General features: G+C 60.7%; 45 protein-coding genes and 1 riboswitch (2 of these 46 cut by a window edge). Of the genes, 29 read left to right on the top strand and 16 right to left on the bottom strand.

Annotation, left to right across the window (positions count from 1 at the left end; all coding sequences use genetic code 11):
- The 7 genes in view from CLV74_RS12720 to CLV74_RS12690 are tightly spaced (at most 42 nt apart) and all read left to right on the top strand, a layout consistent with a single transcriptional unit that may run on beyond the window.
- Nucleotides 1-6,676: the 3' end of an Ig-like domain-containing protein gene (locus CLV74_RS12720; protein WP_106265338.1), read on the top strand. The gene continues 49,463 nt to the left of window position 1, outside the view; the window shows 6,676 of its 56,139 coding nt (coding positions 49,464-56,139); its start codon lies off the left edge, out of view; its stop codon occupies nucleotides 6,674-6,676.
- A 42-nt stretch (nucleotides 6,677-6,718) separates the two neighbouring features.
- On the top strand, nucleotides 6,719-7,045 hold the full coding sequence (locus tag CLV74_RS12715; protein WP_211299045.1) for a DUF3467 domain-containing protein: 327 nt from the start codon (nucleotides 6,719-6,721) through the stop codon (nucleotides 7,043-7,045).
- Nucleotides 7,046-7,055: 10 nt separating this feature from the next.
- A complete protein-coding gene (locus CLV74_RS12710) occupies nucleotides 7,056-8,654 on the top strand; it encodes a TolC family protein (RefSeq protein ID WP_170108042.1) in 1,599 nt (532 codons plus the stop codon).
- Complete coding sequence (locus CLV74_RS12705; RefSeq protein WP_106265334.1) at nucleotides 8,651-9,511, top strand: efflux RND transporter periplasmic adaptor subunit; 861 nt, start codon at nucleotides 8,651-8,653, stop codon at nucleotides 9,509-9,511. Before CLV74_RS12710 ends, CLV74_RS12705 begins: the two co-directional genes overlap by 4 nt.
- Before the next feature lie 18 nt (nucleotides 9,512-9,529).
- Complete coding sequence (locus CLV74_RS12700) at nucleotides 9,530-11,680, top strand: biotin/lipoyl-binding protein (RefSeq protein ID WP_106265332.1); 2,151 nt, start codon at nucleotides 9,530-9,532, stop codon at nucleotides 11,678-11,680.
- Nucleotides 11,680-13,752 (top strand): preprotein translocase subunit SecA, encoded by a 2,073-nt coding sequence (locus CLV74_RS12695; RefSeq protein ID WP_106265330.1) that lies wholly within the window; start codon nucleotides 11,680-11,682, stop codon nucleotides 13,750-13,752. Before CLV74_RS12700 ends, CLV74_RS12695 begins: the two co-directional genes overlap by 1 nt.
- The gene (locus CLV74_RS12690) at nucleotides 13,749-15,584 is read left to right on the top strand and encodes an efflux RND transporter periplasmic adaptor subunit (RefSeq protein WP_106265328.1); all 1,836 of its coding nucleotides are present in this window, start codon (nucleotides 13,749-13,751) and stop codon (nucleotides 15,582-15,584) included. Before CLV74_RS12695 ends, CLV74_RS12690 begins: the two co-directional genes overlap by 4 nt.
- A 24-nt stretch (nucleotides 15,585-15,608) precedes the next feature.
- On the opposite strand, the gene CLV74_RS12685 is transcribed toward CLV74_RS12690, so the two are convergent.
- A complete protein-coding gene (locus CLV74_RS12685; RefSeq protein ID WP_106265326.1) occupies nucleotides 15,609-16,262 on the bottom strand; it encodes a GntR family transcriptional regulator in 654 nt (217 codons plus the stop codon).
- A gap of 156 nt (nucleotides 16,263-16,418) precedes the next feature.
- Here CLV74_RS12685 and CLV74_RS12680 point away from each other — a divergent pair, with 156 nt between their 5' ends.
- The 8 genes from CLV74_RS12680 to CLV74_RS12645 all read left to right on the top strand — a co-directional run bounded on the left by CLV74_RS12680 (nucleotide 16,419) and on the right by CLV74_RS12645 (nucleotide 25,298).
- Entirely contained in the window at nucleotides 16,419-17,402 is a 984-nt protein-coding gene (locus tag CLV74_RS12680; RefSeq protein WP_106265325.1) for a TRAP transporter substrate-binding protein, read from the top strand.
- Between the two features lie 68 nt (nucleotides 17,403-17,470).
- Nucleotides 17,471-18,034: a TRAP transporter small permease gene (locus CLV74_RS12675; protein ID WP_106265323.1), complete on the top strand. Its 564-nt coding sequence runs from the start codon at nucleotides 17,471-17,473 to the stop codon at nucleotides 18,032-18,034.
- On the top strand, nucleotides 18,031-19,311 hold the full coding sequence (locus CLV74_RS12670) for a TRAP transporter large permease (protein WP_106265320.1): 1,281 nt from the start codon (nucleotides 18,031-18,033) through the stop codon (nucleotides 19,309-19,311). The genes CLV74_RS12675 and CLV74_RS12670 overlap by 4 nt, the downstream gene beginning before the upstream one ends.
- Complete coding sequence (locus CLV74_RS12665; RefSeq protein ID WP_211299044.1) at nucleotides 19,308-20,324, top strand: 4-hydroxythreonine-4-phosphate dehydrogenase PdxA; 1,017 nt, start codon at nucleotides 19,308-19,310, stop codon at nucleotides 20,322-20,324. Before CLV74_RS12670 ends, CLV74_RS12665 begins: the two co-directional genes overlap by 4 nt.
- Before the next feature lie 75 nt (nucleotides 20,325-20,399).
- Nucleotides 20,400-21,389, top strand: coding sequence for a D-erythronate dehydrogenase (gene denD / locus CLV74_RS12660; RefSeq protein ID WP_106265318.1), 990 nt, complete (start codon nucleotides 20,400-20,402; stop codon nucleotides 21,387-21,389).
- Between the two features lie 3 nt (nucleotides 21,390-21,392).
- Nucleotides 21,393-22,337: a sugar phosphate isomerase/epimerase family protein gene (locus CLV74_RS12655; RefSeq protein WP_106265316.1), complete on the top strand. Its 945-nt coding sequence runs from the start codon at nucleotides 21,393-21,395 to the stop codon at nucleotides 22,335-22,337.
- Between the two features lie 54 nt (nucleotides 22,338-22,391).
- Entirely contained in the window at nucleotides 22,392-24,170 is a 1,779-nt protein-coding gene (gene dhaL / locus CLV74_RS12650) for a dihydroxyacetone kinase subunit DhaL (RefSeq protein WP_106265314.1), read from the top strand.
- Between the two features lie 180 nt (nucleotides 24,171-24,350).
- On the top strand, nucleotides 24,351-25,298 hold the full coding sequence (locus tag CLV74_RS12645; RefSeq protein ID WP_106265312.1) for an MBL fold metallo-hydrolase: 948 nt from the start codon (nucleotides 24,351-24,353) through the stop codon (nucleotides 25,296-25,298).
- A gap of 510 nt (nucleotides 25,299-25,808) precedes the next feature.
- On the opposite strand, the gene metH is transcribed toward CLV74_RS12645, so the two are convergent.
- The 7 genes from metH to CLV74_RS12610 form a co-directional block, all read right to left on the bottom strand.
- Complete coding sequence (gene metH, locus CLV74_RS12640) at nucleotides 25,809-28,517, bottom strand: methionine synthase (protein WP_106265310.1); 2,709 nt, start codon at nucleotides 28,515-28,517, stop codon at nucleotides 25,809-25,811.
- On the bottom strand, nucleotides 28,510-29,568 hold the full coding sequence (locus CLV74_RS12635) for a homocysteine S-methyltransferase family protein (RefSeq protein WP_106265308.1): 1,059 nt from the start codon (nucleotides 29,566-29,568) through the stop codon (nucleotides 28,510-28,512). The genes metH and CLV74_RS12635 overlap by 8 nt, the downstream gene beginning before the upstream one ends.
- A 115-nt stretch (nucleotides 29,569-29,683) precedes the next feature.
- On the bottom strand, nucleotides 29,684-30,337 hold the full coding sequence (locus CLV74_RS12630; protein WP_106265306.1) for an energy-coupling factor ABC transporter ATP-binding protein: 654 nt from the start codon (nucleotides 30,335-30,337) through the stop codon (nucleotides 29,684-29,686).
- Entirely contained in the window at nucleotides 30,324-31,115 is a 792-nt protein-coding gene (gene cbiQ, locus CLV74_RS12625) for a cobalt ECF transporter T component CbiQ (protein ID WP_106265304.1), read from the bottom strand. Before cbiQ ends, CLV74_RS12630 begins: the two co-directional genes overlap by 14 nt.
- A gap of 9 nt (nucleotides 31,116-31,124) precedes the next feature.
- Nucleotides 31,125-31,709 carry a cobalt ABC transporter permease gene (locus CLV74_RS12620; protein ID WP_106265302.1) on the bottom strand — a complete coding sequence of 195 codons (585 nt, stop codon included), beginning with the start codon at nucleotides 31,707-31,709 and terminating at the stop codon, nucleotides 31,125-31,127.
- Entirely contained in the window at nucleotides 31,706-32,323 is a 618-nt protein-coding gene (gene cbiM, locus CLV74_RS12615) for a cobalt transporter CbiM (protein WP_106265300.1), read from the bottom strand. Before cbiM ends, CLV74_RS12620 begins: the two co-directional genes overlap by 4 nt.
- Nucleotides 32,324-32,326: 3 nt before the next feature.
- Nucleotides 32,327-33,112 carry a DUF4198 domain-containing protein gene (locus CLV74_RS12610; protein ID WP_106265298.1) on the bottom strand — a complete coding sequence of 262 codons (786 nt, stop codon included), beginning with the start codon at nucleotides 33,110-33,112 and terminating at the stop codon, nucleotides 32,327-32,329.
- Nucleotides 33,113-33,240: 128 nt separating this feature from the next.
- Nucleotides 33,241-33,456, bottom strand: a riboswitch (cobalamin riboswitch).
- A gap of 369 nt (nucleotides 33,457-33,825) precedes the next feature.
- Here CLV74_RS12610 and CLV74_RS12605 point away from each other — a divergent pair.
- Nucleotides 33,826-35,931, top strand: a complete 2,106-nt coding sequence (locus CLV74_RS12605; protein ID WP_106265296.1) for a sensor histidine kinase — start codon at nucleotides 33,826-33,828, stop codon at nucleotides 35,929-35,931.
- Between the two features lie 38 nt (nucleotides 35,932-35,969).
- On the opposite strand, the gene CLV74_RS12600 is transcribed toward CLV74_RS12605, so the two are convergent.
- The 3 genes from CLV74_RS12600 to CLV74_RS12590 all read right to left on the bottom strand — a co-directional run bounded on the left by CLV74_RS12600 (nucleotide 35,970) and on the right by CLV74_RS12590 (nucleotide 38,294).
- On the bottom strand, nucleotides 35,970-36,383 hold the full coding sequence (locus CLV74_RS12600) for a response regulator (protein WP_106265293.1): 414 nt from the start codon (nucleotides 36,381-36,383) through the stop codon (nucleotides 35,970-35,972).
- A 113-nt stretch (nucleotides 36,384-36,496) separates the two neighbouring features.
- The gene (locus tag CLV74_RS12595; RefSeq protein ID WP_106265291.1) at nucleotides 36,497-37,132 is read right to left on the bottom strand and encodes a hypothetical protein; all 636 of its coding nucleotides are present in this window, start codon (nucleotides 37,130-37,132) and stop codon (nucleotides 36,497-36,499) included.
- Between the two features lie 124 nt (nucleotides 37,133-37,256).
- Nucleotides 37,257-38,294, bottom strand: coding sequence for an alpha/beta hydrolase family protein (locus CLV74_RS12590; RefSeq protein ID WP_106265289.1), 1,038 nt, complete (start codon nucleotides 38,292-38,294; stop codon nucleotides 37,257-37,259).
- Nucleotides 38,295-38,427: 133 nt separating this feature from the next.
- On the opposite strand from CLV74_RS12590, the gene CLV74_RS12585 reads away from it, so the two are divergent.
- From CLV74_RS12585 to CLV74_RS22835, 11 genes are all read left to right on the top strand, one after another.
- Complete coding sequence (locus CLV74_RS12585) at nucleotides 38,428-39,450, top strand: helix-turn-helix domain-containing protein (RefSeq protein WP_106265287.1); 1,023 nt, start codon at nucleotides 38,428-38,430, stop codon at nucleotides 39,448-39,450.
- A 185-nt stretch (nucleotides 39,451-39,635) separates the two neighbouring features.
- Nucleotides 39,636-40,025: a VOC family protein gene (locus tag CLV74_RS12580; protein WP_106265284.1), complete on the top strand. Its 390-nt coding sequence runs from the start codon at nucleotides 39,636-39,638 to the stop codon at nucleotides 40,023-40,025.
- A 320-nt stretch (nucleotides 40,026-40,345) separates the two neighbouring features.
- Nucleotides 40,346-41,659 carry an NAD(P)-dependent oxidoreductase gene (locus CLV74_RS12575; protein WP_106265281.1) on the top strand — a complete coding sequence of 438 codons (1,314 nt, stop codon included), beginning with the start codon at nucleotides 40,346-40,348 and terminating at the stop codon, nucleotides 41,657-41,659.
- 1 nt (nucleotide 41,660) lies between these two features.
- The gene (gene preA, locus CLV74_RS12570) at nucleotides 41,661-42,962 is read left to right on the top strand and encodes an NAD-dependent dihydropyrimidine dehydrogenase subunit PreA (RefSeq protein WP_106265279.1); all 1,302 of its coding nucleotides are present in this window, start codon (nucleotides 41,661-41,663) and stop codon (nucleotides 42,960-42,962) included.
- Between the two features lie 183 nt (nucleotides 42,963-43,145).
- Nucleotides 43,146-44,399 carry a Zn-dependent hydrolase gene (locus CLV74_RS12565; RefSeq protein WP_106265277.1) on the top strand — a complete coding sequence of 418 codons (1,254 nt, stop codon included), beginning with the start codon at nucleotides 43,146-43,148 and terminating at the stop codon, nucleotides 44,397-44,399.
- An 11-nt stretch (nucleotides 44,400-44,410) separates the two neighbouring features.
- A complete protein-coding gene (gene hydA / locus CLV74_RS12560; RefSeq protein ID WP_106265275.1) occupies nucleotides 44,411-45,865 on the top strand; it encodes a dihydropyrimidinase in 1,455 nt (484 codons plus the stop codon).
- 18 nt (nucleotides 45,866-45,883) lie between these two features.
- Nucleotides 45,884-46,657 (top strand): ABC transporter ATP-binding protein, encoded by a 774-nt coding sequence (locus CLV74_RS12555; RefSeq protein WP_106265273.1) that lies wholly within the window; start codon nucleotides 45,884-45,886, stop codon nucleotides 46,655-46,657.
- A complete protein-coding gene (locus CLV74_RS12550; RefSeq protein ID WP_106265271.1) occupies nucleotides 46,650-47,597 on the top strand; it encodes an ABC transporter permease in 948 nt (315 codons plus the stop codon). The genes CLV74_RS12555 and CLV74_RS12550 overlap by 8 nt, the downstream gene beginning before the upstream one ends.
- Nucleotides 47,594-48,442 carry an ABC transporter permease gene (locus tag CLV74_RS12545; RefSeq protein ID WP_106265269.1) on the top strand — a complete coding sequence of 283 codons (849 nt, stop codon included), beginning with the start codon at nucleotides 47,594-47,596 and terminating at the stop codon, nucleotides 48,440-48,442. Before CLV74_RS12550 ends, CLV74_RS12545 begins: the two co-directional genes overlap by 4 nt.
- Before the next feature lie 40 nt (nucleotides 48,443-48,482).
- Entirely contained in the window at nucleotides 48,483-49,466 is a 984-nt protein-coding gene (locus tag CLV74_RS12540; RefSeq protein WP_106265267.1) for an ABC transporter substrate-binding protein, read from the top strand.
- Between the two features lie 126 nt (nucleotides 49,467-49,592).
- A complete protein-coding gene (locus CLV74_RS22835; RefSeq protein WP_170108040.1) occupies nucleotides 49,593-49,763 on the top strand; it encodes a hypothetical protein in 171 nt (56 codons plus the stop codon).
- Nucleotides 49,764-49,767: 4 nt separating this feature from the next.
- Here CLV74_RS22835 and CLV74_RS12535 read toward each other — a convergent pair whose 3' ends face one another.
- The 4 genes from CLV74_RS12535 to CLV74_RS12520 all read right to left on the bottom strand — a co-directional run bounded on the left by CLV74_RS12535 (nucleotide 49,768) and on the right by CLV74_RS12520 (nucleotide 54,213).
- Nucleotides 49,768-50,679: a pirin family protein gene (locus tag CLV74_RS12535; RefSeq protein ID WP_106265265.1), complete on the bottom strand. Its 912-nt coding sequence runs from the start codon at nucleotides 50,677-50,679 to the stop codon at nucleotides 49,768-49,770.
- 168 nt (nucleotides 50,680-50,847) lie between these two features.
- Nucleotides 50,848-52,818 (bottom strand): alpha/beta hydrolase family protein, encoded by a 1,971-nt coding sequence (locus CLV74_RS12530; protein WP_106265263.1) that lies wholly within the window; start codon nucleotides 52,816-52,818, stop codon nucleotides 50,848-50,850.
- A gap of 299 nt (nucleotides 52,819-53,117) precedes the next feature.
- Complete coding sequence (locus CLV74_RS12525; RefSeq protein WP_106265261.1) at nucleotides 53,118-53,720, bottom strand: hypothetical protein; 603 nt, start codon at nucleotides 53,718-53,720, stop codon at nucleotides 53,118-53,120.
- Entirely contained in the window at nucleotides 53,710-54,213 is a 504-nt protein-coding gene (locus CLV74_RS12520) for a sigma-70 family RNA polymerase sigma factor (RefSeq protein WP_106265259.1), read from the bottom strand. The genes CLV74_RS12525 and CLV74_RS12520 overlap by 11 nt, the downstream gene beginning before the upstream one ends.
- A gap of 90 nt (nucleotides 54,214-54,303) precedes the next feature.
- Between CLV74_RS12520 and CLV74_RS12515 the strand changes: the two genes are divergently transcribed.
- A complete protein-coding gene (locus CLV74_RS12515) occupies nucleotides 54,304-54,549 on the top strand; it encodes a hypothetical protein (protein WP_146134952.1) in 246 nt (81 codons plus the stop codon).
- Nucleotides 54,550-54,577: 28 nt separating this feature from the next.
- On the opposite strand, the gene CLV74_RS12510 is transcribed toward CLV74_RS12515, so the two are convergent.
- On the bottom strand, nucleotides 54,578-57,112 hold the full coding sequence (locus CLV74_RS12510; protein WP_106265253.1) for a M10 family metallopeptidase: 2,535 nt from the start codon (nucleotides 57,110-57,112) through the stop codon (nucleotides 54,578-54,580).
- A 337-nt stretch (nucleotides 57,113-57,449) separates the two neighbouring features.
- Here CLV74_RS12510 and CLV74_RS12505 point away from each other — a divergent pair, with 337 nt between their 5' ends.
- Nucleotides 57,450-57,671 carry the beginning of an alpha/beta fold hydrolase domain-containing protein gene (locus CLV74_RS12505; protein ID WP_106265251.1) on the top strand. It continues 546 nt past the right edge of the window, so 222 of the gene's 768 nt are visible here — the first part of the coding sequence; the start codon lies at nucleotides 57,450-57,452; its stop codon lies off the right edge, out of view.

The following is a 57,671-nucleotide window of genomic DNA, read 5'->3' as shown; positions in this document are numbered from 1 at the left end:
CTCGGCGGCCTATGTGGATGTGCGTGCGCTGGATATCCTGCGGGTTGGTGTGAACTCGTCCACTGACGTGGACATCTACGCCGATGAGAAACTGTACCTGCTGGGGGCCAATGTGGCCGGTACGCTCAGCGCGGTCGGTAACTTTGACATGACCGGTGATATCACCGCGCAGTTCATCGATTTCTATTCGGACAGTTATCTGAATATGAACGGCTACGCGATCCGCGCGACTGCAACGGGCAGCGATGGCTATGTGAACGTCATTGCCGAAGGCGACATCACTCTGGGCCATATCGAGTCCCCGAACGGTGACATCTATGTGGAAAGTAAGACTGGCCGGATCACCGACGGTCTGCTGACCAGCGGCGGTGCCTCGAACACCCAGTGGAACATCAAGACCGCTGGTATCGTGTCGGTCGTCGCGAATGAGGGCAACCTGAACGCGATCCTCTGGTCGCCTCTCTATGAGGGCAACGCAGAGACCGCCGATGACACCCCCAACACCATCGACATCGCGGCCTTCAGCGTGAACCAGATGGAGGCACCCGATGGCGTGACCGTCACCGTGGGTCAGGGCGTCGAGAACATCGAGTTCACCGGCGATCTGAACGCCAAGCGCGATGTGGTCGTGAATCTGGGCAGCGCCAACTTTGTCATGGCCGAGGGCACAACCCTGTCGGCGGAAGGTGATATCAAGATCACCACCACCGGCTCGGTCACCCTGTCCAAGATGCTGGTCACCGATGGCAAGACCATCGACCTGCAAGTGGGCGGCAACCTTCTGGGTCTGACCAACGCCGATGGCAGCGCGAACCTCAAAGGCTCGACCATCCGTCTGGATGTGGGTGGCAGCATCGGTGCGTCCGATCAGGCCGTCACCATTGACGCGCAGACCGACGTGGCGGGCCAGAACGGCGAGATCCAATTCATCGCAACCCCAAGCGACGCCTATCTGGAGATCACCACCGAGAACAACGGCAGCAGCCGCCGCACGGTCGAGATTGGCACCGCCAGCGATGACTGGGTGATCGGTGATACGCTGGACGTGACAGCAACCCACGCGGATCTGGATATTCTGGGCAATATCTCGGCGGCCAGTGTTTCGATCACTGCCGAAGAGGGCGCTGTGACGATGACCGATGGCAAGACCATCACATCGGACGGGGATATCCTGCTAAGCGGCTCGGCGGGTCTGGCGGTGTCGAACATCATCGGTGACACCACCGCAGGTTCGACACAGGTCATCACCCTGCGCAGCGATCTGGGCAACATCTCGGAACTGACCGCGAACGAGAGTGCGAACATCATCACCGCTGGCGCGCTGGTGCTGGATGGTCAAAGTATCGCGGTTCTGGGTTCGGGCGATCTGGATGTGAACGTCGGGACGATGGACATCACCACCACCTCGGGCAACGCGGGTGTGGCGAACATTGAATCCCTCAGCAGCCAGACGGTTGTGAACGGCAGCAATGTGACCGGTATCCTGACCCTGACTGTGGATCAGGGCGACCTGACCCTTGCGGGCAATCTGTCCGCAGGTGGCATCATGTTCAACCTGGCTGACAGCTCGGCGCCCGATACCGCGCGTGACATCATCGTCAACGATGGCGTCACCCTGTCGTCGCTGGGTGCGGCAACCTTGCTGGCCACCGGCGATGTACTGCTTAGCGATATCAACGTGGCCACCGGCGATCTGACCATCGTGGCTGACGGCGTGGTCAATGATAACTCGGCTGGCAACGGCGCGAATGTGACCATGGGCACGGGCGAGCTGTCGATCTCGTCGAAGGCGATGGACCTGACCCTGAACGTGGGCAACATCAAGTCGCTGACCACCACCGAGACCGATACGTCGGCCACCCCGATCGACATTATCTCGGTCAACGGCAACACCCGTCTTGAGGATATCGCGACCAGTGGTCAGGCGATCTTCCAGCAGACGGCGGGCAACCTGACCCTGACGGGTTCGGTCTTTGCTGACGATCTGGACATGGATGTACTGGCGGGCAACCTTGCCCAAGAGCAGGCCGCGGCGATGACCATCACCAACGGCTTTGACCTGACCGCAAGCGGCAGCATGGCGCTGTCGTCGATCACCAGCCAAGAGGGCGATATCTCGATCACGGCAGGCGGTGCGCTGACTGATGCGTCGCCGACGCGCGAAACCTCGGTGATCACTACCAGCGCGACCGATGCCACCGTGACCATTCAGGCCAGCCGGATCGGTTCGGCCTCGGAGATCGGCGAAGTCGAGATCAAGTCGAGCCACGTGAGCAGCCTGACCGCAACAGCAGGCGGCATCTTCGTGGAACTGAAGAAGGGCGGCGATCTGGGGGCCACCACGGCCACCGGCGATATCGATATCACCCAGACTCTGGGCAGCCTGACCCTGACCGATGCGGTCACCTCTTCGGCGGGCTCGGTCGAGTTCACGACTGTGGGCGGCCTGACCATGGGTGCGGGATCGACGATCACCGCACGCGATGGCGCGGTTCTGGATGCACAGGGCGGCGATCTGAAGCTGACCTCGGTGACTGTCACCGGCCTTGGCCCCGACACAGCGGTCAGCAGCCTGTCGGCCAGCGGCGATATCCTTGATGTGATGCCTTGGGTTGATGGCCCCAGCCTTGCGGATGTGGATGGCTGGAACGTCAACGCGCAGGGTCTGCTAAGCCTGTCGGGCACCAACCTTGGTGCGGCCGATCAGCGTCTGAACATCCGTTCGGCGGATCTGTCCGATGTTTCGGCCAGCGGTCAGGTCTATATGGCCGCCGCAGGCACAGGCACCGGCACGGTGACTTTGGGTGGCGGCAGCGCGACCGAGGGTCTGTTCGACCTGAAACTGCTAAGTGACAGCCTGCTGATTGCCGGCTCGATCGAGGCAAGCACCGTTTCGCTGGTTGTCGATAACGGCACCATGACCATGGAAGACGGTATCCGCGTTGTGGCCTACCACGATATGGACCTGATCGCGGCGGGCGACATTGCCCTTAGCCAGATCCAGACCACCGACGGCACTATCACCATTGATGCGGGCGACGGTCAGATTCTGGACAACAGCGATGCCGAGACCTCGAACATCATCGGTCTGACCGACGATGCGCTGGCGATCATGCGGGGCGGCTCGATCGGTGAAAAGCGGATGGTGGACGGCCACAATGTGGGCGACGTGGATCTGAACATCGCCAAGGTCAGTGATCTGGAAGCAGGCGCGGGCGGCATCTATCTGGACAGCATCCGTGCGCTGGAGATTGGCGATGCCACCACCACGGGCGAGTTCGAGGTGCGCGTCACCACGGGCGATCTGACCCTCAGCGGTGACCAGACCGGTCTGCGGGCGATCCTTGAGGTCACTCAGGGCGGCGTGATCCAGCAAGATGGCGTGACCCTGACCACCACCGGCATTGCAGGCACCGCGCAAAGCGGCAACCTGACCGTGAACACCCTGCGGGATATCACCCTCTCGACCATGAAGGTACAGAACGGTGATGTGACCATGGTCAGCGAGCTTGGCGTGATCGAGGATGGCACTTTGGCCGACGCCGAAGACCGTGAAAACCTGATCATCCTGAACGGCCAGCTGGTCGAGATGAACGCCAAGTCCATCGGTACCAAGTATGAGGATGGCGATATCGACATCGATGCACTGGATATCGATGAGATGGTAGCCTTCGAAGGCGGTATCTTTGCGGGTCTGACGGGCCGCGACGGCGAACTGGCGAACATCGTCAGCGCCTCCGCGACCGCTGAAGATCAGGACATCGTCATCACCTCTGGCGACGGTATGCTGAAGGTTGAAACCGCGACTGCAGACGACGATCTGCGCATCGATATCGCGGGCGAAACCGGCGTGGATGCGTTGACCGTGGGCACTCTGCGGGCGGGCGGTGATCTGACCCTGCGCAGCGCAGCGGGCAACATCCTGCAAATCGCAGGCACCGATGTTCAGGCCAAGACCACCGGCGCGCTGACCACCTTGGGCGCAGGCGGCGATATCACTCTGACGGCGGCCACCAACGACTTTGCTGATCTGACCGTGGAAACCGGCGCGGATGTGCATGTGGTGGATGCCTCGGCGGTGAACCTGTTTGATGTGACCACCACCGGTGACTTCACGCTGGAGACCCAGCGCCAGATCGCCATGCAGGACAACACTGCAGTCCACTCGGGCGGCGATGTGACCCTGCGACTGGCGACCGGCAACCTGATCTCTGGTGCGGACCACGAAATCACTTCAGGCAACGATGTGAACGTGGATATCAACAGCGGCGACTGGACCGCGATCACCAGCAGCACCATCACCGCAGGCCGTGACGTTCTGGCGGATGTGGTGGGCAACATCGATCTGCGCGGCACCACCTCGGTCGAGGCAGGCCGGACCCTGAACTGGGTGGCCGACAATGCCATCGTCATGCAGGGCACTACCACGCTAGCGGCTGTGACGGGCGATCTGTCGCTGGTCAGCCGCGTGGCCGGTGAGATCACCATGTCCGGCACCTCGACCCTGACGTCGGGCGCAGACATGCTGATCGACGCGAAAGAGGGTGATCTGACGGTCTCTGACACCACGTCGATGCTGGCTGATCAGGGCGATCTGCAAATCACCCTGCGCGATGGTCAGCTGACGGCAACTGGCACCACCCAGATGGCCGGTGACGGCGTGGCGATTGATCTGCAAACGGCGGACCGCTCGGTCAGCCTCAGCGGTACCACCACGATCGCGGCGGATCAGACCGATCTGACCATGGATCTGGTGCAGGGCGATATCACGCTGGCGGGCAAGACCACGATGACCGCCAAGTCCGATGTGATCGCGATGATCGATCAGACCGGCGATATCAGCGCCAGCGGTGTGACCAAGATCACCGCCACGGACGACAACGTCATGCTGTCCACCCGGACCGGTGACATGTCGTTCCGCGACAAGACCACCATCACCTCGGGCACCGATACGGTGATGCTGATCGATCTGGGCAACCTGACCACGCGGGCGGCGACCACCGTGACCGCAGGTCAGGACATTCTGGCGACCTTGCTGGACGGTTATGTCAGCTTTAGCGACAAGACCACGCTGGATGCCGAGCGTAATGTGATCATCGCGGCCCGCAACGGCCTGACCGGCAGCGAACTGTCGGCCATGCACGGCGAAAACGTGAACGTCATCATTACCGAAGGTGCGGTGACGCTGCTGAACAGCGCGCTTGTGGATGCGGGCACCGATGCCTCGGTGCAGGTCACGACCGGCAATGTGGAGATGTACAACAACACCATCATGACCGCCGGTCACGATGCCAGCGTTGACGTACAGACCGGCGATGTCCTGATGAAGGACAATGCGGTAATCACCGCAGTCCATGATGTGGCTGTGGATGTGACCACCGGCGATGTGGCGCTGTCGAACAGCGCACTGGTGAACGCGGGCAATGACGCCAGCGTTCAGATCGGCCAAGGCGATCTGACCCTGATCGATGATGTGATCGTCCGCGCGCTCGACGACATCTCGGTCGATATTGACACCGGCACCGTCCAGATGCGTTCTGACGCGCTGATCAATGCGGGCGACGATGTGACGATGCTGATCGGTCAGGGCTATGTCCTGATGCAGGACGCCCGTACCCTGATCCGTGCGCAGGATGTGAAGATCACGGTCGAGACCGGCTTTGCCCGTCGTGGCGGCTCGATCTGGCTGGATCGCATCGAAGGGAGCCAGAGCGTCTGGCTGCGGGCACTGGATGGCCGCATCCTTGACAACACCAAGGCGCAGGACGTTGACCTGATCGTCACCAAGGTGATGGCGCTTGAGGCCAGCGATGGTATCGGCATCATTTGGGAAGACAACCTGAACACCGATGCCGACTACTTCACCGGCTTTAACAGCCGCTCGGGTGGTATCAACGTTCAGAACCGTACCGCGCTGACCATCGGCGATGCGGGTATCCTGAATGGCGCGCCCAAGGGTCTGGTGAACTACGGCGAAGAAGACATTGCCGTCGTCGCCCCCGGTGTGGTGTCGCACCTGCGGACCTTCTACGGGGTGGGCGACCGCTTCGCGAACGGCACGGTGGCGAACCTGCGCGGTCAGGGCATCTTCCTGGTTCACAACCTTGGCCAGCCCTACTTCTGGGAGCAGCTTGGCGATACCACCCGCGCCCGCATGTCGGCACAGATGGACCCGCCGGTGAACGTGGTCCTGCGCCATCTGCAGACCGAGGCCAAGGAACAGGCCAATCTGGAACGTCGTCTGCGCAACGCGGGCGAAACCTCCAGCACCACCGAGCTTGGCCGGATGAACAGCTTTAACGTGGAAGAGGATGCCTTCAGCAAACTCTCCGATCGTCTGAGCAAATTCCGGAACAGCGAAGAAATCCGCTCGATCCGCAAATCGCGCGAGATCCTGAACATCGCGGTTGTGGATGCTTCCGAAGGTGGTCAGGGCGATCTGTACGATCCGTTCTCGCTTGAGGCGCCGGCAGCGGAAATCCTTGGCCGCGCGAATATGATGGATGGAACGGACTTGAATTCGGTTGATCTGGATTCGCCGCTTCTACCTCAGATTGAAAAATTGGAAGAAAATGGCGCTGGACATGAAGAGGGTCTTGAACAACGTCCTGTTCTGCAATCTGCTCTGGAATTGGCGGATGACAATTTGGACGCACCGCTGATTGCCGCCGAATGATCTGGTCAGACAATTCCAATCATGTGATTAAGGGAGGCACTAATGGCTGATAAGAAAGAGCAGAAAATGGACGAGAAAATTCAAGAAACCGTAGAAGCGACCGCAAAAACTGCGACACGCGACGTGAAAGTGCGTTTTGACGATTCCAATATGTCTTCGAACTATGCCAATGTAGCCAATGTGGGCATGAGCAAAGACGAAGTCACACTGTTGTTCGGTACGAATAAAACCTGGGGTGCGGTGAAAGACGAGGTCGTGATTGAATTGTCCTCGCGTATCATCCTGACCCCTTCTGTTGCAAAAAGCTTCGCTGAAACGCTGCAACGTGTTCTGAACGAATACGAAAAGCAGGTTGGCAAAATCGTATAAGGACAAAATGATGAAACGCTTGAAAATCCTGCTGCTGGGAACTGCAATAACAGCTGTCTTGGCGGCGTGTGAGGGAATGCCTGAAAAACCCTCGGCTGATCTGGCGTTTTCTGATGAGTCCGTAAGGGCCCGAATTCCCGCTGACATCAACCTGTCCAGCGGGAACCTGAGCCTGAGAAATTTCGTCCGGCTTCTTTCGGTGTCGGACGAAACCATCCGCGCGCAGGATGTGGAAATCGCTCTTGCCGAACAAGAGGCCTTGGGCGCGTGGGGTGTCTTTGAACCGCAGGCCTACGGCACTGTGGATCGCAATTTCGAATACACCCAGACCAGCGCCGAAGAATACCGTTCGCGCGGCACGGGGCTGGATTCCACCGGCACGCCGAACCCCTATAAATCTGACGTCTCCAAGGTGCGCGTCGGGGTCGAGGGCAAGAACCAGGCCGGCATCAAGATGGATCTTTTCTATGAGATGGATAAGACCCGCAACTCGCTGCAGAAACCTGCGGCCCGTCCCAGCCCCGAATACTCGGCGGCGGTCGGCATGTCGTTCATTATCCCGCTGCTGCGCAATGCGGGGCCTGATTATAACAAAGCCCCCATCGAGATTGCTCGCATCGACAAGGAAATCGCCGAAGAGACCAGCCGTCTGGTGAAGTCCCAGCGCGCCTTTGACGCTATCAAGACCTACCTCATGGTGCAGCGCGCCCAATCGCGGGTGCATTGGCGCCAGAAGGCTCTGACCACCGCCGAGGCGCTGGAAAAAGAGATGCGGGTGCAGGTCGGTGAGGGTCTGCGCGGCTCGGCCGATCTGACCGAAGCGGCGGCCAAAGTGGCCGAACAGCGCGGCTTGCTGACCGAAGCGCGTCAGGATCTGAACGAACAGATCGGCGCGTTCCAGATCTTCTTCCTTGCGATTGAACAGGACATGCAGCCGAACCGCTGGATGCCCTCGGATTCCCTGTCGGCCCCTGCGGCGCAGTATATCAGCCCCTCGCGTCTGGTCTCGACCGATGCGGCGGTGCAAAAGCGGGCGGAAACCCGCATCAACGCTCTGCGGATCGAGCGTGAAGAGATGAACGTTCTGATCGCGGAAAATCAGGCCAAGCCCGAATTCAACATGAAGATCGACGCCAAGCAGACGTTTCTGGCCGATCATTATGTGCCCTTCCGTGACCTTTATGGCCGCGAAAATCCCTATCATTCGTGGCGTGCGGGCTTTGAATTCCGCCGTGGTCTGAAGGGTGACATCACCAAGCAGAAACAGCTTGAGGCCGCTAAGCTGCGGGAAACGCAGGCAGAATTGACCATGAACGCCTTCCGTCAGCGCATTGCCAGCGAGATGAACGGCATCAAGGGCATTCTGGAGCGTGCCAACGATCAGGCCCGCCAGCAGTCTGAAATGGTGGACGCATACTGGGACCTTTACAAAGCCGAAGAGCAGCGCGCGCAGGCGGGCCAGTCTTCGCAGGTTGAGGTTCTGAACCGCGAGCTTGCCTATTACATTGCCAAGGAAGGTCAGCGGGACGCCATCGCACAGCAGAACCTTTCCAGCTATCTTGCCTCTCAGATCAGTGGCACCTTGCTGTCGCGGATGGGGGTTGAATGATCCCGTTCCGGCGTTTGCTGCAAACGGCTGCCTTGTGCGCCCTGCCGGTGACGGCGGGGGCGCAGGCGGCAGATGTGCCGCAGGTGGACTATGCGACCGTGGGGCTTTCCTCGACCGCGCCGGTGCTGGGGGGATTTACCACCTGCCGCGCCGAGCTTGAGCTGGCCTTTGCGGTCTCGGGCCTAGTCGAGACCACCTTGGTTGACGAAGGCCAGACCGTGAAGACGGGCGACGTTCTGATGCGCCTTGATCAAGAGGTCGAGCGGATCGAACTGCTGCGCCGTCAGGCCGTGATGGAGGATGACGCCGAACTGCGTGCTGCCATCGCCCGCGCCGATATTGCCCTGCGCCAGAAAGAGGCGGCGGAACGTCTGCACGCCAGCACTGGCGGCATCAGCCGCGAAGAGGTGCAGAACCGCACGCTGGCCCATGAACTGGCGGTGATCGAAATCTCGCGCCTTGAGGCGCAGGCCAAGATCAACGCGCTGGACTATGACACCGCGCAGGAAAATCTGGTCCGTCGCACGCTGGTCGCCCCCAGTGAAGGCATCATCAGCAAGATTGAAATCCAGACCGGTGAAAGCGCACAGGCCAACGATCCGGTGATGATGCTGTGTGACCTGAGCCAGCTTGAATTCAAGGCCAGTATTCCTGTGACCTACGCCGACCGCCTGAGTAAAGGCATGAAGGTGCAGGTTCAGATCACTTCGCGCAGTGCGGCGGTGGACGGGACGGTCAAGTTTGTCTCGCCTGTGGTGGACTCGGCCTCGGGTCTGCAAGAGGTGAAGGTGTTGATCGACGAAGCCCATGACTGGCTGCGGCCCGGGATGAATGCCGTGCTGGTGTCGGCCCCTTAACGCGGGGCGTGGACGCGGATGGCCAAGCAGACCTTTTACGACCAGTGGCACCGGATTGCCGAATTGCGGATTGGCCTGCGCCCCTCGGTGCAGGTGCGCCAGCAGCGGTTCCGTGGTGAGGTCTACTATGTCTACAACGAGGTTATTCACGCGGGCTTTTTCCGTGCGCGGCCCGAAACCCACGCCTTGGTGCAGCGCATCCGCCCGAACCAGACCCTGCATGAGATCTGGCGCGAATTCGTCGATATCTCGCCCAAGACCGCGCCGGGGCAGAAGGATTTCTTTGATCTGATCGCGGCGCTGTATCGGGCCAATATGGTCTATGTGGAAGGCGGCGTCAGTGAAGAGCGCCTGCTGGAGCGGGCGCTGCAAAAGAAGAAAAAGCCGCTGGCCGCGCGGATATCAGAGCTCTTGTTCCTGCGCATTCCGTTGCTGGACCCTGAGCCGATGCTCAAGCGGCTGTTGCCACTGATCAACGCGATCTACAGCCTGCCGGCGATCCTTCTGGTTTTGGCGACCTGCCTTTGGGCGGGGTACGAGTTCCTGCTGGCCTCGGACCGCGCCTTTGCCCAAAGCCAGAATATCCTGCAGATCAGCAACCTGATCCCGCTGTATCTGGCGATGTTCGCAACCCACGTGCTGCATGAATTCAGCCACGCGGCCTTGTGTAAATACTACGGCGGGCATGTGCGGACCACGGGCCTTATGCTGCTGATGTTCACGCCGCTGCCTTATGCGGATGTCTCGGCCAGTTGGTCGTTCCGGAACAAATGGCATCGGGCGGCGGTGGGCGCGGCGGGCATGTATTCGGACGCCTTCTTTTGTGCGATTGCCACAATTGTCTGGGCCTATTCGCCCCCAGGCCCGTTAAATGAGGTGGCCACGAACCTTATGTTCGTGACGGCGGTTTATACGGTGCTGTTTAACGCGAACCCGCTGATGCGCTTTGACGGCTATTATATCCTTTCGGATATAACGGGGATTCCGAACCTGCATGAAGCTGCGAAAAAACAGGTGACCGAACTTTTCCGCACCAAAATTCTGGGCGAGGCGGAAACCCAATTGCATCCTGTCTCTGGGCGGCGAAAATTCTTTCTAGCGGCTTTTTTCTTTACCTCGAACTTTTACCGAATTCTGATTATGATCGGGATCGTGAAATTCGTGGCCGATCAGTATTTCGGTTTGGGCTTGGCGGTGGCTGCGGCTTTGGCCTATTCGACATTTCTGGCGCCGGTCGCCAAATTCCTTAAACCTGTGCGGGATCCGCGCTTTATGGCGAAACACCGTAAAAAAGTTTTGGGCGCCAGCGGCGTATTTCTGGCAATGGCGCTGTTTATCGCCTTTGTCCCGCTGCCCTTTTCGCGGGTTCTGGATGGCGTGGTGCAGGATCGTGAGAAAACCCGCATCTTCCTGCCCCTGAACGGGATCGTGGAAACGGTCTATCCGCAGAATGGCGATCACGTGGCCCAAGGCGCGGTTGTCATGCAGCTCAGCAACCCCGAGCTTGAGTTGGAGTTGCAGGGTCTTCAGGCCAAGATCGCGGGCGTTGAGGCGCGGATGAACCAGTCCCTGACCGAGGGCGGCCAGACCTACGCCGCGATCGAGCAGGAACTACACACCATGCAGACCACCCGTGCCCATCTGGAATCCGAACTGCGCAAACTGGTGATCTACGCGCCCCATGACGGCACATGGGTTGCGCCGGAACTGCGGGCCTACACCGGTCAGTGGTTGTCCCGCGGGGCCGAGGTCGGCGCGATCTCGAAATCGCAGGACTACCAGTTCCGCGCCATTCTGGAACAGCAAGGCGCCAGCGAAATTGCGGCCATGCGGGCCGATGAAGCGTCCGTCAAGGTTGAGGGCCTGCGCGCCCATACGCTGGCGATCCCGCAGCTTAGCGTCATTCCGTTTTCGCAAAAGGAACTGCCCTCGGTGGCGGTGTCGCCCTTGGCGGGGGGTGATGTGGCGATGGACCTGCAAAACCGCGACAAACCCGAAGCGGCCGAGCGGTTCTTTCTGATCGTCGCAGATCTGGCCAGCGATCCGGTGGATGAGGCGTTGCTGGACGGGCGGCGCGGCTGGATGCGGGTGTCTTTGCCGCCACGCTCTTTGGGGCTGCGGGCCTATGACGGGCTGCGCCAGTTCTTCCAGAAGCGGTATAAACTGTGATGCAGCGCCGCGCCCTTTCCGAGATTTTGGGGAAATACTCCGGTCTGCCGACGGCAGGGGACAGCGACTGGCAGCAGGGCCAGCAGGCTTGCGCCGTGCCGAACGCCGCGCTTCAGGTTCTGGGCACCCACCAGCCGGAATACAAACGCCTGTGGCTGGACCGTCACGGGGCGACATTGCAGACCAAACTGTTGGGCCTGCAACGCCCCTTGGCCCGCCTTGGCAAGCTGGCCGATCAGGTGATCGCCGCGCGAGCGGGGCTTGAGGATCTGGATGAGGCGGGGCTTGAGGCCAAACTGGCCGAGCTACGCGCCCTGTCGAAATTCGAACGCAACGCTCAATCGGCGCGGATCAGCGCCGCCGACGTGCAGGCCATGGCGGGCATCAATGAGGCGGTGCGCCGTGTCCTCGGGTTTCGTCCCCACCGCGAACAGATCATCGGGGCCTTCGCGATCTTAGAGGGTTCGATCGCCGAGATGGCCACGGGCGAAGGGAAAACCCTGACTGCCAACCTTTCCGCTATTGCAGCGGCGTGGCGCGGGATGCCCGTGCATGTGATCACCGCGAATGAGTACCTTGCGTCCCGCGATTGCGAGTTGGGGCAGGATTTGTTCGCCTTTTGCGGGGTCACGGCGGCCTCGGTCACCGGCGATACGCCGCCCGATGCGCGGGGGGCGGGCTACAGCCATGAGATCGTTTATTGCACCGCGCGGGACATGCTGGCGGATCATCTGCGCGACAGTTTGGCCTTGGCAGGCAAGGCGGGGCGGCTGAAACACGCCTTGGCCAGCGCCCGCAATGGTGGCAAGGGCGAGGCTGGCGGCATCGTCATGCGCGGCGTCTATCAGGTGATCGTGGATGAGGCCGACAGTGTCTTGATTGATGAGGCGGTGACGCCGCTGATCATCTCGGCCCCGAAGCCTGACGATTTGTTGGCCGCTGCGGCGGTCAAGGCGGTGGAACTGGCCCGCGATTTGACAGAGACCGAACATTACACCGTCAATCAGGAACTGCGCAGCGTAGAGCTAACCCGTGCGGGCCGTCAGCGCGTGGCGGAAATGGTGCTGGACGCTGGCCCCTTCTGGCAGCGCCGCGACCGCGCTGAGGAGCTGGTGAATACCGCCCTTTACGCCATGTATATGATGGTGCGGGATAAGCACTACATCATTCAGGAAGACAAGGTTGTTCTTGTGGATGAACTGACGGGCCGACTGGCCCGCGAACGCACCTTGTCCTTAGGGATGCAGCAGGTGCTTGAGGCCGCGCTGGACCTGGAAATCTCGCCCCCCAGCGAAGTGCGCGCGCGTCTTAGCTTTCAGCGCTATTTCCAGCGCCTGTCGCGGATCGGCGGCATGACCGGCACCGCGCAAGAGGCCAAGGCCGAGCTCGGCAAGGTCTATGGTCTTGGCATTGTGCCTGTGCCCACGCACCAGCGGTCGCGGCGGCAGAACCTTGGCTATCGGGTCTTTGCGACCAATGAGGAAAAGCTGCACGCCATCGTTCAGGACGCCTGCGGGCTGTCGGCCAAGGGCTGCGCGGTGCTGATCGGGGTCAAAAGCGTTCTGACCAGCGATGATCTGGCCGATGCCTTTGCCTTTGGCGCCCCAGACCAGCCGATTGAGATTCTGAACGCCATCAACGATGCCGAGGAAAGCGCAATCGTTGCCCGTGCAGGTCAAGCTGGTGCGGTCACGGTGGCCACCAACATGGCAGGGCGCGGCACTGATATCAAAATCGCCCCCGATGTGCGTGAAAACGGCGGGTTGCATGTGATCATCGCGGAAACCAACGATTTCTCGCGCATTGACCGGCAGTTGATCGGGCGCTGTGCGCGTCAGGGCGATCCGGGGATTTTCATGCGCTACGTGGCGCTGGATGAGGATGTGGTGATGCGGTTCCTGCCGCCCGTCCTGCGCCGCCTGTGGGCGGCCAGTTTCCGCGCCGGTCTGGCCCCTCAGATGATGGCGCGATTCATGCTGTATCTGGCACAGCAGCGGGCCGAACATCTGGCCTATAAACAACGTAAAGCCTCGCTCGAGAACGAGATCGAAACCGAAAAGAGCATGATATGACGGCACATTCTGCGACCCTCGATGCGGACTATGGCGCGGCGCTGGCGGCTTTGGCCGAGTATGCAGGCGCTCCGGCGGCGTTCTGGCCGGTGCTGATCCAGACTGTGCAGCGCCAGTTGAACGCGCGGGCGGTCTGGCTGGTCTGGCGGCCTGTGTCCGACGATCCCGCTCCGTGGAAGATGCTGGCGCAGGTGCCCTCGGCGGCGGCGGTTCCCGTGGATGAGGTGCTGTCACTGGCGGCACTGAAAAAGCTGGCCCGTGACGGCGTGACCGTGGGGCAGGGCGCGGGGGCGGCATTGGCTTTGGCCGAATTGCAGACCACTGATCCGCGCCAGCAGATCGTCTTGATCGCGGATATGGGCGGCGCGGCGGCGGCAGTGGCGGGCCTACAAAAGCTGACCGGATTCATCTGCGTGCCGCAGGCGTTCGATTCTTTGCGCAAGGCGAAATCAGGGGCGCGTGACGCCACCCGACTGGCGCAAACGCTGGAATCCATGGGGCGGGTGCTGGACGCAAACAGCTTTGATCAGGCGGCACTGACCTTTGTGAATGACCTGTCAGAGCGGTTCGCTTGTGAAACAGTTTCCTTGTCGTGGCGGGCGTTTGAGGGGCTGCGGCTGCGGGCCACCAGCCATTCGGAAAAGGTCGCCCGCCGGTCCGAGGCAACATCGCTGCTGGAAGAGGCAGGCCAAGAGGCGCTGACCCAAGACAAAGAGGTCATGCTACCTGCCACTGATCAAAAGCAGGTCAGCACTGCCCATGAGGCCTATGTGCGCATGGTCAAACCGGGCCACATTCTGACGCTGCCCTTGATGCAGCGCAGCGCCGATGGGCAGACCACGGAATTGGGCGCGGTGACGCTGGAACGTCAGCGTCAACAATTCTCGACCGCGGAACAGTGGGCCTTGCGCCTATATTGTGAGATGGCGATCGCCCCACTGGTCTGGCACGCCCAGAATACCAAATGGCTGCTGGTGCGTATGGGGCGTGAGATTGCCCGATCCATTCCCAAGGCGCTGAAGCCCCGCAGTGGTGCGGGCAAGCTGCTGATGGGCACGCTTGTGGCGGCAGTTGTCGGCGCGATGTTCATCCCGCTGCCGTTCCGTCTGTCGGCCACGGCGGTGCTAAAGACCGATGCCTCGGCCTATGTGGGTGCGGCCTATGACGGGTTCATCGAAGGCAGCCAGATCATTCTGGGCTCGGTCGTTGAAAAGGGCGATGTGATCTTCACCCTGAACACTTCGGAACTGGTGCTGGAACGCAATGCGCTGATCGCGGAACTGGCGCAGTCGAACCGGGACGCGGAAATCCGGCGCTCGGTCAACCAGCTGTCGGAAATGCTGGTCGCGCAGGCCAAGGCGGATGAATTGCGGGCCAAGCTGCTGAAGATCGATCAAAAGCTGGCCGGTGCCGCAGCCAAAGCGCCCATCAGCGGCGTCGTGGTCGAAGGCGAGCCTGCCAAGAAGATCGGCGAGGCCGTGCGACGCGGCGAAAGTCAGGTCACAATCTCGGCCCTGTCGTCGCTGTATGTTGAGGCAGCGGTATCGGAAAAAGACCTTAGCTTTATTGCGGCCGGTCAGCCGGTGGAACTGACCCTGCTGGCCCGTCCCAAGGACACCTTTACCATGTCCGTGGCCCGCGCGGTCCCCGCGCCCGAGGTGCAGGATGCCGACAACGTCTTTCCCGTCCGGATGAGCGATCCTGACACCCGCGCTGATTGGTGGGTGCCGGGGATGACGGGGGTGGTCAAAATTTCGGCCGGAACGCGGCCTGTGTGGTGGCTGGCCTCGCGCAGTCTGGTGGATTACCTGCGCCTTCTGCTGTGGTTCTGATCCAGCGTCCAAGGGCAGCCTAGGTTAAAGGCTGTCCTTCACCCGCTCCCACGTGTTCTTGATGTGGGTCGCCATGGCTTGGCCAAGGCGCGGGCCGTCCCGTTCCTTGAGGGCGGCAACCATCGCTTCGTGATCGGCCACCGCGCCCGCCCAGTATTCGGGCTTTTCATTGCCGATATAGCGGATGCGCTTTAGCCGTGCCTGAAGGTTGGCCTGCATCTCTTGCAAGGGCTGGTTCTGGGACAGAGCCGTCAGCCGTGAATGGAATTCCTGGTTCATCTTATAGTACGGCATCCGGTCACGGGCGGCGTAGCGGGTCATCATCCTGTTGTGCAGATCGACCAGTTCCGCGATGTCCTGATCGGAGGCGCGTTGGCACGCCAGTTCCCCCGCCAGTTGTTCCAGGTGTCCCAACACTTCCAGCATGGAAAACACATCCTCAGTCGTCAGCTTGCGCACGGTGCTGCCCCGCGACGGGCGCACGATCACCAGCCCTTCGGCGGCCAGCGTGCGCAGCGCCTCGCGGAAGGGGGTGCGCGAAACACCCAACTTCTGGATGAGATCAGCCTCGTCGATTCGCGAGCCGGGCTCCAAAATCCCTTCGATAATCAGGTCCCGCACCTTGCTGACCACCTGATCGTGCAGCGAGCGGTTTTCGATTTCCAGTGACGATACCATTCTTAGTCCGTTGTTTTTATTCGCTTAAGGCAACTTTTCCGGCGGGTGGCCCACATTAGCAAGATATGCATTGCCAGTCGATACTTTCTATTTGTATACAAAATACATGATGAGGATATCCGAAAAAGGTGCCCTTGTCCCAGGAGGAGGAAAATCATGAAACATTCGCGTACCCGCCTGATGGCGGGCCTGTTGGCTGGCACCGTTTCGCTATTGGCGCTGCCCGCTGTGGCCGAAACTTATATCGTTGCGGTCGGTGCGGCCTCGAACAGCTTGCAAGGGCGCAGCGCGGCCAAGTTCGCCGAAGACCTTCAGGCGAAACTGGGCGATGCCCATACGGTGGAATTCTACGCCGACGGCCAGCTTGGCGATGAAAAGGAACTGATGCAGAAGCTGCGTCTGGGGACTGTGCAGTTCTCGTTGATCTCGTCGATCATGACGAACGTCGCGCCCGAATTTGCCCTGTTCGACATGCCGTTTCTGGTCCAGAACCGCGATCACCTGAAGGCGATCGATGCCGAGATCGTCCAGACCGATCTGGCCCCCAAAGCCGAAGAGGCGGGCCTGAAGGTGCTGTCCACTTGGGAAAACGGCTTCCGCCAGATCACCAACAACACCCGTCCCATCAATACCCCCGCCGATCTTGCGGGCCTGAAGATCCGCACACCTTCGTCCGAATGGCGCGTAGCGATGTTCAAGGAATGGGGCGCGAACCCGACGCCCATGTCGTTCTCTGAGGTCTTCGTGGCGCTTCAAACCGGCACCATGGACGGGCAGGAAAACCCCCTGACCAACATCACCGGCGCGAACTTCCAAGAGGTGCAGAAATACCTTAGCCTGACCGGCCACGTCTATTCGCCCGCCTATCTGACCAGCGGCATGGCCAGCTGGTCCAAGCTGCCCGATGACGTGAAGGCTGCCGTCGCAGAGATTGGCGCCGAAGTGCAGGACTGGTCGTTGGCCCAAGGTGAAGCAGCCGACAATGAGCTGGTCGATAAGGTGAAAGCCGCCGGTATGGAGGTGAACACCGCCGACAAAGCCGCCTTCATCGCCGCATCTGCGCCGATCTACGCCGCCTTCGCCGAGCAGGTCTCGGGCGGTGACGCGCTGGTCAGCCGCGCGCAGGCACTGGCGAACTAAGCAACCCCTTTCTCACCGGCTGGCCCTCGTGCTGGCCGGTGTCTTCTGTCCGGAGGAGGCCAAACGCTTTGGTCGCGACTATCGAAAAACTGCTGCTTTGGCTGATCGAGACGATCTGCCTTGTGCTGCTGGTCACACTGGCGCTGGCGGTGATCTATTCCACCACCATGCGCTATCTGGGGGCCTCGCCCTCTTGGTATGACGAAATCGCCAGTGTCTTGCTGGCTTGGCTGACCTATTTCGGCGCGACCTACGCGCTGTTCATGCGTCAACACATGAGCTTTGGCGGTCTTGTCACCGCTCTGCCGCGTCAGGCCGCGATTGCACTGGCGCTGCTATCTGAATTCCTTGTCATCGGCTTTTTCGCTGTGGTCGCATGGTACGGCAACGCTGTGCTGGCGGTGGCCAAGTGGGATTCCTTGCTGTCGATCCGCTGGATGACGCTGGACATCGTTCAATCGGTGATCCCCGTCAGCGCGGTCCTGATGATCATCGGCACGCTGCTGACCATGCCCCGCGCGTTGAAAAACGCCGCCGAGGGCATCGACGCGGACCACGCGGAAATCGAGCACGCCATCGCCGAGGCTGAACGCGACAACGCGGACGCGGCCCTGAAGGAGGGGCATAAATGATCCTGTTTCTGACAACCGTTGTTCTGATCGGCCTGATCCTGATCAACGTGCCCATCGCTGTGGCCATTGGCATCGTGGCCCTTGGCGGGCTGGTGCTGACCCCCGGTGGCGCAACACTTTATGACATGGCGATTGCGCTTTATTCCGGCGCGACCTCATTCCCGCTGATCGCGATCCCGCTGTTCATTCTGGCGGGGAACCTGATGAACACCTCGGGCATCTCGGTCCGGCTGATCAACTTTGTCTCGGCGCTGATCGGCTTTGTCCGTGGCGGTCTGGGGATGGTCAATATCGGCGTCTCGATGGTCTTTGCCGAGATTTCGGGCTCTGCCGTGGCTGATGTGGCCGCAACCGGCACCGTGCTGATCCCCGAGATGAAAAAGCGCGGTTATTCGCGGACTTTGGCGGCGGCGATTACCTCGTCCTCGGCATCGCTGGCGATCATCATCCCGCCGTCGATCCCGATGATCCTTTACGGCGCGATTGCCGAGGTCTCGGTGCTGAAGCTGTTTGTTGCGGGCATCGTGCCAGGCGTGCTTGGCGGGGGCCTGTTGATGCTGGTCACCTACGGGCTGGCGATCCGCTATGATCTGCCCCGCGCCGAAGGGTTCGATCTGTGCCACGTCTGGCGCAGCTTTAAAGAGGCTTTCTGGGCGCTGACCATGCCGGTCATCATCCTTGGTGGCATCTTCTCGGGCATCGTGACCGCGACCGAAGGCGCAGGGCTGGCCGTGCTGGCGGCACTGGTGATCGGGATCTTTATCTACCGTGATCTGGATGTGCGCCGCCTGCGCAAAGTCATGCTGGAAGGCGTCAGCCAGACCGGCGTGGTCATGCTGCTGGTCGCCACCTCTGCCGCATTGGGCCTGTTCCTGACCCAAGCGCAGGTGCCCCAGCAACTGGCACAACAGATCACCGAGGTTACGACCAATCCGCTGATCGTTCTGGCGCTGTTGAACCTGCTGCTTCTGGTGCTTGGCATGTTCCTGCATGGCGCGGCCGCAATCATTCTGGTGGTGCCTGTGGTCATGCCGCTGGTGACCGCCGTGGGGATCGATCCGATCCATTTCGGCATCATGGTCACGCTGAATCTTGCGATTGGTCAGCAAACGCCGCCTGTGGCCTCGGTCCTGATCACATCCTGCTCGATCGCCAAGTCCGGCATCTGGGAGACTTCTCGCGCCAACCTGCCGTTCATCGGTGTTCTCGCCTTCATCCTGCTGCTGGTGACTTACGTCCCGCAGGTGTCACTCGCACTCACGGGGTATCTGCAATGACAGACCTGAAACCACGTATCGCCATCATTCCGGGCGACCCCTCGGGCATCGGGCCTGAACTGATCGCCAAGCTGCTGAACGACGAAGGCGTCACAGACAGCGCGCATATCGTGCTGGTCGGGGATGATCATGTCTGGAGCCAAGGCGCTGTGCAGGCCGATCTACCTGTTGCGCTGAACAAGATCACCGAAGGCGACCTGCCCACCCAAGCGGGCTTGTCTTGGCTGCCCATGCAGACCATCGCCCCCGAGGATGTGAAGATCGCTGAGGTCACGGTTGCGGGCGGCACCTGCGCCCTGCGGTGTCTGGACAAGGCGCTTGATCTGGCGACCGCCGGTCTGGTGGACGGGGTGCTGTTCGGCCCATTCAACAAGGCGGCGCTGACCGCTGCTGGCCTGAACGCCGAGGATGAGCACCGCTATATGGCGCGGTATCTGGGCTTCACCGGATATCACAGCGAAATCAACGTTCTGGACGATCTGATGACCACCCGCGTCACCAGCCACATCGGCCTGAAAGAGGTGGCAGAGCGCATCACACCTGAGGCCGTGAACAAGGCGATCAATCTGGCCTCGGACACGCTGAAACGGGCAGGCAAAGCGCGGCCTCATATCGCGGTGGCGGCGTTGAACCCCCACGCAGGCGACAATGGCAAGTTCGGCCGCGAAGAGATCGACATCCTAGAGCCGGTCGTGAAGGCGGCGCAGGACAAGCAGATGCATGTGACGGGGCCTTGGCCCTCGGACACGGTGTTCCTCAAGGCCAAACGGGGCGAGGTCGATGCCGTCGTGACCATGTACCACGACCAAGGCCAGATCGCGATCAAGCTGATGGGCTTTGAGCGGGGCGTCACAGTTGCGGGCGGTCTGCCGATCCCCGTGGCCACCCCCGCCCATGGCACTGCCTTTGATATCGCGGGGCAGAACAAGGCCAACGTGGGCGCAACCCGTCAGGCCTTTGATCTGCTGGTGCGCATGGCCGCGAACCACCGCGCGGACCGCGAGACCGTCTAAACAGCGCCGCACCTTTGCGGCATTCCCCGCCTGCGCCCCTTGGCGCGGCGGGACCGGATTTCAGGAGAATACCCTATGAAAGTACTCGTCATCGGCGCTGCCGGTATGATCGGCCGCAAGCTGCTGGAGCAAGTGGCAAAGACCCCCAACATTCTGGGTGCGCCCGTCTCAGGCCTGACGCTGGTCGATGTGATCGAACCTGCCGCCCCCGCCGCACTGGCAGACAAGGCCAAGTGTCAGGCGCTGGACCTGTCCACGGATGGCGCGGCAGAGGCGCTGATCGCAGAGCGTCCCGACATCATCTTCAACCTTGCCGCCGTTGTCTCGGGCGAGGCCGAGGCCGACTTTGACAAAGGCTACCGCGTCAATCTGGACGGCGGCCGCGCCTTGCTAGAAGCCATCCGCCATGAGGGCCAGCGCGAGGCCTACAAGCCGCGTCTGATCTTTGCCTCTTCGGTCGCGGTCTTTGGCGCGCCTTTCCCTGAGAAAATCGGGGATGAATTCTTTACCACGCCACTCACAAGCTATGGCACCCAGAAAGCAATTATCGAGCTTCTGATTGCCGACTATTCCCGTCGCGGCATCATTGATGGGGTCAGCATCCGCCTGCCCACCATCTGCGTGCGCCCCGGCAAACCCAATGCTGCGGCTTCGGGCTTTTTCTCGAACATCCTGCGCGAGCCGCTGGTGGGCCAAGAGGCCGTGCTGCCCGTGGATGACAGCGTGCGCCACTGGTTCGCCAGCCCCCGTGCCGCTGTGGGGTTCTTTACCCATGCCGCCACGCTAGATCTGGCCAAGGTCGGCCCGCGCCGCAGCCTGATGATGCCGGGCCTGTCGGCCACCGTTGCCGATCAGATCGCCGCACTGGAAAAGGTGGCTGGCCCCAAAGCCACCGCCCTGATCCGCCGCGAACCCGATGCCACCATTCAGGGCATCGTTGCAGGCTGGCCTTGCGACTTTGACCCGAAGCGGGCGATCGAATTGGGCTTTACGGCGGAAACCTCGTTCGAAGAGATTATCCGCATCCACATCGAAGACGAACTTGGTGGACAGATCGGAGTCTGATTGATGAAAAAGCCCCTTTATACCCGCAGCAACTGGCCAATTGCGGCCGCCATGATCAACTTTCCCGGTGTGCTGCCTGATGGTACCCGCGTCTTTGACCAGACCGCCGCTGAATGGGCCGAAACCCTTGAGGATGTGGTCGACGCTGGCTTTACCGAGCTGGACCCCACGGATTCATGGCTGCGCATCGCGGACCTCAGCGAAGCGCGCCTGCAAGAGTTCATGGATGTGGTCCATTCTAAAGGTCTGACGATCCCTGCCATTTCCACCTCGCGCAACAACCTGATCTGCCCTGAAAATGGCGAGGCGAACCTTGCCTACGCCCACCGCGTGATCGACACGGCGGCCAAGATCGGCGCGACCTCGGTCTGTTTCGGCTTCTTCGGGCCTTTGTCGGACGCACAGAAGCAGGCCCTCTGGTTCTGGACCGTGCCCAATCCGCCGGTGTCCGAGGACCCCGAGGAATGGAAGCTGGCCGTCGCCCGCACCCAAGAGCTTGGCGATCACGCCGCTAAACTGGGGATCGAAGTGGCGCTGGAGATGTATGAAGACAGCTTCCTTGGCACCGCCGATAGCTCGGTGAAATTCGTGCAGGATGTGAACCGCCCCAACGTGGGTATCTGCGCGGACATCGGCAATCTGGTGCGCCTGCATCGCCCTGTGGAACATTGGGCCACTATGATCGACAAGATCGCACCCTATGCCAAATATTGGCACGTGAAAAACTACATCCGGACCGAGGACGCGGTGACCGGTGCCATCATGACCGCCCCTGCGGCGCTGGAATTCGGCATCATCAACTACCGCGCGGCGATCCGCAAAGCGATGGAATACGGCTTCAACAGCCCCTTCCTGTGCGAACACTATGGCGGCGATGGTCTGAGCGTTGCGGGCACCAACCGGCGCTATCTGCGCCGTATCCTGCCCCGCACCCGCGCTCAGGACTAAGGCCCGCGCCGCCCGCGTCAGGGCAGCGCCTACCCCAAGATTTCAGGACCGATCATGACCCACACCCCGACCAAAAAGCTGATGAACGCGCCCGAGGCGATTATCCCCGAGATGATCGAGGGCATGATCTACGCCCACCCCGACATGCTGCGCCTTGACGGGGCCACGGGCCGCGCGGTCGTGGCCGTGGACGGTCCCCGTGATGGTAAGGTGGGCATCGTGATCGGTGGCGGCTCGGGGCATGAGCCTGCCTTTGCGGGCTATGTGGGCCGCGGTCTGGCCGATGCGGCGGCGGTGGGCAACGTCTTCGCCTCGCCCTCGCCCCAGCACATCAAAGAGGCCGCAATGGCCGTGGACGGCGGGGCAGGGGTGCTGCTGCTCTACGGCAACTACACCGGCGACGTGCTGAATTTCGACATGGCCGCTGAGGAATGCGCCGCCATCGGGATCAATGCCCGCTCGGTCGCGGTGATCGACGATGTGGCCAGCGCGCCTGCGGATCGCGCCCATGAAAGGCGCGGCATCGCAGGGGATTTCTTCGTCTTCAAGGTCGCAGGCGCTGCCGCGGACATGGGCCTGCCGCTGGAACAGGTCGAAGCCGCCGCCCAGAAAGCCAACCGCGCGACCCTCTCTATGGGCGTGGCCCTGTCGGCCTGCTCGATGCCCCAGACCCTGAAGCCGAACTTCGACATCGGCCCCGATGAGATGGAAATCGGCATGGGCCTGCACGGCGAGCCCGGCATGCGCCGCACTAAGATCGCCAGCGCCGACGCGGTCACCGATGAGATGATGGGCCTGATCCTTGACGAAATGGCGCTTAATGCGGGCTCTGAAGTCGCCGTTCTGGTCAACGGACTTGGCGCAACCGGCCTGATGGAACTCTACCTGATCAACCGCCGCGTCGCCCAAATCCTAGAGGGGCGCGGCGTCAAAATCTGGCAAACATGGGTCGGGGAATACTGCACCTCGATGGAGATGGCGGGGGCCTCGATCACCCTCATCCATCTGGATGACGACCTGAAGCGCTACCTCGCGCACCCCTGCCGCACGCCCGCCTTGACCGTTGGCACCGCTCCCGAACCCATCACCGGCGCAACCCTTACCCCGCGCGACTATGCCGCTGCCACACGGGCCGACACCATCGACCGTGCCGCGCTGAAAACGGACGGCACCATCGACCGCGCCACACTGAAAACGGACGGCACCATCACCCCACAGGATTTTCGTACCATGATGCTGGCCGCCGCCGAGGCCATTGCACGGGAAAAAGACCACCTCTCCGAACTTGATGGCGTCATCGGTGATGGCGATCACGGCGTGACGATGGACATCGGCTGGACTGCCGTCAAAGTGGCTCTCAATGCCGCCCCAGCAGACGATACCATCACCCAGACTTGCACCAAGGCTGCCAAAGCCTTTCTGGACGCCGTCGGCGCCTCCTCCGGCCCTCTCTACGCCAGCGCCTTCAACAGCGCAGGCAAAGCAGTCGCCGATCGCCTCAACCTTGATGCTACGGCCACAGCGGCTTGGGTCGAGGGCATGCTGAACGGAATCCTCAAACGTGGCGGCGCGTCCATCGGCGACAAAACCATGATCGATGCGTGGGCCCCAGCCACCAAAGCGGCGCTGGCCAGTGTTCCAACGGGTGATCCACGCGCAGTCCTCAGCGCCGCAACCCAAGGTGCCAAAGATGGCGCCGAAGCAACGTGCGATATGGAAAGCAAACGCGGTAGATCAAAGAAACTGGGGCAACGGTCTGTCGGCCATATGGACCCGGGCGCAGCCTCGGCCCACACGATCCTCAGCGCCATGTTGGCCGCTCTGCCACGCTAACGATCAGAAGGGGGCAAAAACCGCCCCCTCCTTCATCTTGGTATAAATACCTACGGCACGCTGTCCGCCACAAAGACCGACCTCGGAGAAGAAGGTTCAACCCTCCCGACCTCGTGCGCTATTTTACGTGCATATATTCGCATATGATGTAATATCCGTGCCAGAGTTCGGGAGGATTAGATGAAACAGATTTTAACCGCAGCACTTTGCCTCTCTGCGGGCATGGCCACGGCCAGCGAAGACATCGCGGACCAATACCCCCAGTCAGAGCTATATTCCAAACCGGTCGAGGTGATCCCTCATGTCTTCTCGGCCATCGGGGCCACCGCGCCGCCGACCTATGAGAATTCGGGTCATAACAATAACCTCAGCTTCATCGAAACCGATGAAGGGGTCATTGTGATCAATGGTGGCGCGTCGTACCGTCTTGCTGCCGCTCTTCATGAGGAAATCAAGGCTATCACCGACAAACCCGTGGTGCTGGTGATCAATGAAAACGGGCAAGGCCACGCCATGTTGGGGAACAGCTATTGGGCCGCCCAAGGGGTGGATATTCTGGCCCATGTGGACGCCATCGCAGCCTTTGAGAAAGAGGCAGACTTTATCCTGCAAGGGATGCAGCGCTACAACCGCGACAAGGCCGAAGGGACCACCATCGCCCTGCCGAACATCAGCTTTAGCGACCGCTATGATATCTCTCTCGGCGGGGTCGAGATTCAGGTGCTGTACCTCGGCCCTGCCCATGATCCTGGCGATACTCAGGTCTGGATTCCTGCGTGGGGCATGATGATCGCGGGGGATATTGCCTTCCACGAAAGGATGCTGCCGATCTTTGAGGGCACCTGCACCAAATGCTGGTTGGAGACGTGGGAGACCGCGTTCGAACCCCTTGCCCCCACCTATGTCATCCCCGGTCACGGCCACCCGACCAATCTGGCGCAGGTGCGTCGGTTTACCTTTGACTACCTGACTGATCTGCGGGCCAAAATCGGCGAGCATATCGACGGGGGCGGCGATCTGGCGGGCGCTTATTACGTGGATCAGACCCAATGGCAGCGGCTGGATACCTTTGAAGAGCTTGCCACCAAGAACGCAGGCCGCGTCTATGAAGAGATGGAGTGGGAATAAGACCTTTTCCCAACATTTCAGCAACTTGGGCCGCGTTAAGCGGCCTTTTTTATGGCTGGCTGAATATTGGCGCGGCCTTGCGTCCCCTGTTTGGCTGGTGGATAAAGGCCGAACAGGACCTGATACGAAATTTCTTCTAACAAGAATGCATAGGGCGTTTCGGGCCGATTTCTGCCTCATTCGCATAAGTTGTATCGGATGAACTCATGCGACCCTTATATCGTGTCGCATGGAATTTTAGGTAATTTGGTCGCGGTTCACGCTACTATAAGACTTGTCAGCAAATCGAACATGATTTGCGACCGGCTGGCAGACACAAAGTGGCGGCCCGCAACGGCAGGCTATGCAGGATTGATCTCTAATGTTGAAACAGTGATCGCGGATGACCGGTGCCCGTCGCACTTGAGCCAACCAGCAATTTTCACAACATGTGGTGATGATAATTCACATAGACAGTAGATTTCCTGTCGAATGGGATCGGCGCGGCTGTCCGCGCCGATCCCTTATCGTTTATTCAGCCGCAACAGTGGCCGCGCCGCTGTCGGGGCGGTAGTTCAGGATCGGGGCTAGCCAGCGCTCGACCTCGGCCACATCCATGCCTTTGCGGGCGGCGTAGTCTTCGACCTGATCCCGCTCGACCTTGGCGACGCCGAAGTAATAGGCGTCCGGATGGCCCAGATAGAGACCCGAGACCGAGGCGCCGGGCCACATGGCCATGCTCTCGGTCAGTTCAACCCCTGTGGCAGCTGTGGCGTCCAGTAGCTTAAAGAGGCTCAACTTTTCCGTGTGGTCGGGCTGCGCCGGATAGCCCGGGGCGGGGCGGATGCCGCGGTAGGGCTCGGCAATCAGCTCGGCGGGGCTGAAGGCCTCATCCTTGGCGTAGCCCCAGTAATCGCGGCGCACCCGTTCGTGCAGCATCTCGGCCATGGCTTCGGCAAAGCGGTCAGCAAGAGCCTTGACCATGATCGCGCTGTAATCGTCGCCTGCGGCTTCGAATTTCTTGGCGATCGGGTCTTCTTCGGGGCCAGCGGTCACCACAAAGCCGCCCACATAATCGGCCACGCCTTCGGGCGCGACGAAATCGGCCAGCGCCAGATTGGGGCTGTCCTTCCGCTTTGAGGTCTGCTGACGCAGGGTATGCAGAACCTGTAGCGGCTGGCTGCGGGCGTCATCGGCGTAAAGCTGGATGTCGTCGCCTTTGCGGTTCGCGGGCCAGAAGCCGACGACGGCGCGGGGTTTGAACCAACCCTCGCCGATGATCCGCTGCAGCATCGCCTGCGCGTCGGCAAAGAGGTTCCGCGCCGCCTCGCCGTAGGTTTCGTGTTCCAGAATACGGGGGTAGACGCCTTTCAGCTCCCACGTCTGGAAGAAGGGCGTCCAGTCGATGTAGCGGGCGATTTCCGCCAGATCCCAGTCCTCGATCACCTTCTGACCGGTGAATTTTGGGGCTTGAACGGTGTAATCCGACCAATCCAGTTTGAACGCATTGTCGCGGGCGGCGGCCAGGGGCAGGCGCTGTTTGGCAAGTTCGGCCCGTTCATGGCGGTCGGCCACTTCGGCGTATTCAGTGCGGATGTTTTCGATATAACCGTCCCGCTGGGTCGGGCTGAGTAGGGCCGAGACCACACCCACCGCGCGGCTGGCATCGGTCACATAGATCGCCTGATTGCGCTGGTAACGGGGCGAGATTTTCACCGCCGTATGCACCTTGGAGGTGGTCGCGCCGCCGATCAGCAGCGGTACGTCAAAGCCGCTTTTTTCTAGTTCGGTCGCCAGATGGACCATTTCGTCCAGAGAGGGCGTGATCAGACCCGAAAGGCCGATGATATCCACGTTGTGCTTGCGGGCCTCTTCCAGAATTTTCTGGGGCGGGACCATGACGCCAAGATCGATAATCTCATAGTTGTTGCAGGCCAGAACCACGCCGACGATGTTCTTGCCGATGTCGTGGACGTCGCCCTTCACGGTGGCCATCAGGATCTTGCCAGCAGCCTCACGGCCGCCTTCTTTGTCGGCCTCCATATAGGGCAGCAGGACGGCGACGGCCTGTTTCATCACGCGGGCGGATTTGACCACCTGCGGCAGGAACATTTTGCCTGCGCCAAAGAGGTCACCGACCACGTTCATCCCCGCCATCAGCGGGCCTTCGATCACATCCAGCGGCTTTTCGGCCTGAAGGCGGGCGGCCTCGGTATCCTCATCGACGAATTCGGTGATGCCGTTCACCAGCGCATGTTCAAGCCGCTTTTCAACGGGCCAGTCGCGCCACGCCAGATCGCGCTTTTTCTCTTCGCGGCCTGTGCCGCGATAGCGTTCTGCGATCTCTAGCAGGTTCTCGGTGGCATCCGGGGTGCGGTTCAGAACCACATCCTCGCAGGCGTCGCGCAGGTCGGCATCGATCTGGTCATAGACCGCCAGCTGACCGGCGTTGACGATGCCCATATCCATGCCCGCCTGAATGGCGTGATAGAGGAAGACTGCGTGCATCGCTTCGCGCACGGGCTCATTGCCACGGAAGCTGAACGACAGGTTCGACACGCCGCCCGATACATGGGCGTGGGGCAGGTTCTGGCGGATCCAGCGGGTGGCCTCGATGAAATCGACGCCGTAGTTGTTATGTTCTTCGATGCCGGTAGCGACCGCAAAGACGTTGGGGTCAAAGATGATGTCTTCGGGCGGGAAGCCGACCTTTTCTGTCAGCACCTTATAGGCGCGTTCGCAAATCTCGATCTTGCGTTGAAGAGTGTCGGCTTGGCCTGCCTCATCGAAGGCCATGACCACAACCGCCGCGCCATAGGCAAGGCAGAGGCTGGCGTGGTGAATGAACGCCTCTTCGCCTTCTTTCAGCGAGATCGAGTTCACCACCGGCTTGCCCTGCACGCATTTCAGGCCGGCCTCGATCACCTCCCATTTCGAGCTGTCGATCATGATCGGCACGCGGGCGATGTCGGGTTCGGCAGCGATGAGGTTCAGAAAGTCGATCATCGCCTGTTTGCTGTCGATCAGACCTTCATCCATGTTCACATCGATGATCTGCGCGCCGTTCTCCACCTGATCGCGGGCCACATCCAAAGCGGTGGCATAGTCGCGGTTGGTGATCAGCTTGCGGAACTTGGCCGAGCCGGTGACGTTCGTCCGCTCGCCCACGTTGACGAAGGGAATGTCGGGGGTCAGGACAAAGGGTTCCAGACCGGAAAGACGCAGAAGAGGTTTAGACATCGGCGGTCTCCTTGATCTGGCGGGGGGCGTAGGGGGCGACATGTTCCGCGATGGCGCGGATGTGGTCAGGGGTGGTGCCGCAGCAGCCGCCAGCCACGTTGATCAGACCTTCGCGGGCGAAGACCTCGACCAGTTTGGCGGTTTGCTCGGGCGTTTCATCGTATTGTCCAAAGGCGTTGGGCAGGCCCGCGTTGGGGTAGGCGCAGATACGGGTATCGGCAACGCCCGCCAGTTCCGCCAGATGGGGCCGCATGGCGTCCGCGCCAAGGGCGCAGTTCAGACCCACAGTGAAGGGCCGCGCATGACGGACCGAGTGCCAGAAGGCCGTGGGCGTTTGACCCGAAAGCGTCCGGCCTGAGGCATCGGTGATGGTGCCCGAGATCATGATGGGCAGTTGCCGACCCACTTTGGCAAAGCTTTCAAAGGCCGCGAAAATAGCGGCTTTGGCGTTCAGCGTGTCGAAAATCGTCTCGATCAGGATCAGGTCCGAGCCTCCCGCGATCAGCCCGTCGATCTGCTGGCCGTAGGCGCTGCGCAAATCGTCAAAGGTCACGGCGCGGTAGCCGGGGTCATTCACATCGGGGCTGATGGAGGCTGTGCGGTTGGTCGGCCCCACAGCGCCCGCCACCCAACGGGGTTTGCCGTCCTGTGCGGTGGCGCGGTCTGCGGCGCGGCGGGCCACCTGCGCGCCTGCGACGTTCAGATCATGTACCGCGTTTTCCAAGCCATAGTCGGCCTGCGCGATGGTGGTTGACGAAAACGTATTGGTTTCAAGAATATCGGCGCCGGCCAGAGCGAACTGTAGCTGGATATCCTCGACCGCTTGGGGCTGGGTCAGGACCAGCAGGTCGTTGTTGCCCTTTTGCGGGTGATCCGAATGGTGGCGGCAACTGGGGCCGTGGATATGACCGCTGGCGGTAAAGTCCTCTTCGGTCATGTTCAGGGTCTGGATCATCGTCCCCATCGCACCATCGAGGATCAGAATACGCTCCTCAGCGGCTTTGGCGATGGCGTCGTACGAAGGGCTGCGGGGCAGCGAGAGAGAAATCATCAGGGGCACCTTTTTGTTACGCGCGGGGTAACACGGGTGCCCTTGGGTGGCTAATTCATGTTTCTATAGATTGTTATGAGTTTCACTCATGTTGGCCGGTGTGGCCCCTCTGGCGTCAGTCCAGCGGGGTCAAAACGCCATCCGCCAGCCGGTAGCCACAAGGGGCGATCTTTTCACGGAAATCGGCGCTGTGGCTGATCAGCAGGATCGCTTGGGGCAGGCTTTGCAGGATCTCCAGCAGGCGGGCCTCATTCTCGATGTCCAGCGCGTTTGTCGGCTCGTCCAAAATCAGGATATCGGGGTCCATTGCCAGCACGGTGGCCAGAGTCACCAGCCGCTTTTCCCCGCCCGAGAGGTGATGGGTGATCCGGTCGCGCAGGTGTGACAGGTGCATGCGACCCAGAATGCTGTCCACGATTGCCAGCGCCTCTTCCTTGGACTTGCCAAGGTTGAGGGGGCCAAAGGCGATATCTTCGGCCACGGTGGGGCAGAACAGCTGATCGTCGGGGTCTTGGAACACATAACCGATGCGCCGGCGGACCTCGGTAAAGTCAGCCTCGGTGCGGCGGTCCTGCCCGAAGGCGACAACGCGGCCCGATGCGGGGCGCAACAGTCCGACGGCGATTTTCAGCAGCGTGGATTTGCCCGCGCCATTGGGGCCGGTGATCGATAGACGCTCTCCCGCGCCAAGGCGCAGGCACGCGCCGTTCAGCGTCAGCCCGTGGGCCGGATAGGCAAAGGTGATATCGTGCAGTTCAAGCAAGGACATGGCGCAGTTCAATCAGGATCAGCAGCACTGTTGCCCCAAGGAAGAGGGCGGCGAAAGCCCAATCCTGCGCGCGCATGCGGAAATCTTCCAGTAGGACGAAACGGCCGGTAAAGCCGCGACACTTCATAGCGCCAAGCACCCGTTCGGACCGTTCCAAGGCGCGGACCAGCATCATGCCCACCAGATAGCCAAAGCTGCGGTAGGTGTGCCAGTTGGTGCCCGGTTTGAAGCCGCGCATCTTCATCGCGCCGCGCAGACGCAGGTATTCGCTGCGTAGGGTCTCGATATAGCGGATGGTGAACATCAGCAGCTGCACCAGTTGCGGGGGCGCTTTCAGGGCGTGCAGGGCATGGCCCATGGTCACTGGCTGCATTGAGCCCACCAGACACATCAACGCCAAGATCACTGCGTTGGCGGTCAGGGCGATTTCAACCGCCTGCCATAGCCCCTCCCATGAGGCATGGATGCCAAAGACGGTAAAGATCGGCGTGCCAGAGACCGAAAACGGCAGCAGGATCAGGGTAAAGATGATGAACCCGTCCATGCCTGCCATCCGCTTGAAGGTGCGTTTGGCGGGCAGGCCCGACAGGGGCAAGAGGCATGCGGCCAGCAGTACTGCGCCGCTCAGCGCCACAAGGTCCGACAGGGCCACCACGGCCACGGCAAAACTGGCGGCCAGCACGATCCGCAAACGGGGATCAAGGCGCGAGAGGTAGCCGTAGGCAAACGGAAACCCGCCTGCCGTTGCCTCATCCGCGCTGATCAACCGTTGCACCATTCGCGCCCCTTAACCCTGCATCCGCCGACGGGCGGCGATGTAGAAGTAAAGACCGAAGAGGCCCATGATATAGCCGATGCCGCCAAGCACCGTTTGCAGATCGTTCTTTTCCCGATAGGCGGCGATCTCGCGGCGCAGGGGGCGGATTTCGTCGCGCACGGCCTCGGCAATTGCCAGACGTTCCTCGGGGGACAATGACGCAACCACCGTGCCGGTGTTCGTCGTGACGGGGGCGGCTGCGGCACTCGTTTCCGAGGCAATCGCGGCGACGCCAAGGATGTCGGCCACGTCTTCGGCGCTCATGTCGGTTTCGGCGATGTGGCCCGCGCCCAAGTTGGCCTTGAACACATGGCGCACGGGCTGGGTGGGGGTGAACAAGAAGAACCCGTCCGCATCGGTCACAGCCTCACCCAGCACTTCGTCGGTGTCCGAGAACACCTCGATCCGCGCATTGGGGGCCATGTCGCCGTTGGAAAAGCCAAGCTCGCCTTCGATGGTCTCACCGGATTTGAAGACCGCAAAGATCACCTTATGGGCCATCGCGGGCAGGGGCAGGGCGGCAAGGGTCAGGATCAAGAGCATCGCGCGGATCATTCGGCAGGCTCCTTCACGGCGGTGAAAAGGTCGGGCCGCACCTTGCGCACCAGATAGACGGCCGCGCCGGTCAGCAGGGCCTCGATCACCATGATGGGGATATGGGCAAAGAACACCAGCTTGGCGGCGGGGATAAACTCATCCCCCGTCAGCATCAGCGAGAAGGCCACGCCAAGGGTGGTGGTGGCCGTGGCAAAGGCGCCGCCAATGCCTGCCCAGATGGCGCCGTTGCGGGGGCTGCTGCGTTCGACCATCGGGCCAAAGATCAGCCACGCCAGCACGGCGGGACCTGCGATGTTCAGGGTGTTGACCCCCAGCACCGTAAAGCCGCCAAAGCCGAAGAACACCGCCTGAAGCAAAAGCCCCACGAACAGCGCGGGAAAGGCCGCCCATCCAAGGATCAGACCCGCCAGACCGTTCAGGATCAGGTGGACCGAGGACGGCCCGATCGGCACATGGATCAGTGAGGCGACAAAAAAGCTGGCCGCCAGAATGCCCGTGGCGGGAATGCGTTCCAGCGTCAGTTTCTTCAGGCCCATCGCCATGCCGCCCACCGCCAGCACGGTTCCGGCAATCACCACAGGGTTCGAGAGGGCACCGTCAACGATATGCATCTCTCACTCCAGATCGAAGGCGTTGATCCAGAACACCGCGTCCTGGCTAAGTTCCTTGCCCTCATGTTCCGTCACGGGGCCAGAGCCGAGGGCAGCAAAGCCCCACCATCCTGCCTTGGGGATGCCAAAGCTGAAATAGCCGTTCATATCCGACACCACGACCAGCGATCCGCCGGGCAGAGGTTTGGCCGTGGGCGGGGTCGCGGCAAAGCTGCCCAGATCGGGGGTGGCGGCCACATATTCGACCTCAATCTCGATCCCTGCGGCGGGCTGGCCTTCGCGCAGCACCTGACCGGTGAAGGTTGATCCGACAACCACGTTGTAGGGTTTGACCAGCGGGACGATCTCGGTCGGCAGACCCACAGGATCGGCCCAGTCGGTGGGCAGCTGGTTGCGGTTGAACACCACTTTGGTCAGCTGCTGGATGTATTTGTCTTCGCTTGTCTCATAGTAGGGCGCGGGCTGGGTCACGAGGACATAGTCGCCGGACCGCTTGACCGGCAGGGTCGCGCGGAAGGCGGCACCTTCGTTCTGCGCCCCTTTGAAGACTGCGGCCTCAAGCCGGTCTATCAGGTCGGTCTTTTCACCATTGTGGATCATATAGAAGGCCTCGGGCGCCTGCATATCCATGACGTGACCGTTTTCGAACGGATGCCAGAAGACGACAGCCAGCGTCACATCGCCGGGTTTGGCGATCTGGGTTTCAGCGGCATAGGGCAGCAGGAAATGCGCCTGCCCGCTGATCGGTATCAAAGTCGCCAGTGCGGCGGCAAAGATCATGTTTCTCATAACGACCCTTTCAGGCGAATGGGCTACGCCCACGGATGAAAGGACAGAAGGGAAGCTGGACACGGTAAGTCTGTTCAAGGCCTGCCGAGCCAGACGCTCACCCCGGCGTCCGGATAGGAAGGGCCGGTTTCCCGAACCCCGTGACGGCAGGTCTCCTGGCTTGCGGGTCGTCGTGCTGTCCGGCCTTCCCGGGAAGATCCCAGTGGCGTGTCGGACGCACTCACCGCTCACAGTTGCGGGGGCAGCCTCGGTTTCGGTCCCTGATGGGTACGCCTCACCGTGTTCCCTTTTACGTCTGCTGCGCCGTGTCGCGCGTGGCAGAACCGTTCACCCGTTCGTAATGAGAGGGTTCCCGCACAGAGTCAATCACGAAGAACGTCCCGTATTCCGTCTGCGACCAAGGGGCCAAGGGGCGCTGTCGATCCTAGAGGGCAAAGCGTCTTTTCCCTAGGATGACTGTTTGCTGCCAAAACGGGGGAAAGTCGTGCGGAAAGGCGAAGATTGCACTTACATTTCATGCGCTTCGGGAATTTATCAAAAACTGTGAGTTATTGTGCAACTATTTTATTTTCTGAACCGTATAGGATCCACATGATGCCTTTAAAAATTGGCCTTTGTGATGTGTTTGGGCTGGTCCTGACCAGTTTGGATCATCTGCATTGATAGCGTTTTAGGGGGCATTCTAAGACTTCGAACTTACGAAAGCGGCACCGATGATGAACAAAGCCGTCCTGAGGGGCGTTGAGATCGTGGCACTGTTCCTGGCCGCGCTGGTTCTGGTGCAAGGCTTGGCAACCGGTGGCACGATCGAGCTGCTGGCGTGCCTGAACGCCTCGACAACCCTTATTGTGATCGCGCTGATCCTGCAGCGATATGTGCTGCACCGGTTTTCCCGACTAGGTGACTTTCTGCATATTCTGGCGGCGGTGAATGCGGTGGGGTTCGCGGCGGCTTTGGTAGTCTACGGATCGCCCGCGCCCGAAGATCTGGTCAGCTACGCGTTCTATTATCCTGTGGTGGCCTATGGGCTGACATTTGCACAGTTCGCGACCAACCGGTTTCGCCGTGCCCGCGCGTGGTTTGGCATCGGCCTTGCGCTGTTGTTTGCTATTGCCACCTTCACGGGGGTTGGCCTTGTCGCAACCTTGATCGGCCTGAATGACAGCGACCTGCTGGACCTGCGGATGCTGCCGCCACTGCAAAGTGCCTTGGTTGTGGCCACTGCCGCAGCGATCTTGCTGCGCCGCCATGAGGAAATCCCCCTTGCCAAGCGGATGACGCTAGCCACTCTGTTGGTGGCGGGGGTCGTGATCAGCACCGGCACGCAAGTGCTGCGCCATGCCCTTATGATGTCGCAATTCGAGGTCGAGATCACCCGCGTCACCACCGCCTCTGAAGTGGCCGCACACCGGACCGAGAACGAGTTGCTAAATCTGGTTGAAGCACTTGAGCGGATGGCCGACCGGATCGCGGTGGATGCCTATCCGTCTTATGAGGCGTGGCAGCAGGATGCGGACAATTATGTCAGCGGCTTTGAAAGCCTGTTGGCAATGTCCTGGATGAGCGCGGACTATAACATCCATCACAGTTCGCCACCGGAATTGCTGGAAAGCTCGTTGCTCAACAACATTATGCAAAAACCGGCGTGGGTACTGGCGCTGGAACAGGCGCGTGACAGCAAACAGGTGACAATCTCGGCCCCGTTTCAGCTGGACGGGATGCTTAGCAATGATGACCGCCTTCGTGTGGCCTTGATCGCCCCAATCCTTAGAGAGGCCGAGATCATTGGCTATTTGGCGGTCGGTTTTGATCTGGAGGCTCTTTTTGAGGGGGTCATCGAAGAGATCGGGGATGAGTTTCCGTTTGTGGTTTGGGACAAAGATATCTTGGTCTTTGCTTATGGCGACGCGCAGACCAACCTGATCACCAAGCAGATCAGCGCATTCAACCGCACATGGGAATTGTCCCTGCCGGTCCGCGCGGAAAGCGTGCTTGCCGCCAACATCTGGGGCCAGCGCTTTGCCCTCTCGCGGGTGCTGGCTGTGGCGCTGATCCTGTTTGCGATTGAACGGACGCGCCTTGCGTGGCGCCAGAACCGCGAACTGAGTGATCGGCTGATGGAATTGTCTGACGCTTATGCACTGGTGAAAGAGCAAGAGTATGAACTGTCGCTAATGCGGGCCTCATTGGCCCATGATCTGAAATCACCCATCCGCAATATCCGCACGGCCACCAGCATGTGGGAACAGTTGAAAGCCATGAAGGGGCTTACAGATGATGAATTAAAGGCACGCATCCTAGAGAACACCAAACGGCTAGAGAACCTGACCAGCACGTTCACGACCTATCTGGGCACCCGCTTGATACCGGTTCAGAGCAAGGACGTGGACCTGCAAGACCTTTTGCGCGAACTGGCCGAGAAATATGAGGTGCGCTGCAATACAAGGCTGCTGCCGGGCGCCGATATCAACCTGCACACCGATCCGGCGCTTGTTGAGCGTATAGTTGAGAACCTGATCGAGAACGCCGTCAAACACGGGGGCCGGAACACGATGTCGGTGACCCTGTCCGCGGCGCAAAAGGGCGGTCAGGTCGAAATCAGTGTGCACGATAACGGGCAAGGCGTACCAGCGGACCTGCGGAAGCGGATTTTTGATCCGTTTGACGTGGGCGACGGCAAAAAAGGCCCCGAAGCATCGGGGCTGGGGCTCGCGATTGTCAGACGTCTGGCCCAGAAGCTGGACGGCATGATCTCATGCGAGGATCCGGGGGCGGCGGGCGGTGCGCTGTTCGTGCTGCGCTTGCCGCTTGGTGCCTGAGCGCGGGTCGCCTCAGGCACCAAGCGGCAATTCAGGGCTTAGGACGCGCGGGCCTGTCTTCCGATCATCTGGAGGCCCTTTAAGAAATCCTCGCCCGCGTTTTCCTTGCTGATATAGCCGGAAATTCCCAGATCGCTGGCTTTTTGCACGTCGCTCTCATCGTGGGATGAACTGAGCACAAAGGCCGGTATATGGCGCAGCGCCGGATGGGCGTTGAGGTTGGCCAGCAATTCGAACCCGCACATGCGGGGCATGTTGATATCTGTGAGGATGATGAACCGCTCGTGCATCTGCTCACCCAGTCGGGTGTCCAGATAGTCCAGCAGCTCTCGACCGTTTTCAAAGAACTTCAGAGGGTTGTTCAGCATTTGGGCCTTGAAGGCGTGTTCCAGCAAAAACCGGTCAAGTTCTTCGTCTTCGGCGATAAGTATCTCGACTGTTTCGAATTCCACTTAAGTGATCTCCTACATGCAGGCGACCAGCACCTGTGGCGCGCGTTGCCGTCTGGTTCCCTGAGATTGTTGCTGCATCTTGGGCAGCTTTTGTGTTCGGAAATGGGGGGCCGCTACTTGGCCGTTGCTGCATCTTCGCACCAGACCAGATTCAAGCTGAGGCCGAATTTTTCCAACAACACGGTCTGCCAATGCAGCAAAAAGTCTTTCCGCGTTCCTTTGTAGGGGGCTGGTCCCTGCGGGGTCAGTTCGGGCAGGAATTTGAAGGTCAATGTGGCGCCATTCAGGGACACATCCACACGGGCCGCGCGGGTCTTGGCCTGCTGGGTCTCAAGCACCGCGTCGATCAACAAAGGCAGGACCTTTTCGGGCAGCCTTAGAGGCGCCTTCACGGTGAACGAGAATGCATCGATCCCGAAGTGCTGTTTCAGCGCCAAGGTGCCCGCCGCGATCATCGTCTCGGACGGGGTGTCCTGCGGGGCCAGGTGGGCCAGTGTCACATGCTGGTAGGCGTCCAGATTGGCGCTGACCTGAGACAGGCGCTTCATGACCATCCCCAGAATAACCAGTGTTTGGGGATCTGCCCCCGTCGCTGCAAGCTCTAGCGCGTTGCGGGCCAAAGTCAGAGGCGTCTGGACGTCATGCATTAAAAAGCGGGTTGCGGACTTGATTGCCGCGTTCATCGGGGCTGCGTCTGTGTGGGATCGTTCGTCGAAAAGCAGCCCCGTTCCGTATTCATTGCCAAGCATGTGGTCTAACCCTTACCCAAGATATCAACGATGTTACGCTGCCTTTGGCGCATAAGTTTCAAAGGCGCAGCCCGATAATTTCGCAAACATGCAGATTACAAATGCGTGCCGCTATCGCGGGCCCTTACTGCCCCAATGTGCGGGTCAGATAGGGCAGGATCAGGGCCGCCAGATCGTCATGGATCGCTTGGCGGTCTGTGCCGTGACTGTCAGCGCACAGCAGGTCGGGCTCGCCCTCATCGCGCAGGATAGCCGCGCCGCGCGGCTTGCAGTTGGCTAGAAAGCTGAAGTGGCTGGCGGCTTTGATCCGGTGATACTCGGCGTGGGGGATCAGAGGGGCGGCCTTGGCGGCATCGACACCGGCGGGAACCGGATCATCAAGGTTGATGATCTGAAGCGGCACCGGCATTGCCCACAGGCTGTCTTGCGTGATGGTCTGGATAATGCCCGGATCAATGATGACACCGGCCTTCACTCGGGGATCGCGCAGATCTGCGGCGGCGGGGCTGAGGTCGATCTGGTGCAGGTCGATCCCCGCTTTGGCCAGAAAGGCACAATCGGACATGCCGTGATCACTGTCATCGCAGAACCGTGCCAGTGCCTCTGGATCAACACGCGCCCCCGTTAGCGCCATGGCCGTGTAGCCGCCCGCCGAGAACCCCAGCACCCCGATCCGGCTCGGATCGGCAAAGGGAAAGTCCTGCGGGCTTGCGGTGATCCGGTCAATGACGGCGCTGACGTCTTGGGGACGCTCCCACACGCGGACTGCGGCGCTGGCCGAGGCATTGCGGCTGGTGGTCCCCGGATGGTTGGGCAGCGCCACAACAAAGCCTGCCTGCGCCAGTTGCTCTGCGATCCAGCCGAACTGCCCCGCGTTGCCCCCCGCCCCGTGCGAGATGATCACCACAGGATGGCGTCCTTCGCGGGCCGGTGCGCCCTTGCCTGCGGGGGTGCCATAAAACACGCCGTTGCCGCCGACGGTGATCGCCCGCCCGCCCGCGTTGGCCGGATACCAGAGGTGAAAGTCGATATCCTGCTGGCGCACGGGGGCATAAGCGCGGGCGGTGGCAAAGCCTGCGCTGCCTTCATAGGCGGGGCCAGTGGTCAGGAACAGCGTCGCAGATGCGGCGGCGATCAGCAGGGCAAGGATCAGGGTCTTCATCGGGGCCTCCGGTCGGGTTGTGGTTTTGATCCCACAGGTCCACAGCGCCGCTTCGAAAGCGTCCAAAATCGCGTTTTAGGTCGTCCAAGATCGCGATTTGCGCTAGGACATCCCCATTAAGATCAGGTTTTTCATGCTATTTGTTCCTCTGCCCCTTTTCGCGACTTTGCTGCTGTCTCTGCTGGCCCTTCGGTTCTGGCGTCAGCGCGAGATGGCTTTGATGCCCCACCGGCTGTTTCTAGCGGTGTTGGTGCTGTATGCGGTCCAGTCCCTGCTGCTAAGCCTGCGGTGGGGCTACGGTTTGCCGCTGGGGGTCATGACGGCGCTGATCGCGCCCGTGCTGCCGGTGCTGGCCTATCTGGCCTACCACGCCTTGCGCGCGCCGCTGGGGCGGCGGGATCTTTGGCCGCTGCTGCTGCTGCCAGTGAACTGGCTGGCGGTGCCGCTGGCGGGGGGCGACGGGGCGATCATCCTGACCTATCTGGTGTTTGGTGGCCTGCTGCTGTGGCGCGCGTCTCAAGGGACCGACGGGCTGACATTACCGCCGTTGGCCTCAGGCCGGCAGATCATCTTGGCGATGGCAGGCACGGGCGCGGCGCTGGTGCTGTCGGGGCTGGTGGATGTCTATGTGATCATCGATTTCATCCGCCACGACGGGCGCCACATCGGGGCGGTGGTGACGGTTGTCCAGACGCTGGCGATCATCGCGGTCGGCGGGGCTGCAACCTTTGGGCGGATTGCCGAGACCGCTGAGGTTGGTGCGGCTTCGGACCCCTTACCCGATCCGGCCCCTGTCCCTGCCAGCGAAGAGGATCGTCAGATTGTGAATCGCATCAAAGCGCTGTTCACGGGCGAGCGGCTGCATCTGGACGAAGACCTGTCTCTGCGTCGGTTGGCCCGCCGTCTTTGCTTGCCGGACAGGCGGGTCTCGCAGGCGATCAACCGCGAGACAGGGCAGAGCGTCTCGCAGTTTGTGAATACCTATCGGATCGCCACCGCTTGCGCCCTGCTGCGCGGGACCGAGGACACGGTACTGGACATCTCGCTGGCGGCAGGTTTTGCGAGCAAGTCGAACTTTAATAGAGAGTTCGCGCGGATTACTGGGGTGACCCCGATCCAGTGGCGGCAAGGGGCCGGTGATCCTTTGCCTCTCTGAGGCGGTTTGCAGTGTTTGGCTGCTTGCGGCGGGCGCGGTCTGCGTGGCGGGCGTTGTGTCTTAGGTATTTTTGCCAAGATGAAAGCAGGACCGTCGGCGCGGGATTGCCGAGCGCTTTTTTTGGTCATGTTTCGTTTTTGTTCTGGTAGGCTTGTGGGCGTTGATTCAGGGAGGCGTTGGGCCAGATGAAATTTCGATATGCCATTTTATACGTGAGCGATGTGCGTGAAACGGTTGCTTTTTATGAGACAGCCTTTGGGTTGGAGTGTGCGTTTATTCATGAATGTGGCGACTATGCCGAGTTGGCGACGGGGGAGACCAAACTGGCGATTGCCTCGCGCGAGATGATCCGCAGTTTGGGGAAATCGCCCGCCACGCCGGTGGCCGAGGCACCCACGTTCGAGTTGGCGTTTGAGGTTGAGGATGTGGCGGCGGCCTATGATCAAGCGGTCAAAGCGGGGGCAGCGCCGGTGCAGGCGCCGCGGCATGAGGATTGGGGACAGGTGATATCCTATGTGCGGGATCGGGACGGGTTCCTGATCGAGCTATGTTCTGTCGTGGGACAGGCAGGGTAACTGGCGGTGCTGTGCTGAAATTTTGGGCGGATGTGTCGATTGTGGGCATGGCGCGGGAAAAATTTTCGCGCACTGCGAGCGTGTGTTGCGGCGCAGAAAATTGCGCGGGTCCGGAATTGGGCCGCCCGCTATTTCTTGGTGATAACGGGCTGAAATAGCCGTATTTTCGCAGTTTTCTGCATCTGCGCACCGGTTTTGCCGGGGTGCAACATCGGGCGTGGCGCACGTATTCCGCGTGTTTTGTCGGAAAATTTTACCAATTGATAAAATTTTTGAACGCGGCAGTCTTGGGTCAAAATAAATGACAACAGGGACCGACAATGACCACGCCGATGACCCCAGGAATCGTTTCGGGGCGCTTAGCCGCGGATGAGATTTCCAGGAATTTTGACGACCTTCATGCGCCCTATGACGCCCATGAAGCACGTGTTGCCGCTGATCGCTGCTATTTTTGCCATGACGCGCCGTGTATGACGGCCTGTCCGACCTCGATCGATATTCCGTTGTTCATCCGGCAGATCCAGACCGGCACGCCGGAGGCGGCGGCCAAGACGATCCTGACGCAGAATATCCTTGGCGGGATGTGCGCGCGGGTTTGCCCGACCGAGACTCTTTGCGAAGAGGTTTGCGTGCGCGAAGTGGCCGAGGGCAAGCCGGTGACCATTGGCCGGTTGCAGCGTTATGCCACCGATACGTTGATGGCGCGGCAAGGGCATCCCTTTGCGCGGGCCGAGGCGACGGGCAAAACTGTGGCTGTGGTCGGGGCGGGGCCTGCTGGTCTGGCCTGTGCCCATCGTTTGGCCATGAAGGGTCACAGCGTGACGTTGTTTGAAGGGCGGCCCAAGGCGGGCGGTCTGAACGAATACGGGATCGCATCCTACAAATCGACCGATGATTTCGCCGCCAGAGAGGTGGCTTGGTTGCTGGAGATCGGCGGCATCACCGTTGAGACCGGCAAGACCTTGGGTGACGGTCTGAGTTTGGACGGGCTGAAGACCGACTATGACGCGGTGTTCCTCGGCGTGGGTCTGGGGGGTGTGAATGCCCTGCGGATCGACGGGGAAGAGGCGGCGACCGCTGCCGTGGATTTCATTGCCGAGCTGCGTCAAAGCGATGATCTGACCATGCTGCCTGTTGGCCGCAATGTGGTGGTGATCGGCGGCGGGATGACTGCTGTGGACGCTGCTGTGCAGTCCAAGCTGCTGGGGGCCGAGAGCGTGACGATCGCCTATCGCCGCAGCCGCGATGAGATGCCCGCAAGTACCTTTGAACAGGGCTTGGCCGCCGCCAAAGGCGTGCGCCTGTTGTTCAACGTGATGCCTGTGGCCATTGGCGATGGGGCGATCACGCTGGAATATACCGCCACCCAGAACGGCAAGCTGGCCGGCACGGGCGAGACCATGAGCCTGCCTGCCGATCAGGTCTTCAAGGCCATCGGCCAGACCCTGACCACCGATGGGGGGCTGGTGATCGAAGACGGCAAGATTGCCGTGACGGACACAGGCCGCACCAGCGCGACTGGCGTTTGGGCGGGGGGCGATTGTGCCTCGGGCGGGGAAGACCTGACCGTTACGGCTGTCGCGGAAGGCCGCGATGCCGCTGAAGATATCCACGCTGTGCTGATGGGGGTGTAACATGGCCGATCTGACTTCGAATTTTCTGGGCATCAAGTCTCCGAACCCCTTCTGGCTGGCCTCGGCGCCGCCGACGGACAAGGAATACAACGTGCGCCGCGCCTATGAGGCCGGTTGGGGCGGTGTGGTGTGGAAAACGCTTGGGTCCGAAGGGCCGCCGGTGGTGAACGTGAACGGGCCGCGCTACGGGGCGATCTATGGGGCGGACCGCCGTCTGCTAGGTCTGAACAACATCGAGTTGATCACCGACCGTCCGCTTCAGACCAACCTTGAGGAGATCACGCGGGTCAAGAAGGATTATCCGGATCGGGCGCTGGTTGTCTCGATCATGGTGCCTTGTGATGAGGAATCGTGGAAGGCGATCCTGCCGCTGGTTGAAGAAACCGGCGCGGACGGGATCGAGTTGAACTTTGGCTGTCCTCACGGGATGGCCGAGCGCGGCATGGGCAGCGCCGTGGGGCAGGTGCCTGAGTACATCCAGATGGTGACCGAGTGGTGCAAGAAATATTACTCGAAGCCCGTGATCGTAAAACTGACGCCGAATATCACCGACATCCGCAATCCGGCCCGTGCGGCCAAGGCGGGGGGCGCGGATGCGGTGTCGCTGATCAATACCATCAACTCGATCACCTCGGTCGATCTGGACCTGATGGCACCGCAGCCGACCATTGGCGGCAAGGGCAGTCACGGGGGCTATTGCGGCCCTGCGGTCAAGCCGATTGCTATGAATATGGTGGCCGAGATTGCCCGCGATCCCCAGACCCACGGGTTGCCGATCAGCGGCATCGGCGGGGTGACCACTTGGCGCGATGCGGCGGAATTTATGGCGCTGGGGGCGGGCAATGTGCAGGTGTGTACGGCGGCGATGACCTATGGCTTTAAGGTCGTGCAAGAGATGATCAGCGGTCTGTCCCAGTGGATGGACGAAAAGGGCTATACCTCGGTGGATCAGTTCGTCGGCATGGCGACGCCCAATGTGACCGACTGGCAGTATCTGGACCTGAACTATGTGACCAAGGCCAAGATCGATCAGGATGCCTGCATCAAGTGCGGCCGCTGTTATATTGCTTGCGAGGACACCAGCCATCAGGCCATCCTGATGAGTGAAGACCGTGTGTTCGAGGTGAATGATAGCGAATGCGTGGCCTGCAACCTTTGCGTCGATGTGTGTCCTGTCGAGAACTGCATCACCATGGTCGAACTGCCCAAGGGCGAGGTGGACCCTCGTACCGGCCAGACCCGTGGGGACTATGCCAACTGGACCACGCATCTGAATAACCCCTCGGCGCAGGCGGCAGAGTAGGATCAGGGCTTTGCGCGGCCGCCTGTTTCTTGGGCATCGTTTCGGGAAACTGCCGCGCAAAGCTGATTATTCGGGCGAGGCCCGCGAAAAATAGTGCTTTGTTTTGATCAAAAATGCAGCAATGGTGAGGTATTTTACCGCTTGGTCAAAACGAACAACGATACGCATAAGCAGGAGAGAGGGATGTCAGCACTGACCGCCAATCTGACCGTCAACGGGGATCGTCTTTGGGACAGCCTGATGCAGATGGCCAAGATCGGCCCCGGTATTGCGGGTGGGTGTAACCGCCAGACCCTGACCGATGAGGACGCCGAGGGGCGGGCCTTGTTTCAGGAATGGTCTGAGGCCGCAGGGATGACCATGGGCGTGGATACCATGGGCAATATGTTCATGACCCGCGCGGGCACCGATCCGGATGCGCTGCCGGTCTATGTGGGCTCGCATTTGGACACCCAGCCGACGGGCGGCAAGTATGACGGGGTTTTGGGCGTTTTGGGCGCGCTTGAGGCGGTCCGGTCCATGAACGATCTGGGCATCAAGACCAAGCATCCGATCGTTGTTGTGAACTGGACCAATGAGGAAGGCGCAAGGTTTGCGCCGGCCATGCTGGCCTCGGGCGTTTTTGCGGGGATGCACACGCAGGACTACGCTTATAATCGCACCGACCTTGAGGGGAAGAAATTCGGCGATGAGCTGGCCCGCATCGGCTGGAAGGGCGAAGAAGAAGTCGGCGCCCGCAAGATGCACGCCTATTATGAGCTGCACATCGAACAAGGTCCGATCCTTGAGGCTGAAGGTAAAGACATTGGCGTTGTTACCCATTGTCAGGGTCTGTGGTGGCTGGAGTTCACCCTGACCGGCAAAGAGGCGCATACGGGCTCGACCCCTATGCCTATGCGGGTAAACGCAGGTCTGGCCATGTCGCGCATCCTTGAGATGGTGCAAGAGGTCGCCACGGCGAACCAACCCGATGCAGTGGGCGGTGTGGGTCAGATGCAGTTCGCCCCGAACTCGCGCAATGTATTGCCGGGCAAGGTGGTGTTCACCGTCGATATCCGCACCCCCAATCAGGCCAAGCTGGACGCTATGCGGGCCGAGATTGAAAAGCGTGGCGCGGAAATTTGCGCTGATCTTGGTGTGGGCTGCTCGGTCGAGGCGGTGGGCCACTTCGATCCCGTTACCTTCACGCCAGAGTTGGTGTCAAACGTCCGCAACGCGGCCGAGCGGCTGGGGTACAGTCATATGGACCTGATTTCCGGCGCGGGCCATGATGCCTGTTGGGCGGCTAAGGTGGCCCCTGCAACAATGGTCATGTGTCCTTGCGTTGGGGGCCTGTCCCACAACGAGGCCGAAGAGATCAGCCCCGAATGGGCCAAGGCCGGAACCGATGTGTTGCTGCATGCCGTGCTGGAAAGCGCGGTCATCGTCGAAGAATAAGAGAGTAGATTATGACCACTGTTATCAAGAACGGGACCATCGTCACCGCCGACCTCACCTACAAAGCCGACGTGCTGATCGACGGCGGCACCATCATCGAAATCGGGCAGAGCCTGAAAGGCGACAAGGAACTGGACGCCACCGGCTGTTATGTGATGCCGGGCGGGATTGATCCGCACACGCACCTAGAGATGCCGTTCATGGGCACCTACTCCAGCGATGATTTCGAAAGCGGCACCCGTGCGGCGCTGGCAGGCGGCACGACGATGGTGGTGGACTTTGCCCTGCCAAGCCCCGGCCAAGGTCTGCACGATGCCCTGAAGATGTGGGACAACAAATCCACCCGCGCCAACTGTGATTATTCCTTCCACATGGCGGTCACATGGTGGGGCGAGCAGGTCTTCAATGAGATGGAAAGCGTGATCAAGGATCGCGGCATCAACACCTTCAAGCACTTCATGGCCTATAAAGGCGCTCTGATGGTGAATGACGATGAGATGTATGCCTCGTTCCAGCGTCTGGCCGAGCTTGGCGGCATCGCGATGGTCCATGCCGAGAATGGCGATGTGGTTGCCGAACTCTCGGCCAAGCTGCTGCGCGAAGGGAATACCGGCCCCGAGGCCCACGCCTATTCGCGCCCCTCGCAGGTTGAAGGCGAGGCAACGAACCGCGCTATCATGATCGCCGATATGGCGGGCGTGCCTTTGTACGTGGTGCATACCTCTTGCGAAGAGGCGCACGAGGCCATCCGCCGTGCCCGCATGAACGGCAAGCGCGTCTGGGGCGAGCCGCTGATCCAGCACCTGACCTTGGACGAAAGCGAATATTTCAACGCCGATTGGGACCATGCCGCCCGCCGCGTGATGTCTCCGCCCTTCCGTAACAAAAAGCATCAGGACAGCCTTTGGGCGGGTCTTCAGTCGGGCTCGCTGTCGGTTGTGGCGACGGATCACTGCGCCTTCACCACCGACCAGAAACGCTTTGGCGTGGGCGATTTCACCAAGATCCCCAACGGCACCGGCGGGCTTGAGGATCGGATGCCTGTCCTTTGGACCCAAGGGGTGGCCACGGGCCGCCTGACGCCGAATGAATTCGTGGCGGTCACTTCGACCAACATCGCCAAGATCCTGAACTGTTACCCGAAAAAAGGCGCGGTTCTGGTGGGGGCCGATGCGGATCTGGTGGTCTGGGACCCTGAAAAGGAGAAAACCATCTCGGCAAATTCGCAACAATCTGCCATCGATTATAATGTGTTCGAGGGGCAAAAGGTCAAAGGACTGCCGCGCTTTACCCTGACCCGTGGCCATGTGGCGATCCACGACGGGGAAATCCGCACGCAGGAAGGTCATGGCAAATTCGTCAAGCGCGAAGCCAACACCGCCGTCAACAAGGCCTTGTCCACTTGGAAAGAACTAACGTCCCCGCGCCCTGTCGAGCGCACCGGCATTCCTGCGACGGGCGTGTAAAAGAAAGTAGAAGACCGGATGAGCGTCATCGAAGCCAAAGCGCTTAACCTTACGTTCCAGTCAAATGATGGGCCGATACAGGCCCTTCGTGACGTAAACCTGAATATCGAGAAAGGGGATTTCGTTTCCTTCATTGGTCCCTCGGGCTGCGGCAAGACCACCTTTTTGCGCTGCATTGCGGGGCTGGAGCATCCCACCAGCGGCACCCTGACCGTCAACGGCATGACCCCTGATGAGGCCCGCAAGGCCCGCGCCTATGGCTATGTCTTTCAGGCGGCGGGTCTGTACCCGTGGCGCACCATCGGCGGCAACATCCGCCTGCCTTTGGAGATCATGGGCTTTTCCAAATCCGATCAGGCCGAGCGGGTTCGCAAGACCCTTGATCTGGTGGACCTGTCGGGCTTCGAAAAAAAGTTCCCGTGGCAATTGTCGGGGGGCATGCAGCAGCGGGCCTCTATCGCGCGGGCGCTGGCGTTTGACGCGGATATCCTGCTGATGGACGAACCCTTCGGCGCGCTGGACGAGATTGTCCGCGACAAGCTGAATGAGGCGCTTTTGAAGCTGTGGGCGCGGACGGAAAAGACCATCGGGTTTGTCACCCACTCGATCCCCGAGGCGGTGTATCTGTCGACCAAGATCGTCGTCATGTCCCCCCGTCCGGGGCGGATTACGGATGTGATCGAAAGCACGCTGCCGCGCGAACGTCCCTTGGACATCCGTGATAGTGCCGAGTTCATCCAGATCGCCCATCGGGTCCGCGAAGGTCTGCGTGCGGGGCATATTGATGACTAAGGCCGGACCGATCCTGACGGTGGTCCTTGCGATCATCGCGCTTTGGTACGTGGCTTGCGTGCCGATGAACGTGCAGGAAACCCTGACCGCCGCCGAGCGGGCTGGGGTTGCCGTCTCGCCCGAAGGCGCACGCGAGCGGGCCGAGATGGGACGCTTTGCCCTGATGGCCCAGAACAGCGGCGTCTTGGGCGGCAGTTGGTCCGTAGACCGCGCCCGCTTGCCCGCACCGCACCAGATCGTGGCCGAGCTATGGAACAGCACATGGAACGAAGAGGTCTACGGGCGCCGCGGCCTTGTGAAATCGGGCAGCCTGTCGAACAAATCCCTGATCTATCACGGCTGGATCACCCTTTCCGCCACGGTGCTTGGCTTTGCCATCGGCGCAGGGCTTGGGGTGCTGCTGGCGGTCGGGATCGTCCATAGCAAGACGATGGATATGTCGGTGATGCCTTGGGCGATTGTCAGCCAGACCATCCCCATCGTGGCGCTGGCCCCGATGATCATCGTGGTCCTCTATTCCTTTGGTATTCAGGGGTTGATCCCCAAGGCCGTGATCAGCGCCTATCTGTCCTTCTTCCCTGTGGTCGTGGGCATGGTCAAAGGCCTGCGCAGCCCTGACGCCATGCAACTGGACCTTCTGCGCACCTATAACGCCAGCAAATCCCAAACCTTCTGGATGCTGCGGCTGCCGTCCTCGGTCCCGTATCTGTTCACCTCGCTGAAAGTGGGGATCGCCGCATCGCTGGTCGGCGCCATCGTGGGCGAGCTTCCCGTTCAGCGCGGCGGTCTTGGGGCGCGGATGCTTGGGGGCTCGTACTATGGGCAGACCGAGCAAATCTGGGCCGCCCTGTTCTTTGCCGCCGCGATGGCCGCCCTGTTGGTGGCGCTGATCGGCTGGATTGAGGGCAAGACCCTGAAACGCATGGGGGTACAGGCATGATCTATGTGCTTTTCGCCCTGATCATCTGGGTTGCCGGATGGGGTCTGAATACTGTCATCGCCAATGGCCGGGGGGCCAACACATCAGCGGCGCGGATCTCGGTGCCGATCCTCTTCGGCCTGACCGTTGTGCTGATGTGGGAGGTGCTGGTGCGCGGCCTGAACGTGCCGCCTGTGATCCTGCCCGCGCCCACCGCGATCCTTGCCGCCTTTAAGGCGAACACCGCTGTGCTGTGGGGCGATTTCCAGCAGACCTTCCTGAAAGGTGCGCTGGCGGGCTACCTGATCGGTTGCGGATCTGCCTTTCTGGTGGCGATCATCGTGGACCGCTATGATTTCCTGCGGCGCGGGTTGCTGCCCGTGGGGAACTTTGTCGCCGCCCTGCCGATTGTCGGCACCGCGCCCATTCTGGTGATGTGGTTCGGGTTTGACTGGCAGTCCAAGGCCGCTGTGGTCGTGGTGATGGTGTTCTTCCCGATGCTGGTGAACACCGTGGCAGGCCTGCGCGATACATCCGTCATGCAGCGCGATCTGATGCGCACCTATGGCGCGTCCTACATGCAGACCCTGCTGAAACTGCGCATCCCTGCGGCCATGCCCTTCATCTTCAACGGCCTGAAGATCGCCACTACACTGGCCCTGATCGGTGCTATCGTGGCGGAATTCTTCGGCTCTCCCGTGAAGGGGATGGGTTTCCGAATCTCGACCTCGGTCGGTCAGCTTGCCCTTGATATGGTCTGGGCAGAGATCGTGGTCGCCGCCATTGCGGGCAGCCTGTTTTACGGGCTGATCGCCAAGATCGAGGCTTGGGTGACCTTCTGGCACCCCTCGCAAAGAAAACACTAACCGGCGCAAAAGCCGGATCAACGCCAACAAGGAGTCGACAATGAGAAAATACCTGATGGCCACAGCGGCCGCCCTGACGACCGCCACCAGCGCCTATGCCGCCGATGACGTCACCTTGCAGCTGAAATGGGTCACTCAAGCCCAGTTCGCCGGCTACTATGTGGCGCTAGAGCAAGGCTTCTATGAGGCCGAGGGCCTGAACGTCACCATTCTGGCAGGTGGCCCCGATATCGCCCCCGGTCAGGTGCTGGCAGGCGGCGGCGCGGATGTGATGATCGACTGGATGCCCTCGGCGCTGGCCGCCCGCGAAAAGGGCCTGCCCATCGTCAATATCGCACAGCCCTTCAAATCCTCGGGCCTGATGCTGACCTGCTGGAAAGACAGCGGCATCACCGGCCCCGCCGATTTCCCCGGTCACACTCTGGGCGTTTGGTTCTACGGCAACGAATATCCCTTCCTGTCGTGGATGAGCCAAGAGGGCATCTCGACCGAAGGCGGCGAGGGTGGCGTCACCGTGCTGAAGCAAGGCTTCAACGTGGACCCGCTTCTGCAGCGTCAGGCGGACTGTATCTCGACCATGACCTATAACGAATACGGTCAGGTGCTTGAGGCAGGCGTGACCGCGGATGAACTGGTCACCTTCAAATACGAAGACGTGGGCGTCGCCACGCTGGAAGACGGCCTTTACGTGCTGGAAGACAAGCTGGCCGATCCCGCCTTTGAGGACAAAATGGTCCGCTTCGTCCGCGCCTCGATGCAGGGTTGGAAATGGGCCGAAGAGAACCCCGAAGACGCGGCTATGATCGTTCTGGACAACGACGAGACCGGCGCCCAAACCGAAGAGCATCAGATCTACATGATGGGCGAAGTGGCCAAGCTGACCGCAGGCTCGGACGGCACGCTGGACCCCGCCGATTATGAGCGCACCGTGGCCACCCTGCTGGCAGGCGGCTCGGACCCCGTGATCACCAAAGCGCCCGAAGGCGCCTACACGCTGGCGATCACCGACGCGGCCCTGAAGTAACGCAACAAGGGGCAGCGCGCAGGTGCTGCCCCCCCCTCACAGGGCCGTGATTAAACGAATTTTCGCACGTCCCGTTCCTCTCAAAGTATGCTGCAACAGGCAGCGAAACGAAGAGGAGACATACATATGGGCGTATCTGGTTGCTCAAGCTGCTCGGGTGCAGCACACGTCATGGCCGCAACGTCGAATGCCGCGCCTGCTGCCGCCCCCGCAGCGCAAGCCCCTGCAAAACCCGCGACGGACACCGTTTCGATCTCGCCCGAGGCAATGGCGAAAATGCAGGCCTCTAGCGGCTAAAGCCTTACAACGCGACAAATTCCTTATCGTCTCCGGGCGGCAGGCGGAACGGGCCGTTGTCCCAATCGGCCCGTTTCCAAGCCTCTTTCGCAGCTTCGATCTTTTCTTTTGAAGAAGACACGAAATTCCACCAGATGTAGCGGCGCTCATTCATCGTCGCGCCCCCAAGTACCAACAACCGCGCCCCTTGGGGTCCTGCCCGCACAGACATCCCGTCACCGGGCCGGAATACCATCATCTGCCCCGCATCATAGCTTTGCCCTGCTACAATGATGGCGCCTTCCAAGATGAAAATCCCCCGATCCTCATGCTCGTCCGGCAAGGGAAAACCAGCACCGGCTTCCAAGGTCACATCCAGATAGAAGGCTTCGGACGGCATAGTCACAGGGCTTTTCACCCCATAGGCTTGCCCTAAAATCACGCGGGCCGAGGCCCCACCATCCCGCAATACCGGCAAAGCCCCCTTGCCAAAATGCTCGAACGATGGGTCCATATCCTCATCCCGCTCCGGCAAGGCGATCCACGTTTGCACCCCGAACAACCCATGTCCCGCAGCCCGAACCTCCGGCCCGGTGCGCTCGGAATGGGTCACGCCTTTTCCGGCAATCATCCAGTTCACATCTCCGGGCGCGATCACCTGCTGCGCGCCGGTGCTGTCCCGATGCTCGAAGGCCCCTTGATAAAGATATGTCACCGTCCCAAGCCCGATATGCGGATGGGGCCGCACATCCAGACCTGAACCCGTCACAAACTCCGCCGGTCCCACCTGATCAAAGAAAATAAACGGACCCACCATCTGCCTCTGGGCCGAGGGCAACGCCCGCCGTACCTCGAACCCGCCAATATCCCGCGCCCGCGGAATGATCAGGGTCTCAAGCGCATCGCCCCCGTGGGCGCTCATCGGGTTCCAACTCATGGCAGCCTCCTAAACTGCCCACATATATAGCCCGCCCAAAACTCACGCCTACATCCACCCGCGCACCAATCCTGTGCAGGCGGGCCCCTATTTCATCTTGGCAAAAATACCTCGGGGGAGGCCGCAAGGCCGGGGGCAGCGCCCCCAACCCGTTCGGGCATCAAAAGATCAGTTATAAAACAGATCGCTGTGACTTAGATCATCCAGATGCACAGAGCGCAGGATCACTTCCAGCCCATCGCCTTTGATCACCGTGTCATCGCCTTTGTAGCTCAGGCTCAGATCACTGTTTGAGAGCCCGTCAAAGCGGATACGGTCGATCCCGATCTCGAAATCCCGCACCACATCGCGCCCGTGGTTTTCGGCAAAGACAAACACATCACGTCCGCTCCCGCCGATCAGCAAGTCATTGCCGTATCCGCCCACCAGCGTGTCGTGATAGGCCCCGCCGCGCAGCACATCGTTCCCGCCTTCGCCACGCAACAAATCGGCGCCTGTGTCGCCTTTCAGGCTGTCGCGTCCGTTGCCGCCGAACAGCTTGTCCGCCCCGTCACCGCCTCGCAGCACATCATTGCCCGCATCGCCACGCAGACGGTCGTTGCCAGCCCCGCCGTAAATCGAGTCGTTGCCGCCGCTGCCCTGCATAAAGTCGTTCTCGCCATCCCCATACAGGCGGTCGTCGCCGCCGCCGCCGGTGATGTTGTCGCTTCCCGCGCCGCCGTGCAACTGGTCGGCACCGGTGCCGCCGCGCAGTTTGTCCGCACCAGTGTCGCCGTAAAGCGTGTCATTGCCGTCATCGCCCCACAGCCAGTCCAGCCCGCCGCCGCCGCGTAGCAGGTCGTTGCTATCCCCGCCAAAGGCACGGTCGTTACCGCTGCCCGCGAACAGTCGGTCATCGCCGCTGCCCCCGTCCAGCGTGTCATTACCCACGCTGCCCGACAGGGTGTCATCGCCTGCGCCGCCCCAAAGGTGGTCGTTGCCGCCTTCGCCGTAAAGAGCATCCTGCCCGACGCCCCCATGCAGCTTGTCGTAGCCGGTGCCGCCCTTTGCGGTATCATTACCCGCGCCGCCCGACAGCAGATCGTCGCCGCCAAACCCGAGCAATTCGTCATTGCCTTCGCGGCCAATGATGTAATCGGCGTCGCCCGTGCCTTTCAGGGCGGCGCTGCCGTTGTCATTGGCGCTGGGATCGTCGCTGTCATTGCCCGAGGCCTCGACGTTGTCGCCGTCTGCATCGCTGCCATTGCCCATGATCACCAGATTGCCGCTGAAATAGCCGTTCAGCGGGTCGGTGGTCAGGGCCAGAGTGTTCTCGTAGTAGAGCTTGCTCTCGTGTTGCAGGCCGACGATGTAATCGGTGGACCACCAGTTTGCCACGTCGTCCAGACGGTCAAGGTTCTGCATTTCGAAGGTCAGGACCGTGCCGTCGGGGTGTTCATTCCGGCTAAGAACAGCGGTCGGCACCCACCAGCTTTCCAGCCCCGGATAGACCACCAGATCGCCGTCATTGGCCACCAGAGTATAGTCGCTGAGGTCCACGTTCTTGACCATGCTGCTGACCAGACCGGCCGAGCCCACGGCAATCGCTTCAAGATCCACGCTGTTCGACACCCGCGAGGCGTCCTGCATCATGAAGGTATCCACCATCGAGCCACCAAGGCTGTGGCCTGTGACCACCAGCGCATCAACTCCGTTCGAGGATTTGTTCACATAGGCGATCACCGCGTCGATCAGGGGTTCAAACCCGTCGTAATAGCCTTGCAGCCCGTTCTTGGTGAAGGCCTGTCCCAGCACCGCGTTGGTGTTGTCATCGGTGCCGCGAAAGCTGAGGGTCACAACTTTGGTGCCGTCTGCCAGCACGGTCTCAGCCACAAGGGCTTGGGCGTCATAATCGCCGCCGCCCGTATCGCCGCTATAAAGCCCGCCCGCCGCATAGGATGCGCCGCTGCCTGAGAGGGTGGGGGTCAGGACGGTCCAGCCTTGCAGGGCCAGAAAGCTGTTATAGGCATCATCCAACCCGTTATCGCTTTTGCCGCGGTAGGATGAGGGCAGGCGGTCCTCTCCGTACACCACATGGGCGAAACTTCCGGCGATGGTCAGGGCTGTATAGCGGTCAAGAACCGAGGTCGAAGAAGGCATGGCAAAAAACCTGTAAATCAAAAAAACATATAAAACCGGCGGCGCAGTGGCCCGCTCTGGCCCTATGATCTCTTGCCTCTGCTTCGCGGAAAAGAGGGGAAAACCGGCGCATCGCCCCTACTGGGGGCGGATTTCGGCGGAAATTTCAGGCACTATGAGGAGTCAGAGGCAATTGACCCCGTTGCCGCCATTTGGCGCGGCGGCGGGTGGGTGCAGTATGGTGTTAGGCAGGCTATCACATCCCCGCTGTGGCGCATCTGGCAGCGGCGGGAATGTGAGTATTTATGCAATAAAGAAGCCTAGTCTTCGCGCGTAAAGTGATGTTCGGCCAGCATTTTCGGGGCCTTACTAAGGGGGCCGTCGGCCGAGAGGGCCAGTACGGTTCCTGAAGCAAAGGGCAGGCTCAGTTTCTGGCCTGCGTTCCCCAGATAGCTGTAGCCCGTAGGGGTTTTGATCCAGATGTGCAGGGTGGTCTGCGCGGCGCTCTGGCTGCGGATGCTGCCCGATTGGGTGTTCCAGCGCAGGGTCATCTGGCCGATCCCCGTGTCATAGACATGGGTTTCGGTGTTCAGCGCGCGGGTGATCAGGAAGGCTGCCAGAAGCGTGGCCTTGACCCCGATGATGCCGCCCACCACCGGTTTCCAGCCAAAACCCTTGTCGGGGGCTTTGGCGGTGTCGGGGGCGCCGAAGAGGCGGGCTTCGATCTTGTCGTAGGTGCCTTTGGGCGCTTTTTGCGGGGGCAAGTTGGCAAAGCAACCTGCCAGACGCTCTTCCCACCACCAGACTTCTGCGTCGAAGGCAGGGTCGGTGGCGCGGCGGCGCTCGGCCTTATGGGCTTCGTCTTCTTGAAGCAGGCCCATCGCCAGTTCGGCGGCCAGAGGAAGGGGCTGGTCAGAGGTCATCGGCACTTTCCAGACATTCGCGAAGTTTCAGCAGGCTACGGCGCAGCCATGTTCTGACGGTATTGAGGGGGGTGCCAAGTGTGTCGGCCACATCCTGATAGGACAGCCCGTACATGTAGACTTGCAACACAGCTGTCGCATGTGTCTGATCCAAAGTGGCCAGACAGCTGCGCAGGTCCGCGCGGATCTGATGTATGGTGCTGGTCGATCGTGTCGGATCCGCCACCATGTCTAATTCCCCGTCTTCATCCAGACGCTTACGGGACTGGCGCAGACTGTCGATTGCCACATTGCGGGCGATCGTTGCCAGCCACGCCTCGCCGTTGCGCGTCACATCAAAGCTTGGCGCTCCTCGCCATGCTTTTATATATACGTTCTGAAGGGCGTCTTCTGCGTCAGCCCGATCCCGAAGAATTCGCATTAAAATTGCAAACATGCGTTCAGAGGTCAGTTTGTATAACCTCTGCAGGGCTTGCCGATCGCCGGTAGCCATTAGCGAAATTTCGTGGCAGATTTGTCCGGTCAACTTTGTACCTTATTTTTGTGAGTCAAACTAACACAAGGGAACAAAGGTAATCCTCTCATGCTAACTGCACTTCGCCGGATCGACAAACTCACATTTCAATTAATGACTGTGGCCTTTGTCGGAATCCATATCCCGCTGACCGCGCTGGTGGTCTACGGGCTGATCAACGGTTTCGCTGGCCTGATTACCGTTTTGCTGATCGCGCTGGCGGCTACGCTGGTCTCGACCGCGGTCTCACTGGCGGTGATCGTCAAGCTGCGCACGGTCAGCTCCGTAGGCCCTGAAGCCATCGCCAGAGCCTGATCCTGCATGCCGTGCGCAAGCCAAGGGGTCAGCCGAAGCTGAGCAGGTCTGCGTGAACCTCTTCGTCCTCGACCCCGTCCAGATAGACGCTTGAGGTGCCGTAGGTCACGGTCAGGCCACTGCCCGACTGGCTGAAGAGCAGGCCGGTTTCGTCGTCTTCGTCCAGCTCGAATTGCAGCTGGTCGGTGCCGATGGTGAAATCGCGGATCACATCGGTCAAGAGGCCATCCCCTAGCATGATGCGGAAGATGTCCGTGCCTTGGCCGCCGGTCATCTGATCTGTCCCGAGGCCGCCGACAAGCAGGTCGTTGCCGCTGCCGCCTGCCAGCGTGTCGTCCCCGTCGCCGCCCCAGAGGCTGTCGTGCCCTGTGCCGCCGCCCATCAGATCATTCCCCAGACCGGACAGCAGGCTGTCGTTGCCCGCGCCGCCCCAAAGAATGTCATCGCCGCCCGCCCCGATCACCGTGTCGCTGCCTGCGCCGCCACTAAGTTGGTTCGCGCCATCGTCGCCGGTGATATGGTCATCGGCCTTAAAGCCCATGACGTTCTCGATCCCCGAAAGGATGTCGGTGCCGGTAGCATCCCCTGTGGCCGTGCCTGCCGCCAGATCGACGCGCATGTCTGTGCGTCCGTAAAGACGCAAGGTGTCCTGCCCGTCGCCGCCGATCAGTGTGTCATTGCCTGCGTCGCTGGAGAGGATGTCATCGCCCGCGCCGCCATCCAGCAGGTCATCCCCATCGCCGCCCCAAAGCCGGTCATTGCCGTCCTGACCGTAAAGGGTGTCATCGCCGCTGCCGCCCATCATCCGGTCATAACCTGCGCCACCGTCCAGCATGTCGTTGCCGCTGCCGCCAAGCAGATTGTCCGCGCCGCCATTGCCATAAAGAGTGTCGTCGCCTGCGTTGCCGCGTAGCTTGTTGGCACCATCATCGCCGGTCAGCGCATCGCCATATCGCGAGCCCGAGATATTCTCGATCTCAGTAAGGCTGTCATTGCCAAATCCGGTGTTCTGGGTGCCGGTGTTCGACAGATCGATCACATTCGCGCCGTCGGGGTCGGAATAGACCCAATCGACGCCGTCGCCGCCCTCAAGCACATCGTCGCCCGCGCCGATGTAAAGGCGATCATCGCCGTCACCGCCAAGCTGGATGTCGTTGCCCTCATCCCCAAGCAGCCGGTCCGCGCCGATGCCCCCAAGCAGCATGTCATCGCCGCCGCCACCCGCGAGGCGGTCATTGCCATCGGCCCCGATCAGTTGGTTGTCGTTGTCGTCGCCGGTCAGATAGTCGTCGCCCGAACTGCCCGAGACATTCTCGATCCCGATGATGGTGTCGCGGCCGGTGTCCTGATCAAAGACAGTACCGCGGAAGAGGTTCACATGGACCCCGTCGCGGTCGGCCAGTGTCAGCCAATCGATGCCTGCGCCGCCGTCAATGGTGTCATTGCCTGCCTCAAGGATGAAAATCTCGTTGCCTGCGCCGCCTTGCAGCAGATCGTTCCCGTCGCCGCCATAAAGGACGTCGTTGCCATCGCCGCCGGTCAGGGTGTCATTGCCTGCCATCCCGAACAGCAGGTCGTCGCCGTCGCCTGCAGAGAGGTCGTTCGCTGCGGTGTTGCCGACGATCCGGTCATCGCCCGCGCCGGTCGAGGCGTTCTCGATCACGGTGCCAGCGGCAAGGAAAAGGTTGTCTGTGCCCCCGCCGATGGAGGAGGACGTGGCCGACGTGGCGGTTGCCTGTGTGATGGTCAGGTCGATGTCCTGATCCATGCTCCAACCCGAGGCATCCAACGTGTCAATGCCGCCTGCATCTGCCAGCGTGTAGAAATTGCTGCCTGCATTGTCGGCCAGCGCGGACAGAACCGGAAAGAGGTTTCCATCAAGCGAGGTGTTGAAGCCGTAAACCGTGTCTCCCGACAGGATCTGATAGCCGGTGCTTGCCCCCACTTGCGCTACCTGACTGGTGTAAAGTTGTTGCAGGGCGATCATATCCGCAACCGAATAGGTCTGCGCATAGCTCAGCCCCTCGGTCTGGTACTGCGAGGGGGCGGCATAGCTCATGACAGAGGTGTGCCAGTTGTCGTTCGCCACATCAGGGTTGTAGGTGAAGGTGGTGTATTCGTCGGGATGGTCCAGCCCCAGCGCGTGGCCGATCTCGTGCAGGACAGTCTGGAAATAGTAGTCCGTGCTGCTGGTCGAGCCCTGAAACCACGCCTCAGAGATATTCACCTGCGCCGAGAACATGTCGTTGGTGTCGGGCCAGTAGGAATAGCGCGTAAAGCCGCCCGCCTCATCATCGGTAAAGGTGATCAGGCTGTCGCCACTCACCTCGGTGAAGCGGATGCCGGTGGTGTTCGAGATATAGGCCAGTGCCTGCTGCACCACCTCGGCGCGGGCCTCCGAGATCCCGTCGGCATCGGCGCTGCTGCTGCCCAGATTATAGGTGATCGCGCCCCCGAGCGCGGACAGGTTCGCGCTGAGAGGATCGGCCAGCGTGGTGCTGGAGGGGTCCTGCATGACCCGGTTTGCCAGGGCTTGAAGGCTAAGGCTGGTATCAGTGGCCATGACGCTTTCCTCCGCAGGATTGGGAACCCCCAAAGTCTCGCAGAACAAGCGGCTTGATGCCTTGGCGCTGTCGATCAAATGTTTAGGCTATTTGACCGTAAGACGTGGCCAAATGCGGCAGGTGCAGCATCGATTGGGGGGGTGGCTACCCGTTTGTAACCGTCGGCAATGTCTTGCTGCCGAGCGGCGGAGAATCGCTGTGATTAAGCTAATTTCGCGCCGTGGTTGTTTTCATCTTTACAGAACTCGCCAACTGGCCTTTTTCTATTAACCATAAGTTATCTCCTCCGGATTAGCGTTTGATCCGGTCGAGTCTCGACGTGGGCGAAGTTTATTGATGATTGATATTTATGAAGACGACCATTTGAAAATCTCGGTGGTCGAAAATACCGAAGCAGACAAAGCAGATTCTGTAATCCTGTCTTTCACAGGTCTCGGGCATCGGGTTGAGGATACACATATCCAGAAACCGGAATTTTACGGCACCGGACAGGCATTCGCCGCGACAGTGTTTATCACTGACAAGACCCGTTCATGGGGAAATTCGCTGGATTTCGAC

Source organism: Donghicola tyrosinivorans, assembly GCF_003003355.1.
Taxonomy (GTDB): domain Bacteria; phylum Pseudomonadota; class Alphaproteobacteria; order Rhodobacterales; family Rhodobacteraceae; genus Donghicola; species Donghicola tyrosinivorans.
The sequence above is the reverse complement of the archived record's forward strand: the minus strand, read 5'-3'. Positions and strand labels throughout refer to the sequence as shown.

Excerpts from the sequence above, each read along its gene's own strand:
- CLV74_RS12715 (WP_211299045.1), top strand. The coding sequence starts at position 6,719 with ATGGCTGATAAGAAAGAGCAGAAAATGGACGAGAAAATTCAAGAAACC.
- CLV74_RS12710 (WP_170108042.1), top strand. The coding sequence starts at position 7,056 with ATGAAACGCTTGAAAATCCTGCTGCTGGGAACTGCAATAACAGCTGTC.
- CLV74_RS12705 (WP_106265334.1), top strand. The coding sequence starts at position 8,651 with ATGATCCCGTTCCGGCGTTTGCTGCAAACGGCTGCCTTGTGCGCCCTG.
- CLV74_RS12700 (WP_106265332.1), top strand. The coding sequence starts at position 9,530 with ATGGCCAAGCAGACCTTTTACGACCAGTGGCACCGGATTGCCGAATTG.
- CLV74_RS12695 (WP_106265330.1), top strand. The coding sequence starts at position 11,680 with ATGCAGCGCCGCGCCCTTTCCGAGATTTTGGGGAAATACTCCGGTCTG.
- CLV74_RS12690 (WP_106265328.1), top strand. The coding sequence starts at position 13,749 with ATGACGGCACATTCTGCGACCCTCGATGCGGACTATGGCGCGGCGCTG.
- CLV74_RS12685 (WP_106265326.1), bottom strand. The coding sequence starts at position 16,262 with ATGGTATCGTCACTGGAAATCGAAAACCGCTCGCTGCACGATCAGGTG.
- CLV74_RS12680 (WP_106265325.1), top strand. The coding sequence starts at position 16,419 with ATGAAACATTCGCGTACCCGCCTGATGGCGGGCCTGTTGGCTGGCACC.
- CLV74_RS12670 (WP_106265320.1), top strand. The coding sequence starts at position 18,031 with ATGATCCTGTTTCTGACAACCGTTGTTCTGATCGGCCTGATCCTGATC.
- CLV74_RS12665 (WP_211299044.1), top strand. The coding sequence starts at position 19,308 with ATGACAGACCTGAAACCACGTATCGCCATCATTCCGGGCGACCCCTCG.
- denD (WP_106265318.1), top strand. The coding sequence starts at position 20,400 with ATGAAAGTACTCGTCATCGGCGCTGCCGGTATGATCGGCCGCAAGCTG.
- CLV74_RS12655 (WP_106265316.1), top strand. The coding sequence starts at position 21,393 with ATGAAAAAGCCCCTTTATACCCGCAGCAACTGGCCAATTGCGGCCGCC.
- dhaL (WP_106265314.1), top strand. The coding sequence starts at position 22,392 with ATGACCCACACCCCGACCAAAAAGCTGATGAACGCGCCCGAGGCGATT.
- CLV74_RS12645 (WP_106265312.1), top strand. The coding sequence starts at position 24,351 with ATGAAACAGATTTTAACCGCAGCACTTTGCCTCTCTGCGGGCATGGCC.
- metH (WP_106265310.1), bottom strand. The coding sequence starts at position 28,517 with ATGTCTAAACCTCTTCTGCGTCTTTCCGGTCTGGAACCCTTTGTCCTG.
- CLV74_RS12635 (WP_106265308.1), bottom strand. The coding sequence starts at position 29,568 with ATGATTTCTCTCTCGCTGCCCCGCAGCCCTTCGTACGACGCCATCGCC.
- CLV74_RS12630 (WP_106265306.1), bottom strand. The coding sequence starts at position 30,337 with ATGTCCTTGCTTGAACTGCACGATATCACCTTTGCCTATCCGGCCCAC.
- cbiQ (WP_106265304.1), bottom strand. The coding sequence starts at position 31,115 with ATGGTGCAACGGTTGATCAGCGCGGATGAGGCAACGGCAGGCGGGTTT.
- CLV74_RS12620 (WP_106265302.1), bottom strand. The coding sequence starts at position 31,709 with ATGATCCGCGCGATGCTCTTGATCCTGACCCTTGCCGCCCTGCCCCTG.
- cbiM (WP_106265300.1), bottom strand. The coding sequence starts at position 32,323 with ATGCATATCGTTGACGGTGCCCTCTCGAACCCTGTGGTGATTGCCGGA.
- CLV74_RS12610 (WP_106265298.1), bottom strand. The coding sequence starts at position 33,112 with ATGAGAAACATGATCTTTGCCGCCGCACTGGCGACTTTGATACCGATC.
- CLV74_RS12605 (WP_106265296.1), top strand. The coding sequence starts at position 33,826 with ATGATGAACAAAGCCGTCCTGAGGGGCGTTGAGATCGTGGCACTGTTC.
- CLV74_RS12595 (WP_106265291.1), bottom strand. The coding sequence starts at position 37,132 with ATGCTTGGCAATGAATACGGAACGGGGCTGCTTTTCGACGAACGATCC.
- CLV74_RS12590 (WP_106265289.1), bottom strand. The coding sequence starts at position 38,294 with ATGAAGACCCTGATCCTTGCCCTGCTGATCGCCGCCGCATCTGCGACG.
- CLV74_RS12585 (WP_106265287.1), top strand. The coding sequence starts at position 38,428 with ATGCTATTTGTTCCTCTGCCCCTTTTCGCGACTTTGCTGCTGTCTCTG.
- CLV74_RS12580 (WP_106265284.1), top strand. The coding sequence starts at position 39,636 with ATGAAATTTCGATATGCCATTTTATACGTGAGCGATGTGCGTGAAACG.
- CLV74_RS12575 (WP_106265281.1), top strand. The coding sequence starts at position 40,346 with ATGACCACGCCGATGACCCCAGGAATCGTTTCGGGGCGCTTAGCCGCG.
- preA (WP_106265279.1), top strand. The coding sequence starts at position 41,661 with ATGGCCGATCTGACTTCGAATTTTCTGGGCATCAAGTCTCCGAACCCC.
- CLV74_RS12565 (WP_106265277.1), top strand. The coding sequence starts at position 43,146 with ATGTCAGCACTGACCGCCAATCTGACCGTCAACGGGGATCGTCTTTGG.
- hydA (WP_106265275.1), top strand. The coding sequence starts at position 44,411 with ATGACCACTGTTATCAAGAACGGGACCATCGTCACCGCCGACCTCACC.
- CLV74_RS12555 (WP_106265273.1), top strand. The coding sequence starts at position 45,884 with ATGAGCGTCATCGAAGCCAAAGCGCTTAACCTTACGTTCCAGTCAAAT.
- CLV74_RS12550 (WP_106265271.1), top strand. The coding sequence starts at position 46,650 with ATGACTAAGGCCGGACCGATCCTGACGGTGGTCCTTGCGATCATCGCG.
- CLV74_RS12545 (WP_106265269.1), top strand. The coding sequence starts at position 47,594 with ATGATCTATGTGCTTTTCGCCCTGATCATCTGGGTTGCCGGATGGGGT.
- CLV74_RS12540 (WP_106265267.1), top strand. The coding sequence starts at position 48,483 with ATGAGAAAATACCTGATGGCCACAGCGGCCGCCCTGACGACCGCCACC.
- CLV74_RS22835 (WP_170108040.1), top strand. The coding sequence starts at position 49,593 with ATGGGCGTATCTGGTTGCTCAAGCTGCTCGGGTGCAGCACACGTCATG.
- CLV74_RS12535 (WP_106265265.1), bottom strand. The coding sequence starts at position 50,679 with ATGAGTTGGAACCCGATGAGCGCCCACGGGGGCGATGCGCTTGAGACC.
- CLV74_RS12530 (WP_106265263.1), bottom strand. The coding sequence starts at position 52,818 with ATGCCTTCTTCGACCTCGGTTCTTGACCGCTATACAGCCCTGACCATC.
- CLV74_RS12525 (WP_106265261.1), bottom strand. The coding sequence starts at position 53,720 with ATGACCTCTGACCAGCCCCTTCCTCTGGCCGCCGAACTGGCGATGGGC.
- CLV74_RS12520 (WP_106265259.1), bottom strand. The coding sequence starts at position 54,213 with ATGGCTACCGGCGATCGGCAAGCCCTGCAGAGGTTATACAAACTGACC.
- CLV74_RS12515 (WP_146134952.1), top strand. The coding sequence starts at position 54,304 with ATGCTAACTGCACTTCGCCGGATCGACAAACTCACATTTCAATTAATG.
- CLV74_RS12510 (WP_106265253.1), bottom strand. The coding sequence starts at position 57,112 with ATGGCCACTGATACCAGCCTTAGCCTTCAAGCCCTGGCAAACCGGGTC.